The sequence below is a fragment of the Microbulbifer maximicatervae (SeqCode) genome (genome assembly GCF_056232625.1).
The window spans coordinates 3,170,001-3,227,671 of sequence record NZ_CP174324.1; the positions used below are offsets into that span (position 1 = coordinate 3,170,001).

Annotated in this window: 49 protein-coding genes (2 of these 49 cut by a window edge); 15 read left to right on the forward strand and 34 right to left on the reverse strand. The window is 50.9% G+C overall.

Annotation, left to right across the window (positions count from 1 at the left end; all coding sequences use genetic code 11):
- From pssA to ACJJI6_RS13815, 4 genes are all read right to left on the reverse strand, one after another.
- Positions 1-512: the 5' portion of a CDP-diacylglycerol--serine O-phosphatidyltransferase gene (pssA, locus tag ACJJI6_RS13800; RefSeq protein WP_282934338.1), read on the reverse strand. 364 nt of this gene lie to the left of the window's left edge; the window shows 512 of its 876 coding nt (coding positions 1-512); the start codon lies at positions 510-512; its stop codon lies beyond the left edge, outside the window.
- 112 nt (positions 513-624) lie between these two features.
- Positions 625-1,650: a ketol-acid reductoisomerase gene (gene ilvC, locus ACJJI6_RS13805; RefSeq protein ID WP_282934339.1), complete on the reverse strand. Its 1,026-nt coding sequence runs from the start codon at positions 1,648-1,650 to the stop codon at positions 625-627.
- Positions 1,651-1,672: 22 nt separating this feature from the next.
- Positions 1,673-2,164 carry an acetolactate synthase small subunit gene (gene ilvN, locus ACJJI6_RS13810; RefSeq protein ID WP_143729360.1) on the reverse strand — a complete coding sequence of 164 codons (492 nt, stop codon included), beginning with the start codon at positions 2,162-2,164 and terminating at the stop codon, positions 1,673-1,675.
- 11 nt (positions 2,165-2,175) lie between these two features.
- Positions 2,176-3,912 (reverse strand): acetolactate synthase 3 large subunit, encoded by a 1,737-nt coding sequence (locus ACJJI6_RS13815; protein WP_475710887.1) that lies wholly within the window; start codon positions 3,910-3,912, stop codon positions 2,176-2,178.
- Between the two features lie 451 nt (positions 3,913-4,363).
- Between ACJJI6_RS13815 and ACJJI6_RS13820 the strand changes: the two genes are divergently transcribed.
- Positions 4,364-4,837: a DUF4124 domain-containing protein gene (locus tag ACJJI6_RS13820; protein ID WP_475710888.1), complete on the forward strand. Its 474-nt coding sequence runs from the start codon at positions 4,364-4,366 to the stop codon at positions 4,835-4,837.
- 24 nt (positions 4,838-4,861) lie between these two features.
- On the opposite strand, the gene ACJJI6_RS13825 is transcribed toward ACJJI6_RS13820, so the two are convergent.
- Positions 4,862-5,941 carry a DUF4785 family immunoglobulin-like domain-containing protein gene (locus ACJJI6_RS13825; protein ID WP_475710890.1) on the reverse strand — a complete coding sequence of 360 codons (1,080 nt, stop codon included), beginning with the start codon at positions 5,939-5,941 and terminating at the stop codon, positions 4,862-4,864.
- A 30-nt stretch (positions 5,942-5,971) separates the two neighbouring features.
- Entirely contained in the window at positions 5,972-7,189 is a 1,218-nt protein-coding gene (locus ACJJI6_RS13830; protein WP_413664323.1) for a hypothetical protein, read from the reverse strand.
- A gap of 255 nt (positions 7,190-7,444) precedes the next feature.
- Between ACJJI6_RS13830 and ACJJI6_RS13835 the strand changes: the two genes are divergently transcribed.
- Positions 7,445-8,509, forward strand: coding sequence for a helix-turn-helix domain-containing protein (locus ACJJI6_RS13835; protein WP_475710892.1), 1,065 nt, complete (start codon positions 7,445-7,447; stop codon positions 8,507-8,509).
- 16 nt (positions 8,510-8,525) lie between these two features.
- Here the strand turns inward: ACJJI6_RS13835 and ACJJI6_RS13840 are convergent, their stop codons facing one another.
- From ACJJI6_RS13840 to rluD, 5 genes are all read right to left on the reverse strand, one after another.
- Entirely contained in the window at positions 8,526-11,591 is a 3,066-nt protein-coding gene (locus ACJJI6_RS13840) for an efflux RND transporter permease subunit (protein ID WP_475710893.1), read from the reverse strand.
- 18 nt (positions 11,592-11,609) lie between these two features.
- Positions 11,610-12,716, reverse strand: coding sequence for an efflux RND transporter periplasmic adaptor subunit (locus ACJJI6_RS13845; protein ID WP_444895247.1), 1,107 nt, complete (start codon positions 12,714-12,716; stop codon positions 11,610-11,612).
- A 207-nt stretch (positions 12,717-12,923) separates the two neighbouring features.
- Positions 12,924-15,527, reverse strand: a complete 2,604-nt coding sequence (gene clpB / locus ACJJI6_RS13850; protein ID WP_475710894.1) for an ATP-dependent chaperone ClpB — start codon at positions 15,525-15,527, stop codon at positions 12,924-12,926.
- Positions 15,528-15,809: 282 nt separating this feature from the next.
- Positions 15,810-16,577, reverse strand: coding sequence for a peptidoglycan editing factor PgeF (gene pgeF / locus ACJJI6_RS13855; protein WP_475710895.1), 768 nt, complete (start codon positions 16,575-16,577; stop codon positions 15,810-15,812).
- Between the two features lie 75 nt (positions 16,578-16,652).
- On the reverse strand, positions 16,653-17,606 hold the full coding sequence (gene rluD, locus ACJJI6_RS13860; RefSeq protein WP_475710897.1) for a 23S rRNA pseudouridine(1911/1915/1917) synthase RluD: 954 nt from the start codon (positions 17,604-17,606) through the stop codon (positions 16,653-16,655).
- A gap of 100 nt (positions 17,607-17,706) precedes the next feature.
- Between rluD and ACJJI6_RS13865 the strand changes: the two genes are divergently transcribed.
- Entirely contained in the window at positions 17,707-18,657 is a 951-nt protein-coding gene (locus tag ACJJI6_RS13865; RefSeq protein WP_444906458.1) for an outer membrane protein assembly factor BamD, read from the forward strand.
- A gap of 57 nt (positions 18,658-18,714) precedes the next feature.
- Here the strand turns inward: ACJJI6_RS13865 and ACJJI6_RS13870 are convergent, their stop codons facing one another.
- The gene (locus ACJJI6_RS13870) at positions 18,715-20,343 is read right to left on the reverse strand and encodes an NAD+ synthase (RefSeq protein ID WP_475710899.1); all 1,629 of its coding nucleotides are present in this window, start codon (positions 20,341-20,343) and stop codon (positions 18,715-18,717) included.
- Positions 20,344-20,435: 92 nt separating this feature from the next.
- Here ACJJI6_RS13870 and ACJJI6_RS13875 point away from each other — a divergent pair, with 92 nt between their 5' ends.
- Positions 20,436-22,016 (forward strand): sensor histidine kinase, encoded by a 1,581-nt coding sequence (locus ACJJI6_RS13875; RefSeq protein WP_475710900.1) that lies wholly within the window; start codon positions 20,436-20,438, stop codon positions 22,014-22,016.
- Between the two features lie 114 nt (positions 22,017-22,130).
- A complete protein-coding gene (locus ACJJI6_RS13880) occupies positions 22,131-23,522 on the forward strand; it encodes a sigma-54-dependent transcriptional regulator (RefSeq protein WP_444926618.1) in 1,392 nt (463 codons plus the stop codon).
- Between the two features lie 81 nt (positions 23,523-23,603).
- Here the strand turns inward: ACJJI6_RS13880 and ACJJI6_RS13885 are convergent, their stop codons facing one another.
- From ACJJI6_RS13885 to ACJJI6_RS13910, 6 genes are read right to left on the reverse strand one after another with little or no spacing between them, the layout of a single operon-like run.
- A complete protein-coding gene (locus ACJJI6_RS13885; protein ID WP_475710902.1) occupies positions 23,604-24,035 on the reverse strand; it encodes a type IV pilin protein in 432 nt (143 codons plus the stop codon).
- 13 nt (positions 24,036-24,048) lie between these two features.
- Complete coding sequence (locus tag ACJJI6_RS13890) at positions 24,049-27,582, reverse strand: pilus assembly protein (protein WP_475710904.1); 3,534 nt, start codon at positions 27,580-27,582, stop codon at positions 24,049-24,051.
- Positions 27,583-27,606: 24 nt separating this feature from the next.
- The gene (locus ACJJI6_RS13895) at positions 27,607-28,155 is read right to left on the reverse strand and encodes a pilus assembly PilX family protein (protein WP_475710906.1); all 549 of its coding nucleotides are present in this window, start codon (positions 28,153-28,155) and stop codon (positions 27,607-27,609) included.
- A 14-nt stretch (positions 28,156-28,169) separates the two neighbouring features.
- Positions 28,170-29,237: a PilW family protein gene (locus tag ACJJI6_RS13900; protein ID WP_475710908.1), complete on the reverse strand. Its 1,068-nt coding sequence runs from the start codon at positions 29,235-29,237 to the stop codon at positions 28,170-28,172.
- 11 nt (positions 29,238-29,248) lie between these two features.
- The gene (gene pilV / locus ACJJI6_RS13905) at positions 29,249-29,686 is read right to left on the reverse strand and encodes a type IV pilus modification protein PilV (RefSeq protein ID WP_475710910.1); all 438 of its coding nucleotides are present in this window, start codon (positions 29,684-29,686) and stop codon (positions 29,249-29,251) included.
- Between the two features lie 10 nt (positions 29,687-29,696).
- On the reverse strand, positions 29,697-30,257 hold the full coding sequence (locus ACJJI6_RS13910) for a GspH/FimT family pseudopilin (protein ID WP_475710912.1): 561 nt from the start codon (positions 30,255-30,257) through the stop codon (positions 29,697-29,699).
- 198 nt (positions 30,258-30,455) lie between these two features.
- Between ACJJI6_RS13910 and ACJJI6_RS13915 the strand changes: the two genes are divergently transcribed.
- Entirely contained in the window at positions 30,456-30,968 is a 513-nt protein-coding gene (locus ACJJI6_RS13915; RefSeq protein WP_475710914.1) for a GspH/FimT family pseudopilin, read from the forward strand.
- Positions 30,969-31,009: 41 nt separating this feature from the next.
- Here ACJJI6_RS13915 and ispH read toward each other — a convergent pair whose 3' ends face one another.
- The 6 genes from ispH to murJ form a co-directional block, all read right to left on the reverse strand.
- Positions 31,010-31,942, reverse strand: a complete 933-nt coding sequence (gene ispH / locus ACJJI6_RS13920; RefSeq protein WP_475710916.1) for a 4-hydroxy-3-methylbut-2-enyl diphosphate reductase — start codon at positions 31,940-31,942, stop codon at positions 31,010-31,012.
- A gap of 45 nt (positions 31,943-31,987) precedes the next feature.
- Entirely contained in the window at positions 31,988-32,428 is a 441-nt protein-coding gene (locus ACJJI6_RS13925) for an FKBP-type peptidyl-prolyl cis-trans isomerase (protein ID WP_282934364.1), read from the reverse strand.
- 6 nt (positions 32,429-32,434) lie between these two features.
- Complete coding sequence (gene lspA / locus ACJJI6_RS13930) at positions 32,435-32,962, reverse strand: signal peptidase II (RefSeq protein ID WP_444895261.1); 528 nt, start codon at positions 32,960-32,962, stop codon at positions 32,435-32,437.
- The gene (gene ileS / locus ACJJI6_RS13935) at positions 32,955-35,759 is read right to left on the reverse strand and encodes an isoleucine--tRNA ligase (protein ID WP_444934829.1); all 2,805 of its coding nucleotides are present in this window, start codon (positions 35,757-35,759) and stop codon (positions 32,955-32,957) included. The genes lspA and ileS overlap by 8 nt, the downstream gene beginning before the upstream one ends.
- 51 nt (positions 35,760-35,810) lie before the next feature.
- On the reverse strand, positions 35,811-36,791 hold the full coding sequence (ribF, locus tag ACJJI6_RS13940) for a bifunctional riboflavin kinase/FAD synthetase (RefSeq protein ID WP_475710918.1): 981 nt from the start codon (positions 36,789-36,791) through the stop codon (positions 35,811-35,813).
- Between the two features lie 99 nt (positions 36,792-36,890).
- Positions 36,891-38,501, reverse strand: a complete 1,611-nt coding sequence (murJ, locus tag ACJJI6_RS13945) for a murein biosynthesis integral membrane protein MurJ (RefSeq protein ID WP_108731696.1) — start codon at positions 38,499-38,501, stop codon at positions 36,891-36,893.
- Positions 38,502-38,969: 468 nt separating this feature from the next.
- Between murJ and ACJJI6_RS13950 the strand changes: the two genes are divergently transcribed.
- From ACJJI6_RS13950 to rpsT, 4 genes are all read left to right on the forward strand, one after another.
- Entirely contained in the window at positions 38,970-39,656 is a 687-nt protein-coding gene (locus ACJJI6_RS13950) for an OmpA family protein (protein ID WP_108731695.1), read from the forward strand.
- A gap of 211 nt (positions 39,657-39,867) precedes the next feature.
- The gene (pdsR, locus tag ACJJI6_RS13955) at positions 39,868-40,557 is read left to right on the forward strand and encodes a proteobacterial dedicated sortase system response regulator (protein ID WP_108735148.1); all 690 of its coding nucleotides are present in this window, start codon (positions 39,868-39,870) and stop codon (positions 40,555-40,557) included.
- Between the two features lie 35 nt (positions 40,558-40,592).
- A complete protein-coding gene (locus ACJJI6_RS13960) occupies positions 40,593-42,617 on the forward strand; it encodes an ATP-binding protein (protein ID WP_475710919.1) in 2,025 nt (674 codons plus the stop codon).
- 143 nt (positions 42,618-42,760) lie between these two features.
- The gene (rpsT, locus tag ACJJI6_RS13965; protein ID WP_108731693.1) at positions 42,761-43,027 is read left to right on the forward strand and encodes a 30S ribosomal protein S20; all 267 of its coding nucleotides are present in this window, start codon (positions 42,761-42,763) and stop codon (positions 43,025-43,027) included.
- A gap of 67 nt (positions 43,028-43,094) precedes the next feature.
- Here rpsT and proB read toward each other — a convergent pair whose 3' ends face one another.
- From proB to rplU, 4 genes are all read right to left on the reverse strand, one after another.
- On the reverse strand, positions 43,095-44,231 hold the full coding sequence (proB, locus tag ACJJI6_RS13970) for a glutamate 5-kinase (RefSeq protein WP_475710920.1): 1,137 nt from the start codon (positions 44,229-44,231) through the stop codon (positions 43,095-43,097).
- Between the two features lie 70 nt (positions 44,232-44,301).
- On the reverse strand, positions 44,302-45,510 hold the full coding sequence (gene cgtA, locus ACJJI6_RS13975; protein ID WP_475710922.1) for an Obg family GTPase CgtA: 1,209 nt from the start codon (positions 45,508-45,510) through the stop codon (positions 44,302-44,304).
- Positions 45,511-45,699: 189 nt separating this feature from the next.
- A complete protein-coding gene (rpmA, locus tag ACJJI6_RS13980) occupies positions 45,700-45,957 on the reverse strand; it encodes a 50S ribosomal protein L27 (protein ID WP_073277572.1) in 258 nt (85 codons plus the stop codon).
- A 17-nt stretch (positions 45,958-45,974) separates the two neighbouring features.
- A complete protein-coding gene (rplU, locus tag ACJJI6_RS13985; protein ID WP_413664299.1) occupies positions 45,975-46,286 on the reverse strand; it encodes a 50S ribosomal protein L21 in 312 nt (103 codons plus the stop codon).
- A 249-nt stretch (positions 46,287-46,535) separates the two neighbouring features.
- On the opposite strand from rplU, the gene ispB reads away from it, so the two are divergent.
- Together ispB and ACJJI6_RS13995 are read left to right on the forward strand one after the other, a co-directional pair.
- Positions 46,536-47,498: an octaprenyl diphosphate synthase gene (gene ispB / locus ACJJI6_RS13990; RefSeq protein WP_444895268.1), complete on the forward strand. Its 963-nt coding sequence runs from the start codon at positions 46,536-46,538 to the stop codon at positions 47,496-47,498.
- Between the two features lie 251 nt (positions 47,499-47,749).
- On the forward strand, positions 47,750-48,379 hold the full coding sequence (locus ACJJI6_RS13995) for a hypothetical protein (protein ID WP_475710924.1): 630 nt from the start codon (positions 47,750-47,752) through the stop codon (positions 48,377-48,379).
- 91 nt (positions 48,380-48,470) lie between these two features.
- On the opposite strand, the gene ACJJI6_RS14000 is transcribed toward ACJJI6_RS13995, so the two are convergent.
- Together ACJJI6_RS14000 and galU are read right to left on the reverse strand one after the other, a co-directional pair.
- Entirely contained in the window at positions 48,471-49,817 is a 1,347-nt protein-coding gene (locus ACJJI6_RS14000) for a phosphohexomutase domain-containing protein (RefSeq protein WP_475710926.1), read from the reverse strand.
- On the reverse strand, positions 49,814-50,665 hold the full coding sequence (gene galU / locus ACJJI6_RS14005) for a UTP--glucose-1-phosphate uridylyltransferase GalU (RefSeq protein ID WP_444914821.1): 852 nt from the start codon (positions 50,663-50,665) through the stop codon (positions 49,814-49,816). The genes ACJJI6_RS14000 and galU overlap by 4 nt, the downstream gene beginning before the upstream one ends.
- Before the next feature lie 318 nt (positions 50,666-50,983).
- Between galU and fabA the strand changes: the two genes are divergently transcribed.
- Complete coding sequence (gene fabA, locus ACJJI6_RS14010) at positions 50,984-51,508, forward strand: 3-hydroxyacyl-[acyl-carrier-protein] dehydratase FabA (protein WP_108731685.1); 525 nt, start codon at positions 50,984-50,986, stop codon at positions 51,506-51,508.
- A gap of 67 nt (positions 51,509-51,575) precedes the next feature.
- Positions 51,576-52,799: a beta-ketoacyl-ACP synthase I gene (fabB, locus tag ACJJI6_RS14015; protein WP_413664294.1), complete on the forward strand. Its 1,224-nt coding sequence runs from the start codon at positions 51,576-51,578 to the stop codon at positions 52,797-52,799.
- 59 nt (positions 52,800-52,858) lie between these two features.
- Here fabB and ACJJI6_RS14020 read toward each other — a convergent pair whose 3' ends face one another.
- The 4 genes from ACJJI6_RS14020 to ACJJI6_RS14035 all read right to left on the reverse strand — a co-directional run bounded on the left by ACJJI6_RS14020 (position 52,859) and on the right by ACJJI6_RS14035 (position 57,167).
- On the reverse strand, positions 52,859-53,707 hold the full coding sequence (locus tag ACJJI6_RS14020; RefSeq protein WP_445363127.1) for a sugar nucleotide-binding protein: 849 nt from the start codon (positions 53,705-53,707) through the stop codon (positions 52,859-52,861).
- A gap of 15 nt (positions 53,708-53,722) precedes the next feature.
- Complete coding sequence (gene ssb, locus ACJJI6_RS14025) at positions 53,723-54,346, reverse strand: single-stranded DNA-binding protein (protein WP_282934376.1); 624 nt, start codon at positions 54,344-54,346, stop codon at positions 53,723-53,725.
- A 172-nt stretch (positions 54,347-54,518) separates the two neighbouring features.
- A complete protein-coding gene (locus ACJJI6_RS14030) occupies positions 54,519-55,670 on the reverse strand; it encodes an MFS transporter (protein WP_444934820.1) in 1,152 nt (383 codons plus the stop codon).
- 90 nt (positions 55,671-55,760) lie between these two features.
- Complete coding sequence (locus ACJJI6_RS14035; protein ID WP_475710927.1) at positions 55,761-57,167, reverse strand: mannose-1-phosphate guanylyltransferase/mannose-6-phosphate isomerase; 1,407 nt, start codon at positions 57,165-57,167, stop codon at positions 55,761-55,763.
- Between the two features lie 159 nt (positions 57,168-57,326).
- On the opposite strand from ACJJI6_RS14035, the gene uvrA reads away from it, so the two are divergent.
- Positions 57,327-57,671, forward strand: the 5' portion of a protein-coding gene (gene uvrA / locus ACJJI6_RS14040; protein ID WP_475710929.1) for an excinuclease ABC subunit UvrA. 2,481 nt of this gene lie beyond the right edge of the window; the window shows 345 of its 2,826 coding nt (coding positions 1-345); its start codon is at positions 57,327-57,329; its stop codon lies beyond the right edge, outside the window.

Consider the following 57,671-nt stretch of genomic DNA (forward strand, 5'->3'; position numbering starts at 1 on the left):
GGGCTCGCCAATCCAATAAAGACCCCTTTATCAACGGTATCTACCTGTGTATTGAAACGCGCAAGTCTCAATGCCGCACAAGCTGCATATAAAAATGCTATAGCCCAGCCAAATTTACCCAGGTTTCCCAGCGCCCAGCTGAAAACGACCAAGGCAGGAGCCAGGCCGAATGAAACCATGTCTGAAAGCGAGTCATATTGAACACCAAAGGCACTTTGGGTATCTGTCAGGCGAGCTACGCGCCCATCCAACCCATCCAGTACCATCGCGACAAAAATCGCTATCGCAGCCGATTCAAAATGCCCACTCATACCTGCGACAATGGCATAAAAGCCGCTAAACAGTGCGCCTGTTGTCACAAGATTGGGCAGCAGGTAGATACCTCGTGCGCGCACTCTTTTACCACTGGAAGAAACCTCTTCCTCAACATGCTCATCGACAGGCAAACGAATTTCCTCAGTAGCCTCACTACTTGAGTCTATGGGCTGTTTTTCGCCCCCTTGACCGCTCATATACTCTCCATTGATGCATTGTGCAGTCAGCGAGTTTAACGCCAATTTACCACCCGAGCCCAGAGCAAAAAAAAACGGCAGGGTCGCCCCTGCCGTTTTTGCCAACCTTAAGTCAGCTATTACCTTCGGTGCGATCAATAATTTTATTCGCTTTGATCCACGGCATCATGGCGCGGAGTTTTGCCCCTACTTGCTCAATCTCGTGTTCGCTACCAATGCGACGCTCTGCTTTCAGACGCGGCTGCCCCGCCAGGGACTCGAGCATAAAGTCTTTGGCAAACTTACCGGTTTGAATATCTTTAAGAACCCGTTTCATTTCTGCCTTGGTTTCTTCCGTAACAATACGCGGGCCAGTTACGTAGTCACCATACTCTGCGGTATTGGAGATAGAGTAGCGCATATCGGCAATGCCCCCCTGGTACATCAGGTCGACAATCAGCTTCAATTCATGCAGACATTCAAAATACGCCATTTCCGGAGCATAGCCGGCTTCTACCAGAGTCTCAAAACCAGCCGTTACAAGCGCGGAGACACCCCCACACAAGACAGCCTGCTCACCGAAGAGATCTGTTTCAGTCTCTTCGCGGAAGTTGGTTTCAATAATACCTGAGCGGCCTCCACCATTAGCTGAGGCATAAGACAGCGCCAAGTCTTTTGCTTTACCTGTCGCATCCTGATAAACCGCAATCAAGGTAGGGACACCGCCTCCCTCAAGGTAGGTCGATCGAACGGTATGGCCGGGCCCCTTGGGAGCAACCATAATGACATCGACATCCGCTGGTGGCTCAATCAATTCAAAGTGCACATTAAAACCATGCGCGAAAGCCAGTGCTGCACCAGACTTTAAATTTGGAGCAACTTGCTCTTTGTAAATATTCGCCTGGTATTCATCCGGAGCGAGAATCATAACCACGTCGGCATCTTTCACCGCATCGACAACTTCAGCTACCTTCAAGCCCGCGCCTTCAGCCTTTTTCCAGGAAGCAGACCCCTCGCGCAACCCAACAACAACATTCGCTACACCAGAGTCTTTCAGGTTATTGGCATGGGCATGACCTTGAGATCCATAACCAATAATGGCTACTGTTTTTCCCTGAATTAAAGAAAGGTCACAATCTTTGTCGTAATAAACTTGCATCGCTCAATTCCTGCTTTTTGCTCTATACATTTAATACTTTTTCACCGCGGGCAATCCCAGAAACTCCGGATCGCACCACTTCCATAATTGTGTGCTCCCCCAGCGCCTGGAGGAACGCATCGAGTTTTTCGCCAGTACCTGCCACCTGTACCGTGTACATACTGCTGGTGACATCGACGATCTGCCCGCGAAAAATATCGACACTGCGCTTCACCTCGTCGCGCTGGGCACCATTGGCTCGCACTTTCACCAATAGCAGCTCCCGCTCGATATGAGAGCCTTCAGTGAGGTCCACCAATTTCACAACGTCAATAAGCTTGTTTAGGTTCTTGGTAATTTGCTCAATCTTGTGATCGTCACCAATCGTCACCAAAGTGAGACGCGATAAAGTCGCATCCTCAGTAGGCGCCACGGTGAGGCTTTCAATGTTGTAGCCACGCTGGGAAAACAAGCCAACAACACGGGACAATGCCCCAGGTTCATTCTCCATCAGAACCGAAATTATTCTACGCATCGCCCTACCCTTTAAGTTCTCTCAGTTTTGCTCAGCCACATGTCACGCATGGAGCCATTTGGTAGCACTTGCATGGGATAGACATGCTCAGATGGGTCGACGTACACGTCGATAAATACAGTGCGATCCTTAATTGCAAAAGCTTCTTGCAACTTGTTGTGTAGGTCTTCACGACGCTCCACTTTCACCCCGACGTGACCGTATGCCTCGGCGAGTTTCACAAAGTCAGGCAGCGATTCCTCGTAAACACTATTGGAAAGCCTTCCTTCATATTGCATCTCCTGCCACTGCTTCACCATCCCGAGAGCCTGGTTGTTAAGGCAGAGGATTTTTACTGGCAGATGATATTGGGTAGCCGTAGAAAGCTCCTGAATACACATCTGGATACTTCCCTCGCCAGTTACGCACACAACCTCTTTATCCGGGTGAGCTATTTTCACCCCCAAGGCTGCCGGTAAGCCGAAACCCATAGTCCCCAACCCACCGGAGTTAATCCAGCGGCGCGGTTTATCAAACAGGTAATATTGCGCAGCAAACATCTGGTGTTGCCCTACATCGGATGTCACAAAAGCATCACCCTCAGTAATGTCATACACCGCCTTGATCACATCCTGCGGCATTATCAGAGCACCATTAGTCTGATAACGAGGAGCCGTGTAGAGCCCGTGACGTTCACGCCAATCATCGATTTGGCGCCACCAGTCAACTATCGCGGAGTGATCCGGCTGCTCATCATTGGCTTTCAACGCTTCGAGCATCTCCCGAAGGACAGCCTGGACCGTGCCGACAATCGGGATATCGGCAACAATCGTTTTAGAGATCGAAGCCGGATCGACGTCGATATGAATAATTTTGGCACCCGGGCAGAATTTGCCTGGAGTATTTGTCACCCGGTCATCAAAGCGCGCACCTACAGCCAAGATAACGTCGGCGTGATGCATGGCTGTATTTGCCTCGAAAGTGCCGTGCATACCGAGCATTCCCAAGAAACGCCTGTCACTTCCGGGAAATGCTCCGAGCCCCATCAAGGTATTAGTCACCGGGTAGTTCAACTTTCTAGCCAGCTCGGTGAGAAGCTCGGCGCCGCCACCCTGCACCACTCCCCCGCCGGCATAAATCACCGGGCGGCGAGCTGATAGCAACATAGCAATCGCTTTGCGAATCTGGCCGCCATGCCCCTTACCGGCTGGGGTATAGGAGCGCATCCGCAATTTTTCAGGGTAGTGGTAGGGGAATCTCTCCGCCGGGTTGGTTACATCCTTTGGAACATCGATCACTACGGGACCGGGACGGCCAGTATTGGCGATAAAAAATGCCTTTTTGACGATCGTAGGAATATCTTCAGCATTTTTTACCAAAAAGCTGTGCTTCACGATCGGCCGCGAGCAACCGACCATATCTGTTTCCTGAAACGCATCCTCACCGATCTTATCCCTGGGTACCTGGCCGGATATCACCACCATAGGGATAGAATCCATATAGGCCGTTGCGATGCCAGTAATCGCGTTCGTAGCACCGGGACCAGACGTCACCAGTACCACACCCGCCTTACCAGTAGACCGTGCATAGCCATCAGCAGCATGGGTCGCACCCTGCTCGTGGCGCACGAGAATATGCTTTATCGACTTCTGCCGAAAAATAGCATCATAGATATGTAACGCTGAGCCGCCCGGGTATCCAAAAATCAGATCCACCCCTTCATCCTGCAGCGCGCGAACCAACATATCGCCGCCGGAAAGTAATTCCACTTGAGTCTCCTCAATTTTCCTGTTTTATAGGATAGCCATCACCGAAAACGTATAAAACGCCTACAAGCAAGAATGCCAGACAGCAATTATAGGGGAAAATGGTGACAAATATCAGCCTGTTGCGTGTTTAGCTGCCGATTTTTAGGATGAACTGATCGCGCATAAACACCCAACCCCAAGTAAATCTACAAAGGTTCACTACGGGGTTAGCAGGCCTCCAGGGGTGGGGAGGGCCACTCAGTGGAATTTCGATGGAGGGTGTTCCATCAGGGTTAGACTCAAAACCACGGGTGTGCGGTGAGATCTAGTCACTGAGTAAACCCCCGATTTTGCCAATTGAGTCCTGACTGTCAATAGGTGTCTGCGAAAGTGTTAAGACAGTTACAGGAAAACCCACCAGTACCGGTACAATAAGGGGACGGAAGGAACATCAACACAAGGGGTAAGCACCATGCGCATCTTACTGGCGCTATTGATTGCAGTAACAGCTACGACCACTCAAGCCGACGGCATCTATAAATGGGTAGATGAGAATGGTGTTGTCCACTTCGGTGAGCAACCTCCAGGAGGCACTCAAGTGGACGTGATCAAAAAGCCCAAATCAGAGCGCTATAAGAAATGGGAAGCTGAACAACATGCGATAGCCGCACGTGAAGCACAGAAAAGTGCACCTCAGGTGCCTCAACAGTCAAAGGAAGAACAGCTGCCTGACGCTGAGCACCAGAGACAACAGGAGGCCAGGGCTAAAGAAGAGGCAGCAAAACGAGCAGAGCTCTGTGTCGCGTACCAAAAGAACCTTAAGAGCCTGACCACACACGCGAGAGTGCGCGAAAAAGATAAAGATGGAAACTATCGCAGGCTCGGAGAAGATGAGCGGCAAGAACGCATTACCAAAGCCCGCGAGCAAATCAAGAAAAACTGCTAGTCGCCCTTCTAGCGATACCGATTCCTAAGGCTCACGGTAGGGACTATCAGTAAATTGATCCAGGCTATAGCGTTCGGTGTAATAGCCTGGTTCAAAAGCACTATCCCTGGCCATAGGTACCGTCACCCTGGCAATACTCAATTGCTTCACCAGATAGGGGCCATCCTGCCCGGCATCGCGAATTAAGAGCCCGTAAAACTCCAGGGGAACCCAGTGCCGCCCCGCCGTTAACTCAAGAGCATTTTGCGTTGTGCCTATCGGGGATTGCTCATCGTTATACAGGGAGCCCTGAAAATAGTAGCGCCCCTCTCTGCTGATATCGACTTCCGCCTCAATTAATAAATTGCCATCGGCGGTAACGGAATCCCGCAACGAGCCCGTATAGCTTCCCGTATCCTCAGATAGGGTGAATGCTGCCGCATCTCGGAGACCATCAATATCCGTATCCACAATGACCTTAAAAATGCCCGCCTCCAGCACCTGGCTATTAAAGGAGCCCGCCTCCATCAATACTTCGTAGACTAAGTCTCCATCCGAATCACTGAAAGCCAAGGTACCCACGACTTCTTGGTCTTCGTAAACCAACAGCGCAGTCAAGTCAGCACTGACCCGATCTCCATCACTATCGGCCTGATAGGCAAAAACCCGAATAGTATCCCCACGCAAATAAAACTTTTCATCTGTCCATATAGTCAGAGAATCCCCTTCCTCACTGTGAGTGGTTCTTTCATCCACCGCGAATGTCTGAGTAATCGGGTCTTGCTCAGGAGTTTTAATTGCTCGGTTTTCTGGCGGATAGCGATGAAAGCGGGCTAGATCCGAGAGAAGGGATTCGTGTAACTCAGTCTTGTTGGGCAGGGACTGAATTCCCTTCCATAGTTTTACAGACTGATCCTCTTCCTCTTGCTCCAGTTCCGCCGGCTTAACGTTATCAGGCTTGCGGCTTCGGATAGATTGCTCTTCAGCTTTTGCTTTAGCTACAACAGCGGGCGTCGCCTCTTCACTACCAGCCAGGGCCCAGTAACCCACCAATCCAGTAACTACGGCCAGTACACCCCAGCCTGCCAGCCGGGCCTTTGAGCGATCTTTGCTTGATGTGGACATCAATACCTCCGAAGCCTTTTATTTTTTTAGTTAATTTGTGCAGGCTGAGATTCTACCCGCGCTGTTCTTTCCTGAGCCACAGTCCAGTCCATCGGGAATAGAATCATAATCGGGGGATAGAATACCACCGTTACGCTGCGCATCATGATCTGTATAGATACTGGCCAAATTGTAAGATCGAGCAGTGCCTTTACTGTCGTTATCACAAGAGAAAATCGCGCTGCCGTAAGCTACGCCAAACAGGGTTTCATATTCTTTGAGATTCGACCACAGGTTGCGCTTGGCAGATCCGGAACAGTTCATTTGCGAAGCCAAATTAATGTAACCGTCATCCTCACCATTCAGCAGCATGGAGGTAGCACTTTCCACACCTGGGAAGCCCGCATAACCCCCAATGGTGTACACCGGCGCACCGAGATTAGTCCCTACATAATTTCTCACAGTGTAAACATCATTAGTCTGCATATAGCGAACCGCCGAACACTCACGCCCAAGAAATAGTGCATTGACCAAATCGTCATACCAGCTTCCATTACATATCCGATCAACGCCTTCAGTACCGGTAATTGCACCTCCTGTGGTGAATATTGCAGCAACACCGCTGATAGCCGCATCAAAATCAACGCTCACTGCATAGCTCTCGTTAAGCCCGGCAACTCGAACTTCTTCTTCAACCGTTTTACAGGATTTACTGCCATACCAAGTCGTGGAACATTTTTTTACTTCTTGAATTTCTGTATTGCTATCGAACTGGTTGTAGGCGCGATTGTAGTATGGGGATCCTTCAACAGCGTTACCCGCGATATACATCATTTGGGCGGCACCCTGGCTGTGGGAAATAATCCAGAAAGTGTCCTCTGCTGAGCACTGGTTTTCGTGTTCAAACCGATCTCCCTGACCAGAGCGGATCTCTATAATTTGACGAGCAATTTCACCCGCAGTCTCATCATGCCAATAGGGAAATTCACCTTCATCAGTTGAGTTATAACCGACAACGCCGTAATTGCCGCCATCAACTAACAATTGCTCAATAAAATCACTGCTAGAATATTCGTCGAAAACCGCCTCACTCCAATAGTCCAGTGCTGGCTGCACTAAACTCCCATCATTACTTTCACTTGTAGTGTGTCCTTCGACTCCGTGTCCATGAACCAGGATATAGCAGTTTTCCGCTACCGCTGATGAAGCTCCAATTATCGCCGAGAAAAAAATAGACAGGCTTGTACCCAGCCTTTTAGACAGTGCCATTGTTATTTTCCTTTATTGTTTTAGTAAGTGGTAACTCTCGTGACTGAAGAGTTTTAAAAAATCTGAATAACGCAATGTACAGCAGACGACTAAAACTTATCCTTAACGCTCTATTTCGGAATAGGATTAAAGGCGCCAGAGGGGGGTCGAATCCGCCACGCGAAGCGACCAATTCGTCATATTCCTCAATTTATACTCGTGCTTTGAGGCGCCTTTGCTATGATGCCGGCAACGCCACCCGGACGGCAGTAAGTCATGAGAGACCAAAATAAAAATATGTCCGGCCATGCCGGCGTGCCCAAGATATTTGCGCCTTACTTTGTGGTTGCCGCCGCCAGGCTCGGCATCCCCACCGAGACGCTAATTGAACGATTGCCATTCTCATTTAGCTGGAATCCAGGAGAGAGTGAATGGCTTAATTACAGTGAATTCAATGCTCTAATTGAAAGCATACTGGCGCTATCCCCTGTTACTTCACCAGGTCTCAGCTTTAGTCGCTTCCCAATTATGCTTTGGCTTGAAGAAACTATTATCGAAGCTCAGCCCTCCTTGAGACGGCCGAGGGAGATCTTTCGCCCTGCAGAAATTGTACTCTCACAAACTCTGGCCCCCCTCTTGCGGTTCCAGACCTACCAGGAAGCCGATGCGGAAGTACTCACACTCAACTGGCAGCAGGAACTCTTTAGCGCTCCGGTCAATCATTTTATTGCTGAAATGCTGATGAGTCGTGGAGTAGATCTCTTGCGCACTCTTAACCCGAGGTTTCCCGAGGTCCGGGGATTAAAGTTACGCAGTGAAAAGCCAGAGGATGACTCTATCCACAAGAGGATTTTCCAGTGCCCAATTGAATTTTCCGCTGATGAAAATGCGATTATCCTGGGCTCCCAGATACTGGACTTCCCTATACCCAGTTACCATAAAATCATTCGCAGCCAGAGCCGAAATATATTAAAAGCAGTTCTACACAACACTTTAACCAGCTATAACCTGGCAGCGAGTTTGCGAGCCTGGCTCGAGAAGCACTTGCTCAGTGAAGAAATCACTATCAAACAAGCCGCAGCCCACTTCCGCACCAGTGGCCGCACTTTACAGCGCAGATTGAGAGAACAGGGAGTAACATTCCAGCAGCTTAAAGACAGTGTTACGCTATCTCTGACCAAGAAACTCCTTCTCTCAACCAGTGATTCCGTAGAAAGCATTGCGGTACAACTTCATTTTGCCGAACGCGCAGTATTTACCCGCTTCTTTAAAAAACATGAGGGAGTCACCCCTTCCGAGTTCCGTCGCAGTAATGTCGGCAGAGATATTTTCGAAGCGTAAATAAGTGTAAAGAGACTCAGGAGGCCGCTACAGCCTCCGCCTCAAAATTCCGCCCAAGATACATATACATCGCCGGCACGACAAATAAAGTAAATAGCGTTCCAATTGTCATACCGGTCGCCACTACCAAGCCCATTGCAAACCTTGCTCCTCCTCCTGGCCCCGACGCTATTAACAATGGAACCATCGCCAAAACCAGAGATGCAGTAGTCATTAAAATCGGTCGCAAACGGATTGACGTGGCCTGCTCAATCGCTGATCGCTTATCAAGCCCTGAGAGCTGTAACTTATTGGCAAACTCCACTATCAGAATGCCGTGTTTGGAAATAACCCCAATCAGGGTAACCAGACCCACTTGTGTGTAAATATTGAGGGTCGTCAATCCTAGACTGACAAAAATCATCGCTCCGCAAACACTCATCGGTACGGTGACCAACATAATCAAGGGATCGCGCCAGGATTCAAATTGAGCGGCCAGCACCAAATAAATCACTATCAAGGCAAAGAAAAAGGTAACCACCAAATCCGATCCTTCAGTTTTGAATTGCCTGGACTGCCCCGAGTAATCTACAGAATACTCGACTGGTAAGATTTCTTTAGCCGCATTATCCAACACCATCAATGCTTCACCCAACGTAATCCCAGGGCGTGGCACACCCGAAATAGTGACGGCATTTAATTGTTGAAATCTCTTTAGTTGCTGTGGTTCAACGGTTTCCGTGAGCCTTATCAAAGTACTTACAGGAACCAACTTGTCATTTACCGCCCGAATATAATATTGCTCCAGCTGATCGGGGGTAAGGCGGTCAACTCTCTCGACTTGAGGAATAACTTTATAACTGCGATTATCCAGGGAAAAACGGTTGACATAAGCCCCGGATAACATCGCTCCTAAGTCACGACTCAGGTCCACCATTTCCACACCCATACTGGCCGCTTTATCACGATCAATTTCTATTACAATTTTTGGCTTATCAATTTTCAGATCAGAATCTAGAAAAATAAACTTTCGACTCTCCAAAGCTCGGGTCATAATATCGCTTGCCACCGATGCCAGATTCTCCATGGGCTCTGTAGAACCGATAACAAATTCAACCGGAAGCTGCCCTCCCGCAGTTGGCAGACTTGGTGGCACCACAACGGCTATTTTTAACCCGGCTATTTGCTGTACATCACTGCTAATCAACTCCTGCATCTTTTCCGTATCGCGGTCTCTCCCTTCCCAGGGAGCCAAAACAAACCCGGCCACCGCATTATTAACACCACTACTGAAGGTGCCCGCCCCATTAAGCAGAAAAAGATTTTCAACCTCAGTAAATCTCTCAGCAATGACATTAAGTTCACCACTGTACTGTTCAACATAATCTAAAGTTGCGTAAGCATCGGCAGTAGAAATTGTAAGAACAAGCCCCCTATCTTCTGTAGGTTCAAGCTCTTGAGGGGACGTCACAAATAAGAAGTAACAACTTATCAATACAATTAAGCCGAAAACCAAAATAACTCGGCGTTCATCAAGAGAAGAATGGAGCGATTTTTCAAATCTCGTCTGAAGTCGATTAAATTGGCGTTCCAGCCAAATTTCAAACCGGGTACCTCCACCATCGTGAGGCTTTAATATTTTCGAGGCCATCATGGGAGATAAAGTAAGAGCGACCACTCCAGACAGTAATACGGCGCCAGCTAGGGAGAATGCAAACTCTATGAATAGGGTCCCGGTTAAACCACCAAGAAAACCAATAGGAATATATACTGCAATTAGCGTTGTAGTCATAGCCACTACAGGCCATGCCAACTCTCGAGCACCTACGATCGCAGCCTCTTTTGGAGGCAAGCCCTCCTCTATATGTCGATGGACATTTTCCAGAACAATAATGGCATCATCAACAACAATTCCGATTGCCAGAACCATACTTAGCAATGTGAGCAAGTTGATGGAAAATCCCATTAAAAACATTAAAAAGAATGCACCAACAAGAGAAAGAGGTAGTGCAATTGCTGGAATTAATACGCTGCGAACTGATCCCAGAAACAAATAAATCACCAAAATTACTATAAATACTGCTTCAACAATTGTTTTGACGACCTCTTCAATGGAGTCCTGAATATATTCAGTACTGTCGTAAGGAATTTCACCTATCATACCCTCTGGCAATTGTGGAAAAATTTTCTGCTCCAACTCCTCGCGTACTTTTTTAATAACTTCAAGGGAGTTCGCATCGGGTGCCACCTCAATAGCAATAAAAGTGGCAGACTGCCCGTTAAAAGTCACAGAGCTGTCATAGGATTCCGCTCCTAACTCTATCTCCGCCACTTCACCTAGACGAACCAGCTTATCCCCATCGGCTCTAACCACTAGCTTGCGGAAATCCAATTGACGTGCAATATCTGTATCCGCACGTATTTCCAGTGCCACACGGGTTCCCTTTGTCGAACCAACTGCCGAAAGAATATTATTATCCCTGAGCGCATCAGAAATATCTGCAGGTGTGACTTCCAATGCCGCCATCTCTGTCGGCTTTAACCAGACTCTCATTGCAAAAGTACTGTCACCCAAAAGGCGAGCTCGCTGCACACCAGCTATAGTCGCCAATTTAGGTTGAACAACGCGTGTCAGATAATCCGTAATTTGATTATTAGCGAGAATATTTGAGGAAAAAGAAAGGTACATTGCAGCAGTGGTTTCTCCCTGCTGCATTTCCACGCTGGAATCCTCTGATTCATCAGGCAATTCACTGCGCAGCTTATTTACCTTGGCAACGACCTGAGTTAACACTTCATTTGGATCGTAATCAAAACGTACATAAACGTTTATCGTCGATAGACCTTGCACGCTGGTGGAGACCATGTAATCGATACCATCTGCAGTAGCAATCTCTTGCTCAAGCGGCGTAGTAATAAACCCCTGCACTAGATCTGAGTCGGCACCAACATAAACGGTGGTTACTGTAATAACTGCATTTTCAAGTTCCGGGTACTGCCTGACATTTAATTCCGTTAGCGATCTTAAACCCAATAGAAAAATAAATAGGCTGACTACGCAGGCCAACACTGGCTTTCGAATGAAAATCTCTGTGAAATTCACAACCTATAAATTCCAGGTTTAACTATTTTCCGGTGTGGGGTCCGCGCTTTCTGGGGGTTGATTCTGATTATTGATAACCGCTTTCTCTCCATTGCGAAGTTTGAGTAATCCGCTGCTAGCCACTATATCCCCCACCAAAAGTCCTTGTGTAATTTCAACTAGATCCCCACGCTCCTCACCAGTTTTCACAAACCTTTTAACTGCGATCATATGCTCGCCATCTTTATCGGGCTCCAACACAAAAACCGCCACCCCATAGGGAGCAAAAGCCAATGCGGTTCTGGGAATAACGAGCACTTTTCGCTGTGCACTTATCTTTACGGATACCTGGGCAAACATCCCAGGACGTAAATCGTGTTGGGGGTTTTTCAGAGTAGCTTGAATCAGAAAGTTCCTACTTGCACTATCCACCTGAGGGTCGACAGCAGTAATTCTTCCTTCGTAGGTATTTTTAGGGAAAGCATCTGTTGTCAACTGAATAGCAAGCCCAGCCTTAACCAAGGCATATTTTTGTTCAGGGAGGGAAAAATCAACAAAAATAGGATCAAGTTGCTGTAGAGAAACAACAGACTCCCCCGGGCTTACATTCTGCCCAAGATCGATTTGTCGAATTCCCAGTACTCCACTAAAAGGCGCCACGATGACTCGCTGATCCACCCTGGCCCGCTGCACTTCTATATTGGCAACCACCTGATCCAAAGTACTGCGAGCGCTATCCAAATCTGCTTCGGTTGTCACACCTCGCCCCAGCAGAGTCTTGATCCGCACGTAATTGCGACGGGCCAAGCGAAGCTCTGCATCCAACACCTGCAACTGCGCCTTTTCCGGTTCGGCAAAAATTTCCGCCAATAAATCGCCCTTCCTAACATGCTGGCCCGACTTGAAGTGAATAGCGCTGATAACCCCCTGAGCTTCGGTAGTAACCTCTACACCATTAACAGCTCGAATGGTGCCTATTCCTCTCAGGTCTTCCTTCCAATATTGAAACTGGGCGGTTGCTGAAGTCACTGTGGCCGCAGGCAGGGCTAAGTTGTCTATGAACTGATTCACCATATGCCTGCCAATTAATTTATAAGCAAAAATTCCGCCGAAGAGCAAAAGGCATCCCAGCAGCATTAGCAACATACGCTTACTGATATCAGGCCCCCGTAAGGTGTCGTCAATAAAAACTATAAACTGATACTTGCAAGGGAAACTATGCGCTACGGAGGGGTGCCCCTCTACGTAAATATCCGAACAAACGGATTAGCGCACCTGTGAGTATAGATATGGAGAGAGTGAGGAATCGGTGGGAGTTTAGGGGTGCACTATATGGCACCCCCAAGTGCTTTTTTATCGGAATACGGCTTTATCGCCTTCAACATCCGCGTGGATCGTTGCTCCAGGGGAAAACTTACCGGCGAGAACATCTTGCGCCAGCGGGTTTTCCAGCCATACCTGAATAGCACGCTTTAATGGCCGTGCACCATAAACGGGATCGAACCCAACTTCTGCTAATTTATCCAGCAGACTTTCAGATACCTCTAATTTCAGGTCCCTCTCTGTCAGTCGACGGCAAAGTTGTTGCAACTGAATTTCGGCAATAGAGCGTACTTCTGCCTTATCCAGTGGATGGAAAACAACCACTTCGTCAATACGATTTATGAACTCTGGCCTGAAATGGTTCCCCACCACTTCCATCACCGCACTTTTCATCTGTCGATAACGAATTTCAGCATCCAGGTCATCACCATTTTCAGCTGTGGCGTATTTTTGAATTAAATCTGAGCCAAGGTTTGAAGTCATTACGACAACGGTATTACGAAAGTCTACCGTGCGCCCCTGGCCGTCGGTCAGGCGGCCATCATCAAGAACCTGTAAAAGAATATTGAATACATCGGGATGCGCTTTCTCCACTTCGTCTAATAGCACAACAGAATAGGGCTTTCTCCGCACCGCTTCAGTCAGGTATCCCCCTTCTTCATAACCTACATATCCGGGAGGTGCGCCAATCAGTCGGGCCACAGAGTGCTTCTCCATAAATTCCGACATATCGATACGCACCATGGCGTCTTCTGTGTCAAACAAGAACTGAGCCAATGCCTTGCATAATTCCGTCTTACCCACACCAGTTGGGCCGAGGAACAAGAATGAGCCATTGGGTCGGTTGGGATCAGCTAGCCCCGCCCTTGAGCGGCGTACGGCATTAGCAACCGCTTCCACCGCTTCCCCCTGTCCGATGACCCGCTTGTGCAACTCATCTTCCATTCGCAGTAGCTTTTCACGCTCACCTTCGAGCATCTTAGATACAGGAATACCCGTCCAGCGGGATACCACTTCAGCCACCTCTTCATCGGTAACCCGATTGCGCAGCAGGCGGGGTTCTTCAGAAGCTTCAGCGGTAGCGGCACTTTTAAGCTGTTGTTCAAGTTGTGGTATTACACCGTACTGTAATTCAGACATTCTATTAAGATCACCTGCACGCCGTGCGGACTCCATATCGAGCTTGGCCTGCTCGAGCTTTTCCTTGAGGTCATGGCTGCCGGCAAGCTGTGCCTTCTCCGCCTTCCAAACCTCTTCAAGGTCGGAGTATTCCCGCTCCAGTTGTAGAATCTCTTCTTCCAGTTTCGACAGGCGTTTTTTAGTCGCCTCATCATCCGTATCCTTTTTAACCGCCTCACGTTCAATCTTTAATTGAATTAAACGGCGCTCCAATTTATCCATGGATTCCGGTTTGGAGTCGATCTCCATGCGTATCCGGCTGGCGGCCTCATCAATAAGATCAATCGCTTTATCTGGTAATTGACGATCAGTGATGTAACGCTGCGATAATTTTGTCGCGGCAATAATTGCAGAGTCGGTAATATCAACGCCATGGTGTACTTCGTAGCGTTCTTTTAATCCACGCAGAATCGCAACCGTATCCTCTTCAGTTGGTTCATCAACCAATACTTTTTGGAAACGCCGCTCAAGCGCTGCATCTTTCTCAATATATTGCCGATACTCATCCAGAGTGGTTGCACCGACACAATGTAATTCCCCGCGGGCCAAAGCGGGTTTCAGCATATTTCCCGCATCCATGGCCCCCTCAGCTTTACCGGCACCCACCATCGTGTGGATCTCATCGATAAAGAGAATAATGCGACCTTCCTGTTTTGATAATTCGTTGAGTACTGCTTTTAATCGCTCTTCAAATTCTCCACGAAATTTTGCGCCCGCCAACAATGCCCCCAAATCCAGGGAAAGAAGACGTTTGTCCTTTAGCCCTTCCGGTACTTCACCATTGACGATACGTTGAGCGAGCCCTTCAACAATGGCAGTTTTACCAACACCCGGCTCACCAATTAGTACAGGGTTATTCTTGGTACGCCGCTGTAAGACTTGAATCGTCCGCCGTATTTCATCATCGCGGCCGATCACTGGGTCAAGCTTGCCGGCCAGAGCCCTCTCGGTCAGGTCGAGAGTATATTTATCCAGCGCCTGGCGCGCTTCTTCCGCATTGGGGTCATCCACTTTTTCGTCGCCACGCACTTTTTGAATTGCCGCCTCTAATTGTTTAATGTTGCCATTGGCATTTAGGATATTGGAAATCTCTCCCGCCGCAGAGTCGAAAGCCGCCAGTAATACAGTTTCACTGGAAATAAAACTGTCACCATTTTGTTGGGCTCGCTTGTCCGTGAGATTCATTAAGCGCATTAATTCCTGGGACATCCCCACATCACCCGTGGGGGAAGTCACCCGCGGCAGGCTATCCAACCGCTTGGCAAGGTCATTGCGCAACCCGTTTAGGTTAAATCCCGCCTGTGACAGGAATGCGGGTACGCTTCCGTTGTTCTGGTTAAGCAGTGCCAGAATCAAGTGCTCGGGATAAATCTGGTTGTGGTCGCGCCCTACCGCTAGGGATTGCGCATCAGCAAATGCCGCCTGTAGCGGGTTTGTCATTCGGTCAATTCGCATGAACGAAACCTCTTTTACTCGATTTTTTCAGAAACGCTGCGATAGTGGCACTAATTTGCCTTTTACATTCGCTATGGTACTGACAAGTAAAATAGGGGCGCAGGAAGGGTTTTCAATGATTTAAATCAATAGCGACATTTATTCTATGCAAAATGGTTTTGCGGCAAATCTATCTCTTATAATTTTTACAGCTCAGTCAACACCCAGCCTTGTAATTGCCCAAGCTGCCCCAATATTATCGATTGGCTTACACAGAAAAAATAAGCCATCTAGAACTTCAATTCAGTCTTTATCCCGCCATATCAAAGTTGCCATACGACCGGTTTCAGACTCTCTGCGGTAGGAAAAAAACTTCTCAGGTTCTGACATTGTGCAGAGCCCCCCGCCATACACCTCGCCAATCCCCAGCTCTGCCAACTCCGCGCGAGCCAGGGCGTAAATATCTGTTAAAAAGTGCAGTGGTTTCTTAGTGTGTGGGCGGAAACAGCTAGCGATTTTTTCTGTGTGCCGACTGCTAATTGCATTTTCAAAGAATGCCTCGAGGACATCGATTCCGGTTTCAAAGGCCTCCGGGCCAATCGCTGGCCCCAACCAAACCATCAACTCCTCAGGATCACACTTCATCGCGCGTACGGTATTGCGCAATATACCACCGGCCAATCCGCGCCACCCGGCATGGGCTGCTGCTACACGGGTACCACTCTTATCGCTTAGCAAAACAGGCAAACAGTCTGCGGTTAACACGGCACAGACAACACCTCTTTTCATGCTAAAGCAGGCATCTGCGGTTCGAACTAAGGCGTCATCACTTGCCTCGACTACCTTGTCGCTATGGATCTGCTCCAGCCATTGCGGTTCTGAGGGCAACTCAAGCTCCCCTCTCAACTGTTGGCGATTGACAGTAACAGCTGACTCCTTGTCCCCCACGTGAGCAGCCAGATTAAAGGAGGAGAAATGGCCACAACTTTGGCCCCCAGTGCGTAGCGTCGTCGCCGCCCTTACCCCTACGGGTGCGGGCCAATCGGGTATCAGGTAGTGGTTACTTGGCATTGAGATATCTTGCTTTGCGAAATTGTCCTTTCGAGAACCGGCGATAGGTACTCAGGCGAATTTATAACCGGTACTTCAAGGCTCATCAGCGCGCAACTGATCGAGCAGTGCTTGCATGTCAGCAGGCATTGGCGCACACCAATGCATGTCCTGTCCACTGGTGGGATGCACTAGCGCGAGTTCAGCCGCATGCAGAGCCTGCCGAGGGAAGCTCTGGAGAGCTTCAACAAGGCCTGCCGAGGCCTCTGGAGGCAACTTTGGGCGGCCTCCGTAGAGTGGATCTCCCACGAGCGGGTGCCTGATATGGGCCATGTGTACCCGAATCTGATGAGTACGGCCGGTTTCCAGCTTGCAGCGTAAGAGCGTGTAAGCACTGTAACGCTCCCGTACACGATAATGAGTGATCGCCTCTTTGCCGCCAAAGTCCAAAACAGCCATCTTGAGACGATTTTGACGATGCCGACCGATGGGCGCATCAACACGACCCGCAGTGGTGATATATCCTTGGACCAAGGCATCATACTGTCGACTCACCGTTCTCTGCTTTAATTGATCCACGAGATGAGTCTGAGCGGCCAAAGTCTTAGCCACAACCATCAGGCCACTGGTGTCCTTATCCAGCCGGTGAACAATACCAGCTCGGGGTATCAGCTCTTGTGCTGGATTGTGATGAAGCAGGCCATTGAGCAGAGTGCCGTCGGGGTTACCGGCAGCGGGGTGGACTACGAGGCCCGCGGGCTTATTGACCACCATCAGGCAGTCATCTTCGTACATAATATTGAGGTCGAGGTTCTGGGCAGCCCAGCTACCCTGGGGCTCCAGTTCTGCGCGAAGCTGGATAAGCTCGCCGCCAAAGAGCTTTTCCTTGGCCTTAGCTGGGGCGCCGTTTAAGGTGAGCTGACCGCCTTTGATCCACGATTGGAGGCGCGCGCGCGAAAAATCGGGAATTAATTCGGCTGCGGCCTGGTCTAAGCGTCGACCAGCCATATTGGCAGGAACTTGGATATCTAGTTTTAGGTGTTCAATCATCGATCAATTGCAAATACTTTGGGCAGCTCCGCGACTGTGGTTAAATGTCCGACGCGCCAGGTTAATACTGGTGGGTAGTTTAATAAGGTAGAGTGTAAGAATGATAGAGCGAGGGGCTATGCAGACCTGGAAAATGCTGTGGCTGGCCTTGGTGTCCGCAATATTGGTTGCCTGCGCCAACACAGATGATTCGGAAGTGGGCCTACCCACAGGTTCACGTACAGAGCAGGCATACTACGAGATGGCCCAGCGACAGCTGCGAACCAGCCAGTGGGATCTTGCCATCAGAAACCTGCGAGCCCTGGAAGACAACTTCCCATTCGGCAACTACGCGGAACAGGCTCAGCTTGAGCTGATCTATGCCTACTACCGCAACTATGAAAACGATGCTGCTATCGCCGCTGCAGACCGCTTTATCCGCCTACACCCCCAGCACCGCAATGTCGACTACGCCTACTACATGAAGGGCCTGTCCTCCTTTACTGAGGGCACAGGCCTGTTCGAGCGCTTTATGCCTACCGACTTGACCAGTCGCGATCCAGGATCGGCTCGAGAGTCATTCGCTTATTTCTCCCAGTTAATGGCCCGCTACCCTGAAAGCCGCTACGCTCCAGACGCGCAAAAGCGCATGATCCACTTGCGTAACCTGCTGGCTCGCTATGAAGTTCACGTGGCTAACTACTACTTTAAGCGCGGCGCCTACCTCGCAGCAGCCAATCGCGGTCGCTACATTGTGGAAAACTTCCAGCAGACACCCGCAATCCCCGATGCCCTGGCAGTTATGGTTCAAGGTTATCATTTGATGGAAATGCAAGATCTCGAGGCTAATGCCCTGGATGTACTGCGCAATAACTATCCAAAGCACCCCGCTTTTAACGAAGACGGTACTTTCAACTACGACTTTTACAAAGGTCCGAGCGGCCGCAGTCTGGTGCATAGGGTCACCCTGGGCCTGTTTGAAAAATCTGACCCGCGGGGCTTTGACAGCCGGGAGCTCTATAATCCCGAATACAACCGGGACGAGACTCCCCTGCCTCCAGAGCTTCTGTAACTTATCACTTGAAAATAGAAACGGCGCCGAATGGCGCCGTTTCTATTTTCAGGATAGCTAGTCACCCAGCTTCCAGCCATTGGTGATGGGATAACGGCGATCCCTTCCAAATCCGCGTTCAGAAATACGCACCCCGATGGCTGCCTGGCGCCTCTTGTACTCATTGCGTCCCACTAACCTGACCACACGCTCTACATCCTCTCTCTGGAAGCCACGCTGAATGATTTCCTCAGCGCTGTGGTCTTGATCAACATAGAGGTTGAGAATTTGATCCAGGATCTCGTAAGGCGGAAGGCTGTCAGAATCCACTTGGTCTGGGGCCAGCTCAGCACTGGGAGGGCGAGTAATGACCGTTTCAGGAATCACTTCAGAAATTGTATTGCGGTAACGGGCCAGCTCGAATACCAATACTTTGGGAACATCCTTCAGGGCATTGAATCCGCCTACCATATCCCCGTATAGGGTCGCGTAACCGACGGCCATCTCACTCTTGTTACCGGTGGTCAGGACCATCGCGCCCTTCTTATTGGAGATAGCCATCAAAAGAACACCACGAGAGCGGGCCTGCAGGTTCTCCTCAGTGGTATCCCTCTCACTGCCAGCAAATTCTTCAGCGAGAGCGCCCATAAACGAATCAAAGATGGGCTCGATACTAATTTCCCGATAGTGAACCCCCATTCTTTCCGCTTGATCGGCCGCATCGCCTTTGCTCAGATCTGAGGTATAGCGAAACGGCATCATTACAGCCTCAACACGCTCTTTACCCAGCGCATCGACCGCAACTGCCAATGTCAGAGCAGAGTCGATTCCACCCGACAACCCCAGCACAACGCCATTGAAACCATTTTTATTAACGTAGTCGCGCACCCCAAGTACCAGGGCTTGGTACACGGAAGCCAAATCGCCGCGAGGAGAAGCAATTTCCCCAGGGAGTACCGTCAAATCCTGTCCCTGCAAGGATATGGAAGCTGGCAACAACTGCTCTGTAAACTCCTCAGCCCTGGCACATACCTCTCCCTCAGCGTCAACAACGATTGAGCCACCGTCAAAAACCAGCTCGTCCTGACCACCACACCAGTTTACATAGGCAATGGGGACCCCGGCATTCTTTGCCTGCCTGGAAACCAACTCCAGCCTCTGTTGAGCCTTGCCCCGATGGAAAGGTGATGCATTGATGTTGAGAATCAACTTGGCTCCAGCATCGACTGACTGCTTGATGGGCTCTGGAAACCAAATATCCTCACAAACACTCAGCCCTACAGGAACTCCCTTAATATGCACTACACAGGAAGATTTACCCGGCTTGAAGTAACGCTTTTCATCAAAGACCTGATAGTTGGGCAGCTTCTGTTTGGCATATTCTGCGATTAACTCTCCCTCAACTATTACCCCCGCCATATTGAACATAACGCCATCGAGCAACTTGGGGTAACCCACAACAATGGCACAGGGCAGTTCTGCAGCTTTGAGCTGATCCAATGCCGCATCAATACGAATCTGCATACTGGGTCGCAACAACAGGTCTTCAGGAGAGTAGCCGCACAGGGTCAGCTCCGGAAAAAGTACCAAGTCAGCACCCAGCTCCTGGTGCGCTCGGCGCACAATTTCTATCACCTGCTTGGTATTCCCTGGAATATCTCCCACCAGGGAATTGATTTGTGCCAGCACTAACTGCAAAGTAGACATCGTTGAACCTCGGACAAGACAGGCCGCTATTGTAACCCCATCGGGGTAACAACAGCAGCGGCTCACCACTACAAGAATACCGGGCATCTACTGTGAGCAGTTCCCAAACATCCCCCCAACAGCACCATGAGCTTTTGCGCATAAGCGCAATCTACCGAGTAGCAATAGCCCTAGTTCTGCTAGGAGTATTCTACTCCGACATAGGTGGAGGCTCACTTGGCACGTACCTGCCAACACTATTTATATATACAACGTCTTCCTATGCCCTTCTGAATGTGGCGTGGTTACTATTTTTGCGCCAGAAGGCTTACCAGACAAATAGCAGCCAAGTCGGGATTATTTTGGGTTGTGACATTCTGGTTTTCTTGTTGTTGATCGAGGCTAGTGGAGGACTAAACTCTGGCCTCGGTTATTTACTGCTTATCAGTTGTTCAATCGGTGCCATCCTACTTGATAAGCGCCTCAGTGCATTTTTTGCGGCCATTGCTAGCTTGGGTGTTATCGCGCTCCAGCTTTACCATTTACTAACTGAATCGGGTTCTAGCCAGGAGATTGTGTCTGCTGGCGGACTAGGTTTACTACTATTTGTAACCGTAAGTGCCATCCAGTACCTATCGGAACGTATTCGTAAAGCTAATATTCGCGCAGACAAACAAAGCCGCCAGGCTGCACACCTTCAACGCCTGGCTCAAGAAATCATTGAAAGAATGAATACCGGTGTATTAGTTTTAGGCCCTACTTACAAGCCAGAACTGATCAATAAATCAGCAAGAAGATTACTAGAAAACCAAGTCGATGCAGCACATGACTACCATGAAGAGCTGAGACAAAAGGTTAAGGAATGGCGCAGTCATAAGAGTCAAAATAATGTCCTTATCCCCGCAAAAAATGGAGACGAGCTTCATGCAAACTTTTCAGAATTACAGCATGACACTGGCCATAGCACATTAGTTTTTGTGGAGGACAACCGGAAGCTGGCGGAGGCAGCCCAAAAGCTTAAACTCGCCTCCCTGGGCCAACTGACAGCTTCAATTGCTCATGAAATACGCAACCCTTTAGCGGCAATCCAACACGCGGCACAGCTACTATCAGAGTCTCCAGAATTAAAAGAAGAGGACCGCCAATTAACGGACATAATCTGTCGCCAAAGCCAGCGAATTAATGAGATTGTAGAAAATGTGATGCAGCTTTCACGGAAGCGCGCCCGTTCAGCCCAAGAATATGAACTTGGGGCTTGGCTCAAGCAATTCTTAGCAGACTTCAGTGCCGGGAAAGCGGATAACGCCGTCGAATTAGACTCTACAGGGCAAGCACTACCTGTGTATTTTGACTCCGCACAATTGTCGCAAGTAGTCACCAATTTAACAGAGAACGCCTTGGAACACTCAAAACTAGCTACAGGAGTGGGCCATGCCTATATTAGTGCTTACTATAATAAGGAGCGCGGGAATACGATTTTAGAGATCAAAGATCTTGGCACAGGTGTACCCGAAGAGCTACTCAATAAAATATTTGAACCATTCTTTACAACAGGGAAAAACGGCAGCGGGCTGGGCTTATATATCGCACGCGAGCTATGTGAAGCCAATAACCTTAGCCTTTATCACTGCCGGAGTAGCGACAACAAAAGTTGCTTTAGGATCGAATTTGCCAACTGTGAGGAAATTGCTTGATCTGGCTCAGAGAAATTTTTTGACCTATAAGCCATTATATTAAGAAGATTTCTGACATAATTTCAGCTGATAAACCGCCAAATAATTTCACACAACAAGAAAAGACAAAAAATAATGCGACCTCTGGCACTGGTTGTTGACGACGAACCAGATATTTGTAACTTAATTAGCCTAACACTTAAGCGAATGGATGTGGATTGCCATAGTGCAGGCACACTCGCACAAGCCAAGGAGCTGCTATACAACAATAGCTACCAGTTTTGCCTTACAGATTTGCGCCTTCCCGATGGTGATGGTCTACAACTGGTTGAATATATTCAGCAGGGTATCGAATCGCATCTGCCTATAGCGGTCATCACCGCTCATGGCAATATGGATAGTGCAATTAAAGCACTGAAGCTGGGCGCATTTGACTTTGTCAGTAAACCTGTTGACTTAGAGCGCTTGAGAAATCTTGCTCAACTGGCTCTCCGTTTGAGTCATCACCAAAGCGGTGAGTTAACTCAGAGTGATACAGAGCTGTTGTTGGGTGATGCTGGTAACATGCGAGTTTTAAGGAATCAACTGGCAAAAGTTGCACGCAGTGATGCGCCTATATATATCAGCGGTGAGTCTGGGTCGGGAAAAGAACTGGCAGCTCGGTCTATTCATCAGCAAGGAGCCAGAGCTGATAAGCCTTTTGTCCCTATTAATTGCGGAGCAATTCCAAAAGAGTTAGTAGAAAGTGAATTTTTCGGGCACCGAAAAGGTAGCTTTACTGGCGCTTATAAAGACAAGATCGGCTTACTTCAAAGTGCAGAGGGGGGAACTCTGTTTCTCGATGAAATCGCTGACCTTCCCCTGGATATGCAGGTCAAACTGCTTAGGGCTATACAAGAAAAATCTGTTCGTCCCATAGGCGCAAATCAAGAAATCCCTATTGATATTCGCATTCTCAGCGCGACTCATAAGAATTTGGCTGCTGAAGTGGCAGAAGGGCGCTTTCGTAGCGACCTCTACTATCGAATCAATGTTATAGAGATCTCCATACCACCACTTCGCGAACGTATTGAAGATATTCCTGTTCTTGCACAAGCTATTATGCAAAGAATTGCACGGAAGCCCGGCCTGCCCCGACCTAAAATACATCCTCAAGCAATGTTAGCTCTTCAGAAATTTCATTTTCCAGGAAATGTTAGACAACTGGAAAATATTCTCGAGAGAGCTTTCACTTTATGTGAGAAGGGAGAAATTAAAGAGTCAGACCTTAAGCTTGATCAAAATACGTCACCAGCAAAAGAACTCCCTGAGTTTGCCCAACTCCCCGTGACATCAATTCCTTCACAGGGGTTATTTGACTCCTCTCAGCACACAACGATTGATGAATTTTTACAAGAGATCGAAAAAGAAGTTATAGAGAGCGCGTTAAGCAAGACAAAGTGGAATAGAACTGCGGCCGCAGAACGCCTTGGAATAAGCTTCCGCTCACTTCGTTATAGACTAAAGAAGCTAGGTCTAGAAACTTAACCAAGTAATTTGAGTGGCTTTACACCTATAGAGAGCCACTCAAATTTTGTTGGCATGAATTCACGAGAAATGAATTAAAAATCACCAACAATCGTCCGCACTAGATCCTGTCGCATCTGTAACGCCCGCTTGAGTTAAGGTAAAGCTGGTGCAGTCGTTATCACCCGCTTGCACAAACCCAGATTGCGGCAGTGCCGTTAAAGTATATGTCGTCGCGGTGAGAACCCCTGAAATCGAATAATAGTTATTTTGTGTAGACCGCGTGTTTCCATCGGTTATTTCATTTGCAACAGAGCAACCTGCATCATTATAAGCACTATAAGCGGTAAAGCAGCGCTGCAAGCGCTGCGCCACATCATTCATTTCAATTTTGGCTTCCGAGCGATTACTTTTTCGAACAGACTCCATATAGCTGGGGTAAGCAATTGCGCCGAGAATCCCAACTATTGCAACAACCAGCAAAACTTCTATTAAAGTAAATCCGTTATTTATACTAAAATTAGAGTTTTTCATAAAATGCTACTCTTTATGGTTGTCTCCAAGATAAACGATCATTATTTTGCTCCAAAGCGCCATCAAATGAATCCACAGGAGAGCCTGACGTATCTGAATAAGGGATAAATACTTTTTTCCCTGCAATAATAACATCAGAAAAAGCGATGGTAGCGCTATCTTCTTTCGTGTTGGGCTCATCCAGGATACTCTCATTTGCAAACCTGGGGTCGCCTAAGCCAATAAGTTCCATAGTCCAGCCTGTTGCACCGTAAGCACAGGGATCCTTAGATGGAGTTAGAGTCGGAAAAATTAAGCGATCTCGAATTAACAGGGGCTTACTGATAATTCTTTCGCCTGTTACATTTACAGTAGATCCAGAAACCGCCCCAAAATCTAAATACCATCCCTTTTTAGTATACCACCAAGAGGTATCGCTATCCCCATTAATGGTTCTCGAACCAGAAGACTCTGAGATAGTTTTCTCAAACAACTCTGACCTATCTGTAGATGTGATATTAGTGTCGTTATCAACAATGCCATAAAAAGTATGGACCACATCCCCTTCCCCATCATCAGCTGAGGATAAATAACTACCGGTACCAAAGTACACCATAATAGCATTATCCACCTTTGAGTTAGCTCCCAGCACAGGCGCTGCGGTGATAGGCTGTGGGCGGCCATTGATATCATTTGCAGTGAATAGGGGCTCCGGGGATGAATCGCTTCCAAATGCAACCTTCCAACTGCTCTCAGATTCACTGCTCAGATCAAACTTCCACATATTTCCGTAAATATCACCTGCATATGCAGTTCTAACTATTCCGTAGATATCAGGTAATAGTGATGGCCCAGCCAAACCGTTATTGGTTGAGCTACCGGCCTCTAATACCTCGATATCGCTGGGGTCAGCCAAGTCAACAATCACTAATGAAGCAGCATCATTATCGGAGTTGTATCCATTTCCAAAAATTAACTTCCAACCAGCTGGTGTAGGCGCAATAAGCGGTTGCCCAATAATATTTCCTATACTGTCATCATCTGAACTATCCAGTTCAAACAGAACTTCTGGGCTCGATGGGTTAGTTACATCAAGAACAAACAGGCCCTCTGATCCAGCACCGTAAGTACCCACTAAAATATTCCGCCATGATTCACTGGCGCCCTTCTTAAAGTAAGCATCGCTTACATATAAGGGACCATCCACAATATACTCATGGGGGTTAGATTCAGTGCCGTAATCAGTCTCTGTTAAATCAGCCAACTTTTCATAAGCGCCCGATGGTATATAAGCAAACTCCTCGACACCAGTGGCAGAGTTTAGCCCATGCAACATTCCATCGTTGGCACTCACATAGAGAATTTCTTTTGAGCGAGCTTCTTTAGTATCTGATAAGTAAGAAGCGTATTTGTCTCCACCAAGGTAAGTGGGTAGAGACGAATAATACATATCCTTATTATCCGCTAATGCTGGGCTGCTATTAACAACATCACCCAACAAATAAGTTCGGCTACGCATTCCTGAGATCGATTTACCCCACAACCATTCCAAACGCTCCTCACCGACAGAATCATTATCAGTTCCAATCAAGGCTGATTTTTGTTCGTCTGTTAAGTTATTCCAAGTAAAACTCACTGTATCGGAGCCATCATAGGTGAGTATCGTTCGACCCGATGTGGGTATTTTCCCTGAAGTCGAAGTACTCCACTTAGCGGTGGAACTTAAGCTTCCATCTGTATCCATCGCAAAAGCTTTAACTTCACCGCTCCAATCGTTTGAATCAAATAGCGCTTGGAAAACCAACGTATCAGTTCCCAGGCGCGTGGAGTTAGCAGCAACTGCCGATGACGATCCAGCGCGCCCACTAATATCACTTAATACTGCTGTTAGTTGATCGGCAAAAGTTTTAGAATCACTTGCGCTGTAGAAACCTCCACGACTATTCAGAGAGGCATGTAGTAGATCGTCCAATTTATTTGCATCACTAGAGTCTGGATCTCCCCAAGAAATAGCGGTGCTGGTGTCAATCGCATTAAATGCAGTAGTCGGGTCAACATTGCCTGTAACTCCAAGCGCAACCCCAAAAGTCACCATATGTTGCCAGGTTGCAGTATCAATACTTCCTTCAGCTTGGTTTACACTATTTGATAGATTGGTGTTTAAGTCAGTTTTCCAGTAATGCATGGCAATATCTGCCAATGTATTAGCATATGAATCAGAGAATGGCGCGCCGTAGGTTCCATCCACATTGCCGTAATAACCAACTTCGTCACTACCATAATCATTACCATAACCATCTGTCATCAGAATGGTATAGCTGGATCTACAGGCAATATCAGAGCTAGTGCTACTGCTTTCTCCAGGTGTTGAAGACCAAGGCCCTCTGTCATCCGTGCGACTATAGTACTTACCCGCTGCTTCCAGAGCGTTTAATAAAGGAGTCCCTTGTGAAGGAATCGTTGTTCCATACAGTCTCTCAAAGAAATTCTCTCTATCTGTATCCTTAAAAGTTCGCACCCCCTCTAGGACCACATCAGTGCTATAGCCATCAATAGTTTTACCATCAGTATTCAGTGTACCAAAACCTACGCGCAACCCCTCCCCTTGAGCTGAAAAAGCATGTCCGATCCCTGCCCGGGACATCAATACACGAGAGCGATGATAGCTATACCAGTTAGCAAAATTCTGAATTTCCTCTGCATAGGTACAAGCACTTGAATCTGCACAGTCCGTTCGCGCATTGCCCCCCGCATAGGTACTCCCATCATTTTTAATTTGGACACGATCATAGCTACTAGAAAAATAAACGTCTGATGAAGCTGTCCCTTTATAATTAAAATAGGTGGCGGGATAGAAAGTAAGATCGCCGCTCTCACACAATTCATCGAATGAATTACTCGAATCCTTGGTAGCGGTGCCTTTTATCCAACAATTTGCACTCTGTGTATTATTTACTGTGAGGTTGCGCCAGCCTTTAGACGTATCATAAGGGTTGTGATATGCCTTCTGAGGATTTGCATTTGAAAATTCATTGCCATATTCATCCTCCTCGGCCCAAGGAAGATACAAAACGGCTGGATTGTAATAAGACTTGTTATTATATGAGGAACGATAATAAGCAGCCCATTTATTATCACTATCGAATTTCGCTATGGTCTGTCTATCATTGGACCCATTCCAGTAGTCACAACCAGAAGACGAAGAGCTATTATAAGGACAGGGGGTTAACCGCACAGCAGCATTATGACTATCCGCTTCAGTTTGCGGGAAAACATACCTCACAGGGTAAGAATTATAAACAGGATTTCCCCATTTATCGTAGGTAGGATTACCCCATTTATTCAACCTAGGCGCATAAAAATACTCGGTGATTTCCGAAGGAGTAACTTCAAACTGCATTGATCCAGAGTCATCCAAAATAAACATAATATTTGGATCAACGGAAGTACTTAAAAATAGTGGCTGTTGGGCAAAATCAATAGATGCCGCACTATGTGATATTCCTAAACTTAAAAATGCGGCCGAAATTGTCGAGGCGCTTTTTAATTTTTTTACAAGACTAATCATAATCATTATTCCAAGCGCAAATTATTAACGAACAGCATTAGACTGGAGAATTACTACGGTACTATCGCTACCGCCGACGCCGCGACTGGTAATTCGGTAGTACACGGGCGCCTCAGTGCCAACTGAGCAAGCCTGATCAATACAGCCACCGTCATTAGCATTCCACTTTGGCCCAGTAAATCTCTCGACGACATAAACCGGCTGGCTGGCAACCCCGCTGAGTTCGAGATCGGTCGAAACCGAGACGCTGTCCCAGTCATAATCCAGCCAAAACTCAGTCGTAGAAGAACCATCCATTTTTTCAACATATCCAACATTAGTTCCATCGTAAAGCTGACTTATCGAACGGTTAGAATCATCTACCAGCCTAACCTCGGCAACCCGCAATGCAGCTTCCGCAGCCTGAAGCGCAAGCTGGCGATCGCGCATATTACCGGCCATTAATTCCTGCATTCCACTGCCGCGAATTGCCGCCAATCCGATAAAAGTCATCAGTAATAAAATTATCAGCCCAACAAGCAATGTAGCCCCACCTTGGCGTTGCAGGCTTCTAATATAAGACCTTTTTTTCATCTTCCCACCTTCAATTACGGCAAACTACGACTACGGATAGATATGGTACTCGCGAAGACCTGGCGCAAACGCCTATCGCCTGGGTCAAGGTCCTCCTCTCCATTAAAACTGTATAGCTGTGTTTCCTGAAGTACATTGTCGTCATCGGAAGAAACCAATAATTCCACCCTAATACTAACTACCTGCTTCCAATCGCCAACTTCTTTAGCCGTTCTATATTCATCTGGAACATAAGGTATATTGGGATCCATATCCAAATCCAAGCCGTAGGTGATCTGCATTTGTTCAACTCCAGTTAGGAGTTCTTGAGATTCACCATTTATCTCTCGAAACAAACTTGGGCGGCCGGAGGTACCATTATCGATATAGTAAAATGTACTGGTTGCTACAAAAACCTGAGCATCATCGTCATCGAAGTATTTGTCTTGGTTTCTTTGGCTATCTCCAAAGGACTCATATCCCTTTTTATTTCCCGGTGTAAAGCCATCGGCATCTGAGTGATATAGCCCAATCTCTCCAGGCCTACTTCCAGTGTCAAACCCAGTTACTTGAAAAGCTAGCGCCTTTGTACAGTCGGCAACTATCAAAATATCACTGGCACAGATACCGCTGTATTTATCTTCATCCCCATCGCAGCCACCTTCTTCAATTCCGGTATTTTCAATGTAAAACCGATCTCTTAATGATTTCTCAGATACGTCCACAGACGTGCCATTCGCACTTCTCAACAACAAAACATCCGAATCTTCGGAGTGGCTTGGATAGCTTGGATCGATTTGGTCGTGATCGATACCCTCTGCAACCTCAGCAAAATTATAAAGCGTTGTTTCACTATCATTTAATATATTTTCAAAATCACCGTTCGAGGTATTCAAACAGCCAAGAAAACCGGCCATACGTATATCTTCATTCATAAACTCAATTGCAAGGCGTCCGGTTTCCTGCACCCTAGCAATAGCCTGCTGACTCGTAAATGTGGTTTTACTCGATAAGAAAAGCTGTACCACTCCGGCCATCAATACCAAGCCAACGGTAATAGACACCATAAGCTCTACAAGAGAAATTCCTCGCTGCTTAAACATTACAATTCCCACTAAATTCTTGTCATATATTGAAAACTACTGGTACCTTCATCATCACCAGTGCCAGTGGAATCCTCCTCCCCCCACTGGACAATCACCGTACAAATATCATTTACATCGCAACTAACACCTCCTGTACCCGCCGGGAGGAGGTCTGACAGCAAGCTTCGCCACTCACCTAAATCAATATCAGCGCGGTTTGAACTCGCAGTTGGTGTGGGATCATCAACATCTATCTCATAATCTGATAAATTCTCACGATTAGTTCTTATGCGTTCAAATACATCTTGAGCCAGAACATTCGCCTGTGAGCGCATGTAGGCACTGTGATTGTATTGCAGCGCCTTGTTTTGCAACGCTGCCAGGCCAAGCAGTGATGTGGAAAGAATTAATACAGTTACCATCACTTCGATTAACCCTGCTCCACGCTGGGAATTTAGTAATTTCACTTCACTCTCCTTAGCAGTCGGTTTTCGACACGCTTATTAAACCGGCTGCTCCAAGCGTCATTGTTCTTTCATTGGTGCCAGTACATTTAGAGTTTTTCACCGTTATTGAGGTATCGGTAAAGCGCCCCAATGTACCCAAACTTGTATAGCGGATGAACTTTGTAGCGGCTCCCTGTGCAACTTGAATCTCGGCATCCTCGTCATCGACCTCCCATACCCTTATTAACTCACTCACTACAGGCTCCAGCGCGCTGTCAGTAACAGCGCCATCAGCAAACACTATCCATCCCTGGTTCCAGGTATCAGCAGCTCCACAACTTGCTCCATTGGTGCTCGCACAGATAGAAACTCTTCCGCCACGCCGCACGGCCTCGGATCGGGCAAAGTTAAGAGCCCCTGCGAGGTCCTCAGCCAACGCCACTGAGCGGCTGTTGTTGATCATGTCCTTAAAGCTCGGGACTGCAATACCAACAAGGACAGCCAAAACCACAAGGGTGGTCATCAACTCTATTAGCGTAAATCCATATTGTTTCCGGATAAGACTACCCTGATCTGAGTTCCTAAATTGCATCTATTTCAAACGCCTGTGCTAATAATTCAGAGTTCACTTTACCGCCAAACACCTAGAAAGAGAAAAAGACCGTGGATATAGTCGGAAAAGTAGCATTTCAATTCGTTATCAAACCAGATCAAACCGACTAGCGGCCATTTCAGCAGATTCAATGGTCATTTAAATGAGACCTGCGTCTAAAAATCCTTGGAGGGAGCCATGACTCAGCGGGGGTTTACGCTACTTGAGCTACTAATCACTCTTTGTATTTTATCGATACTTTTATTTATCGGTCTGCCAAGCTTTACGCAGATTATTGAAAAAACACAGCTGGAGTTTGCGGGGGACGAACTAATTAGTGCTATTCAGCTAACAAGAAATACGGCTGTTGTGAAGAATCAGCGCGTCACTATGCGCAACTCTGGAAGCTGGGATCTTGGGTGGGAGATTTTTATCGATGCCGACAATGACGGTTCCCGCGGTGAAAGAGACACTCTAGTAATGTCTGGGGCTGGATTAGATAAAGTGCAGGTTCTATCTAACTCTCCACTTAGAGATTACATTTCCTTTATTGGAACCGGTGAAAGTCGCAAGGCAGGCTCTCCACAAGGCGCATTACAAATGGGAAGCCTCTATGTTTGCACCCTTGATGGATCACAGGGCCTAGCCCTGATATTGTTTCACAGCGGTCGCCTAAGAGTCGAGCAGGCGAATCAAAGCCAATGCTCCTAGCCTCCTAAAACCAAAGGGAAAGGAGGCGCGAGAAGTTTTGATTACTTAAGTTCTTTAGGCAGGGAGAATCGTATATTTTCAGCTCGCCCATCCATTTCTTCTGGAAGGCTTGCACCAAGTTGCTGCAATCGGCTAACGACTCCCTGCACCAAAATTTCTGGTGCTGAGGCCCCGGCTGTAATCCCTATAGCCGCCTTACCCTGAAGCCAATCTGCATTGATATCATCTGCACCATCGATCAATTTAGCAGTAGCACCACAGCGTTCAGCGAGTTCACGCAGGCGATTAGAGTTAGAACTATTCGGGCTACCAACAACAAGGACCAGGTCACTTTCCAGAGCCAGCTGCTTTACAGCATCCTGGCGATTCTGGGTTGCGTAACAGATATCATCTTTTCGAGGGCCACGAATTTCAGGGAAACGCACTCTCAGAGCATCAATGACTCGAGCAGTATCATCCATGGATAATGTTGTCTGAGTGACATAGGCGAGATTACTCTCGTCTTTAACAGTTAACTTCGCAACATCCTCTTCGTCTTCAACCAAGTAAATGGCACCGCCAGCAGAGTTGTCATACTGCCCCATTGTGCCCTCCACTTCCGGGTGCCCGGCGTGGCCGATAAGTATGCACTCAGCACCGTCGGTGCTGAACTTACTCACTTCAATATGCACTTTGGTAACCAGCGGGCAAGTAGCATCGAATACACGCAGGCCGCGCTCTTCAGCTTCGCGCTGCACAGCTTTTGAAACACCGTGAGCACTGAAGATAACGATAACATCATCGGGCACTTCATCGAGTTCATCGACAAAGACTGCGCCGCGCTCTTTCAGACTTTCCACCACAAATTTATTGTGCACCACTTCATGGCGGACATAGATCGGCGCACCAAATACATCCAGGGCGCGATTCACAATATCAATTGCCCGATCAACACCGGCACAAAAGCCCCGGGGGTTAGCCATTCGGATTTGCATGTCTACTTCAGCACCCTACTTGCTACAAAAGGGGGAACCCCGACCCTATTGGATCGAGTCCACCGCAATAATTTTCACATGGAAATTTAAGGTTTGACCGGCCAATGGATGGTTAAAGTCGACGGTAACATCGTCCTCACCAATCTCACTGATTACTCCGGGGAGTTCGCCGCTGCCATTGTCAAAAGAGACTACCAACCCACGCTCCAGCTCCATATCTGGAGAAAAGGTATCCCGGCGCACCTTTTGCAGGTTTTCCGGGTTGCGCTGACCAAATCCTATCTCCGGCGGTATCTCGATCTCGGCTTCATCCCCCGCTTTTAAACCAAAAAGGGCTTTTTCAAAGCCCGGCAGCAAACTGCCATCGCCAACACTGAAAGAGGCTGGGTCACCTTTGAAGGTTGAATCCACCTCAGTGCCATCATCCAATTTCAGGCTAAAGTGCAGTGTCACCCGGCAGTGTTCACCGATAACGGCATTACTCATAGTTCGTTAAACTTCCACGTTATTTTTTGCTTTGCCACTCTCTTTTTCTGCAAAAAAAAGTAGCTCAATAACCAGCATTGCAGCGCCGATACTAATTCCCATATCCGCAACATTGAATACCGGGAAGTGCCAGTTGCCGTAATAGACCGAAATAAAATCCCTTACGTAACCCAGCAGCACTCGATCCCAAAGGTTGCCCAAGGCCCCCCCCAGAATTAGCGCCAGGGCACAGGGTTCCCAGCGCTTTGTTGCCGGTAAACGCCATAGCCAAACACTGACAACGACGCTAAATACAAAAGCAATAATTCCGAAAAACCACCGCTGCCATCCCCCAGCATCAGACAGGAAGCTAAAGGCGGCACCGTAATTTTCGGCATAAGTAAATTGCAGCAAGCCGGGGATAATTTGCATTGATGGGCCGTGCATAAACATATCCACGGCCCAGACTTTGCTGGCGATATCGAGAACAACCACCACCAGCGCCAGCCAGTACCAGCGCCATGGATGCCCCCAAACAGGGTTGGAACTAGGCATAGTGCCTCACTTCTCCTTCACCAGAAACGTTTTCCACGCAGCGCTCACAAATGTCTGGATACTCCGCTGATACACCCACATCGGCACGGTAATGCCAACAGCGCGCACACTTGGGGTGATCCACTTTGCTTACGCTGACTTTCAATCCTTCCAGCTCTGTGGACTCTGCACCGGCAGCATCGCTGAGTGGCTGTACAGAAGTGGAGGAGCAAATCAAAACAAAGCGCAACTCATCTTCGAGCTCCAAGAGCTTTTCGCGCAGGTCATCCTCGGCGAACAGAGTCACCGCCGCTTGCAGGGAGCCGCCAATAGCACCAGCTCCACGCTGCTCTTCAAGCACCTTGTTTACCGCAGTTTTTACTTCGGCGATGGCGGCCCAATAGTCCGCACCTTTGACCGAGTCTGCTGGCAGCTTCGGCAGCGAATACCACTCTTCAATAAAGATGCTGTCCGCTTTGGCACCGGGAATAAACTGCCACAGTTCTTCTGCGGTAAAGCTCAGGATAGGCGCAATCCAGCGAACAAATGCCTGAACAATATGATAGAGGGCAGTTTGCGCAGAGCGGCGTGCAGTACTGTCCTCTTTCGTGGTGTACTGACGATCTTTGATGATATCCAGGTAGAAGCCACCCATTTCCACGACGCAGAAGTTATGTAACTTCTGATAGATCTGGTGGAACTGGTAGTTATCGTAAGCCGCGATAATTTCATCCTGTAGACGCGCAGCCTTATCCAGCGCCCAGCGATCCAGCGCCAGAAGTTCACTTTCCGGCAACAAATCTTTTTCCGGGTCAAACCCAGCCAGGTTGGACAGGAAGAAACGAGCCGTATTGCGCAAGCGACGGTAAGAGTCCGCTGTGCGTTTCAGGATCTCATCGGAAACCGCCATTTCACCGCTAAAGTCTGTAGCGGAAACCCAAAGGCGCAATACATCCGCACCCAACTTGTTGATTACATCCAGTGGTGCAACGGTATTGCCGATGGACTTGGACATTTTCCGTCCCTGTGCATCTACCGTGAAACCATGGGTCAACACTTGCTTATAAGGGGCACAATCGTTGATGGCGATGGAGGTCTTCAGTGAAGACTGGAACCAGCCTCGGTGCTGATCAGAGCCCTCAAGGTACAGATCTGCCGGGAAACGCAAGCCGTTGCGGCGCTCCAGTACGGCGTAATGAGTCACACCTGAATCGAACCAGACATCCAGGGTGTCGGTAACCTTTTGATATTGGTCTGCCTCATCTCCCAAGAGCTCCTGCGGGTCCAGGTCAAACCAAACATCCATACCCTCGGCATCGACCTTTTCAGCCACTTTGTCCATCAAAGCGGGAGTGTCCGGGTGGATTTCATGGGTTTCTTTGTGAACAAACAAAGCGATGGGCACGCCCCAGGTACGCTGGCGGGAAATACACCAATCCGGGCTGCCGTCGAGCATGGCATCGATACGAGCCTTGCCCCAACCGGGGATCCACTGAACTTCATCCGCTGCCTTCTGTGCATTCTCCAGAAGGTCATTCTGCTGCATGCTCACAAACCACTGCGGAGTTGCGCGGTAAATAAGCGGCGTCTTGGTGCGCCAGCAGTGAGGGTAGCTGTGCTCCATCTTACCCTGGTGCAGAAGTACTCCGCGCTCCTGTAACAGGGCCACGATTTTGTCGTCCACCTTGTAGACGTGTTCACCGGCAAACAGCGGTACCATATCGCGGTATACGCCATTGTCATCGATATAGTTCAGGGTATCGATGCCGTAGCGCTTGCCCACCTGGAAGTCATCGGGACCATGGTCCGGCGCAGTGTGTACACAGCCTGTACCTGCATCAGTGGTGACATGGTCGCCGAGGATCATCGGCAATTGCTTCTCGTAGAAAGGATGGTTTAGCTTCAGGTGCTCCAAGGCGGCACCGCGAATACGGCCTACCACTTCACCTTCGAGCCCCGCCTTCTCCAATACGGCGTCCTTGAGTGCTTCGGCAACGAGCAATCGACGCTCAGCCGTTTGCACCACAACATATTCAAGCTCAGCGTTGACAGAAACCGCTTGGCTGGAAGGAAGCGTCCAGGGGGTTGTAGTCCAGATAACAACGGAAAGGGGGCCTTCACCCGCGTGTCCACCTGCCGCATCGGCGATAGCCAGGGATGTCTCTTCCGTCGCCGGATAGCAAACGTAAATGGAGTAGGAGGTTTTATCCTGATACTCCACTTCCGCTTCCGCCAGAGCTGATCCGCCCACAACGCTCCAGTACACGGGCTTGAAACCCCGTGCCAAATGGCCATTTTTGACCACTCGTCCAAGCGCGCGGATGATATCGCCTTCAAATTGGAAATCCATGGTGCGGTAGGGATTGTCCCACTCACCGAACACCCCCAGGCGAATAAAGTCTTTCTTCTGTCCGTCCACCTGCTTGGCTGCGTACTCGCGGCACTTCTGGCGGAAAGTTTTGTGATCCACCTTTGCGCCAGCCTTGCCAATCTTTTTCTCGACGCGGTGCTCAATCGGCAGGCCGTGGCAGTCCCAACCAGGCACATAGGGAGCGTCAAAACCGCTCAGGGTTTTCGACTTGATAATAATATCTTTGAGAATCTTGTTGACCGAGTGACCTATGTGAATATCCCCGTTGGCGTAGGGAGGGCCGTCGTGCAGGATAAACTGCTCGCGCCCCGCCCGCGCTTCGCGGATTTTTTCGTAGAGCTTGGTTTCCTGCCACTTCTTTAAAATAGCCGGCTCGCGCTGGGGCAGATTGCCGCGCATAGGAAAGTCGGTCTCAGGCAGGTTTAAGGTCACTTTATAATCAGTCATTGGATGTCTACTTCAGCTCTAGTAGAGAATAATTCATCGTCTATACACCGGTTAGTGCCCCTTTGGGTTTTGCACAAACCAGTCTTTAGCATCGTCAATATCCTGAGCGATGCGGGCTTTGAGGATTTCCAGGGAGGCAAACTTCTCTTCATTGCGGAGTTTGTGGCAAAACTCTACCGCTAGTTCTTTCCCGTAGAGGTTGCCATCAAAATCAAACAAGTTGACTTCCAGTAGTGGCCGGGCACCCTCTCCCTCAACTGTCGGGCGAAACCCCACATTGGCAACACCGTCAATTTCCGGCCGCCCAGCTGCGAGTTCACTTCCATTCGCGGCCTTGGTGCGAACGGTGTAAACGCCAACCAGCGGGGAGCGATAGCGGTGCAAACGCACATTGGCTGTGGGAGCTCCCAGTTGCCGGCCCAAGGCGCGGCCGGGGGCAACCCTTCCGGTAATACTGTAAGGGCGTCCGAGTAAGGCCTCGGCCAACTCAAACTCGCCCCGCTGCAAGGCTTCGCGAATGCGGGTGCTGCTCACCCGGGCTCCGCGAGTCTCAAGCGTAGCCGTGTCTTCCACCGTGAATCCATTTTCGGCCCCGGCGCCCTGAAGGAATCGATAATCGCCACTGCGATCACAGCCGAAGCGGAAATCGTCTCCCACCACCAAATGGCGGATTCCAAGGCCGTCCACCAGAATACGGCGCACAAAAGCATCGGCACTCAGGTTGCGCAGTTTCTCGTTAAACTGCAGGCACAGCACCCGGTCGGCACCAGCATCAAATAGCGCCAATACCTTCTCTTTAAAGCGCATCAGACGCGCGGGCGCCCTTTCCCCAGAGAAGAACTCATGTGGCTGGGGCTCAAAGATAATCGCCACCGAGGGCAGATCATGTTCCTGCGCGCGTTGCTTGAGCTGCGCAATAATCGCCTGGTGACCGAGGTGTACACCGTCGAACGAGCCGATTGTCGCCACGCTTCCCCGGTGGCGGGGGCGCAGGTTGTGCAACCCGCGAATTAGTTCGCGCTCCTGGGCCAAAGCGATTTTCCCATCCTCATAAAATCGAGCCGCACAGTATAGCGGATTCCCACTGGGCGGCCAGAGGCCATATTTATCCAGATATGCCCACTTAATAAACTAACTTGTGGCGCGGAAGTGGCGGGGGCGCAATCCTGAAACCAGTAAAACGGACAGATAGGTCGCTCCCCCAGCAGCTACGATTAGCCCCATACGCCAGGCGCGGTCATACCAGGCCCATTCACTCCACTGCGACCACAGGTGCAGGGCCCCGAGCAAAATCGCAACCATCGCCAAATTCGCCAGAAGCAACCTTACCAGGTAAGTGCCCCACCCAGCCTCAGGTTTATAGACATCATCTCGACGCAAGCCTTTATAGAGGAGCCAGGCGTTAATAGCGGCCTGACAAGCCGTAGCCAGTGCCAGGCCCATATGGCCGAGTTTAAAGTAGTAGTTAAGCGGTATCACAAACAGCAGGCTCAACACCATTTTGGCCGAGATAGCAATTAAGCCAAAGCGCACTGGGGTATAGGTATCCTGGCGAGCAAAATAGCCCGGCGCCAGCACTTTAATCAGCATAAACGCCAGCAGCCCCATGGCATAAGCGCGCAGGGACCAGGCGGCCATTTGCATATCGCGCGGCTGCATCTGCCCATACTGAAAAAGGGTTGTCAGGAGCGGCTCAGCCAGTACCACCAAGGCTACAGAAGCGGGCAGGGAAATTAGCGTGACACTGCGCAAAGCCCAGTCGAGGGTATGACGGAACCGGCGGGGGTCTCCGTCAGTGTGCTGCCGCGACAAGCTCGGCAGAATCACCGTTGCCACCGCAACCCCAAACACCCCCAGGGGCAGCTCGGTGAGCCGGTCGGAAAAATAGAGCCAGGAAACACTGCCGCTGGGCAGGAATGAAGCCAGCAGAGTGTCCATCACCAGGCTGATCTGGGTCACTGACACACCAAAAATCGCCGGCGCCATCAGGCGTAAAATTTTACGCACTCCTTTGTGCTGCCAATCCCACTTAGGGCTAGGTAGCAAACCTTCACGAGCGAGAAAAGGCAGTTGAAACAGCAGCTGCACCACCCCCGCAACAAAAACGCCCCAAGCCAGCGCCATAATTTGCGGATCAAACCAGCTGGTAGCAACAGTCGCCGCAGCAATCAAAACCAGGTTGAGCATCACCGGGGTTAGCGCCGGAATCGCAAAACGATCGAAAGTATTGAGTATTGCCCCGGTAAATCCCGCCAGGGAAATCAGCATTAAATAGGGAAAAGTGATCTGCAACATATCGGTAGCGAGATCGAACTTCTCACGCTCACTGCCGTCCCACCACCAGCCAAAAGCAAAAATACCCGTCACTAGTGGAGCGCAGAGAACACCAAACAGAGTAACCAACAACAGTACGCCACCAAGAGCGCCCGCAACCCGGTCATTTAACTCTCGCGCAGCCGCCTTACCGCCCTTTTGGCGGTATTCGGCCAGTACCGGCACAAAGGCCTGGGCAAATGCACCTTCTGCAAATAAGCGGCGGAAAAAGTTGGGAATCTTGAATGCGACAAAAAAGGCATCGGCAGCATCGCCCGCACCGGCAAAGCGGGCCAGCGCCACGTCACGAACCAGCCCGGCCACTCGCGACAGCATAGTGGCAGCACCGACAACGGAACTGCCCCGCAGCAATCTGGAAGCACCAGATTTTTCGACTGCCTGTTCCTGAGCTGGGGATGACTGCGACAAAACTCGGACTCCTGGCGAAAGTTGAAACTTGTTGGCCGGCAAGTCTACCCCAAAACCTGGGGATATATGGGCTCCTCTACAGAGCTGAGGCCCTGCGACTGCGGGACCGCGAGCCTATACTAAGAGCGAGCTAGTCGCGCCACCTATGGAGCTGGTGGTGCGGGGAAAGAAGGGATGACCATTAGTGCTTTGATTATTGCCCTGGTTCTGGCAATTGTGCGGTACATAGCAGCTGTTGATGGCCCCAGCCCCGTCTGTCCATCCACCCCCTGCTATAACTGCGGTCGCCCAGCCCCTTCCGGCTTCTGAGCTGGGTTTCGGAGCGATCGCCATATTTCGCCACAATTGAGCCGCAGTTGGTCATAGCTGCGCCACGCCAGCGCCTCCTTGGAGCTTTTTAATAACACTCAAACGGGCCACAACAGAACAGGCCCACACGAGTAAGAAAAGCCGCTAAGGAGCAGAACAATGAAAAAAGTAGTGATGGCCGTCGCCCTGGGTTCTCTGATTGCCACCGGAGCCCACGCTAAGGAACAGAACGAATCCAATTTGACTCCGGCCAAGCAGGCCTCAGTCTTTACCGGCTCTGCAATTGCCGGTGCAGCATTGGGTGGGCCCGTTGGCTTTATCGCCGGAGCACTCGGCGGAGCCTGGCTCGGAGAGCAGATCAAGCAAGCAGACGAGGCAGATATGCTGGCAACACAACTGACAGAGAGCCGTGCAGAGCTCAGCAACCTGGCACAGCAATTGGATGCGGCTCAACTGTCCGCGAACGACGCCAGCCAACTGGCCCTGGATTCACTGCAATTCCAAATGCTGTTTACCACTGGGGAGGACGAGCTTCAGGAGGGCCAAATGCACCAGCTGAGTGCCATGGCTGACTTCCTAAAGCGCCACCCCCACCTGCAAATTCACCTGGAGGGACACGCAGATCCTCGCGGCAGCGACGGCTACAACAATGTACTGTCCGATCAACGCGCCCTGAGTGTGGAAGAGGCTTTGGTATCACTTGGAGTTGATGCCTCAAGAATCAGCCGCAGCGCACTCGGCTCCACCTATTCCCAGGCAGCCCGAGGCGATGTAGACGCCTACGCCATGGAGCGCCGCGTCGACATCCGCTTCTCCCTTCCGGAGTCCATGGCGGGAAACTTCTGAGTCAAAGGGGCACGGCGGACAACAAATCCGCATATCCTTTCGCCTTCAAGCCGCACTACATAAGCGTGGGTGGATCGCAAATCCACTCACGCAACTCCAAGCTGATAGAAACCCTGTTGTATTTGCGGGCGCCTTGCGCCCGCCTTTTTGCCTAACCCCTGCAACTTCGTGCATGATTCTCCGCCAGAAAGGAATTAAGTCGGGATTTGTCATGAGTGCAACCATCGCCATTGTCGAAGATGAACGCGCTATCGCAGAAAACTACCGCGATGCTCTGCGCCGCCACGGTTACCGGGTCGATTTATACAGCGCCAGGATTGAGGCCATGGATGCTTTTCGCCAGCGGCTGCCAGACCTGGCCGTGATCGATGTTGGCCTGGGCAGCGAGGTGGAGGGCGGTTTTGAGCTCTGCCGGGAATTGCGCGCTATGGCGCCGAGCCTGCCAATATTATTTCTCACCGCCAGGGACTCAGAGCTGGATATTATTTCCGGACTGCGCCTGGGCGCTGATGATTACCTCACCAAGGATATCTCCCTACCCCATATGCAGGCGCGAATTAACGCCCTACTGCGCCGCGTTAGCGTGCTGCGAGATCAAAACGATGAAGGCGAGAGCTTAACTCAGGGAAAGCTATGGCTGGATATTTCCAGGCTCCACTGCCACTGGGATGAGCAACCCGTGGACTTAACCGTGACCGAATTCTGGATTGTCCACGCCCTGGCAAAAAGGCCTGGCCACGTTAAATCCCGCAGCCAACTAATGGAAGCAGCCCGCGTAGTGCTGGATGACAACACCATCACCTCTCACGTCAAAAGAATCAGGCGCAAATTCCAGGCGCTGGACACCGAGTTTAATGCCATAGGAACCGCCTACGGCATGGGGTATCGCTGGCAGCTGTAAACCGCCATCGGGCGAACAATTTCAAAAATTTAAGTATGAACCTACGCCGCCAACTCTTGCTCGTCAGCCTTGTCGCACTCACCCTGCCCTGGGCCGGCTGCCAGTACCTCCACCAGGTGGACGCCGCCCTAGCACAAGGCCAGATCCAGGCAATTGAAGCAACTGCGGCGGCAATTGCCGCACGCTTGGCCAGTGCCCCCCAGCTTATCGCCCCGGACCCTCAGCGCCTATCGCGCCCACCAGGCGCTCAGCTCTACCTGAATCCCCTATCTCAAGCTCCGAGAGTCGACGGCTATGGCGATGAGTGGCGAGCGCAGCAACTTGAGCCCAGAACCCTTGAGGACGGGCAGCTATCCCCTATGGCCCAGGTGACGCTGGGGCAACTGGATAAGCAAATCTACCTGCTTCTCACTGTTTCAGACTCAACCCCCGCCTATCGGGACCCCCGCACAGGCCTAATCACTGGAGGCGACACCGTAGAGCTGTTTACCGCTGAACAGCACTACATCCTGCCCGTCGCCAGCCAGGGGGCCGCCAGCGCCTTGTGGCACAACCCTAGAGAGGGCCGCTACGAGCGCGAGCTGCGTTTCAGGGGCCGATGGACTACTTCTGGTGCCGGTTACCAATTGGAGCTGGCTCTGCCACAAACCCTAACCGGTGGAGCCCTCGCTATCCGCATTCACGACAGGGCAAACAGCAGTGGCTCCTCACCGACTCGCAGCGCCAGCACACTTCCGACAGATGGCCACCCAGGACGCCTGGTGAGCCCTCTGCCAAACCTTCAGAAAGAGCTCGACCACTTTGCGCGCCCTGGACTACGCCTCGCAGTAGTGGACAGCGAGGGGTTTCTTCTTGCCAGCAACGGGCAACTACAGCTGGCAGATTCCGAGAGCAATTCGTGGCTGAGAGACTGGGCTTATCGCAAATTGCTTTCCAGAGAGGATTTGCCACAGCTGCCGGAAAATAGCTTGCCTCTTCCGACGCCTGACAGCCGTGGCACCCGGGAGCAATGGTATTCAGGACCGCTGCAATCCCGAATTGGTGCGGTGAGTGTGCCCGTTATCACCCGGGTCGACGAAGTGGTTGAGCGGCCACTTCTGGGGCAAGTCGTCGTCCTGCAATCTGGCGAAGCGATGCAATCAGTCACCGAGGGAGCAGCCCACCGGTTGTGGTTGATCAGCTGCGCCGCGGCCGCTATCGCCCTGCTCTTCCTTTTGGGCTACGCCAGCTGGCTTTCCTGGCGCGTGCGCAAGCTACACCAGGCCGCCCGCAACGCAGTAGATTCCAGCGGCAAACTGCGCGGCAACTTTCCCCATTCAAAGGCAAGCGATGAACTGGGAGACCTAAACCGGGCCTTCGCCAGCCTGCTCGCAGAACTGGACCAATATCACCAGTACCTGCGCACTCTCGCCAGTAAGTTGTCACACGAGCTACGCACACCGCTGGCAGTGGTTCGCTCATCCCTGGATAACCTCTCCGCCGGAGAACTCGACGACCACAGCCGCCGCTATGCAGAGCGGGCTATGGATGGCAGTGCAAGGCTGTCGGGGATTCTCAACAGTCTATCCGCAGCCAGCAATCTTGAAACCAGCATCCACCAAGCGGAGCGGGAGCCTTTCGACCTGGCAGACCTGCTTGAAGTCATGACACAGTGCTATGGCGATGCTCACAGCGAACACCAATTTACTCTGAACAAACCCACTGGGGAGCTAGCCTGCCACGGCGCACCGGAGTTGTTGGCTCAACTACTGGACAAGCTGGTGGATAACGCTTGCAGCTTCGCCCCCCAAGGCAGTGAAATTTGCCTGTCAGTGGCAACAAACAGAGATATGTACCTGATCACAGTAGGCAATGACGGCCCTCTGCTCCCGGAAGGTTACGCTCACAAGCTATTTGACTCTCTCGTTTCTGTGCGCAGTCAAGGCGATAATGCCGGCCACCTGGGGCTGGGACTGCATATCGCCAAACTGATCGCAGACTTCCACGGAGGCTCCCTAAAAGCCCGAAACCGCAGCGACGGCAGCGGTGTAGAGTTCAGCCTGGAGTTGCCGACCGGGTAACCGCCGTTGTGGATTGACAACATATCTGCACCGAGACGCCCGCTATGGTTGACAAACAACCAACTGTGGGGATAATGTCGCGTCCCGATCGGGCCCCAGGGCCTGTTAGTTACAGATTTATAGATTCCAGACAGGAGCAACCGGTGGCCAACTCACCTCAAGCGAAGAAACGCGCGCGCCAGAACGACAAGCGCCGCATGCACAACGCCAGTCTGCGCTCCATGGTGCGCACCTACATCAAGAAGGTAGTTGCGGCCATCGATGCCGGCGATGCGGAAAAAGCAAAAACTGCGTACGCAGAAGCAGTTCCCGTTATTGACCGTATGGCAGACAAAGGCATTATTCACAAGAATAAAGCCGCTCGTCATAAGAGCCGTCTGAACGCTCAGATCAAAGCTCTGGCCGCCTAATCCCTTAGGCAGCAGACACAAAAAAGCCCCGCATTGCGGGGCTTTTTTGTATTCGAAACTTGCCAATTCAGAGCAGGATCAGGTTATCGCGGTGAATCAATTCATCGTCATCCCGATACCCTAAAAGGTCGGCAAACTTCTCCGATGACTGCCCCAGAATCCGACCACTCTCACTACTGTCATAATTGACCAGGCCCCGCGCTATCTCGCGACCTTCAGCATTCCTGCAAGACACCAGATCTCCGCGCCTGAAATGCCCTTCAACAGCGGTAACCCCCACCGGCAACAAACTGCTACCACTCCCAGTCATAGCTGCCTCGGCACCGGCATCCACTAACAGGGTTCCGCGCACCTGTAACTGTCCAGCGAGCCAGCGCTTACGCGCCGCCAGGGGGTCCGCTTCTGGCAGCAACAGGGTACCCAACTGCTCGCCGGCACAGACTTTATCTATCACCGCCTCCAGGGCGCCGCCAGCGATCACTGTGCGAGCTCCTGAGCGCGCTGCCAGCTGCGCTGCGCGCACCTTGGTGGTCATACCACCACGACCCAAACCGCTGCGGGAATCCCCCGCCACCTCCAGCAGCTTGGGATCAAGCGCAGATGCCTCACAAATTAATTCTGCTTCAGGGTTATCGCGGGGATCTTCAGTAAACAGCCCATCCGCATCGGTCAAAATCAGCAGCGCATCTGCCTCAACCAGATTTGCAACCAGGGCCGCCAGGGTATCGTTGTCGCCGAAACGTATTTCGTCAGTCACTACCGTGTCATTTTCATTCACGATAGGCACAGCCCCCAGTGACAGGAGCGTGCGCAAGGTGCTGCGAGCATTCAGGTAGCGAGTGCGATTGGAAAGGTCATCGTGATCCAACAGGATCTGAGCGCTGCGAATATCAAAACGGCTAAAAGCCTGCTCATAGACCTGCACAAGGTGGCTCTGCCCTACAGCAGCAGCCGCCTGTAACTGGTGGATAGACTCGGGCCGGCGACACCAGCCCAACCGATCCATTCCGGCCGCAACAGCACCGGATGAAACCAGAACTACTTCGATTCCTTGACGGCGCAAATCAGCCATCTGTGCAACCCAGGCAGAAATGGCAGCGGTATTCACACCTCGACCATTATCTGTCAGAAGGGCGCTACCAATTTTTACCACCCACCGCTGGGCTTTGGTCAACGCCTGCCGGGACACTGTTGCGGAGTCCATGCTTCCCCCTCAGGACAAGATAACTATTGAGCGAGCCAAGCTACTTCAGCAACTGCTCGCTCCATGCCATTTAAGAGCGATACTCGACATCCACATCGTGGTCGTCGTCATCATCCCAATCCTCGTCGTCATCCACCTGCCCCTTGGCAGCTTTGCGTTTGGCGCGATGACTCTCTCTCAACTCTTCGATTCGCTCGCGAGCTTCGCGCTGCATTTGGCGCTGCGCTTCCAGCTCCACCACAGCCAAGTCGGGATCTCGCTCCTCAATTTCCTGACGCTCTTCCAGGTAGTCCATCAAGCGTCCACCGAGGGCATCGGTACCCTCTTTGCGAATAGCTGCCACACGGAACACAGGCCCTTCCCAGCCCAGAGCATCCACTACCGCCTGGCAGCGCTCTTCCAGCTCCGCAGCGGGAACCAAGTCCGTCTTGTTCAATACCAACCAGCGCTCACGCCCGGCCAGGGTAGGGCTAAAGGTGGACAGCTCGTGCTCAATGGCTCGGGCATTCTCCACCGGATCAGAGCCATCAAAGGGAGCCAGGTCAACCAGGTGCAACAAAACACGACAGCGAGTTAAGTGCTTGAGGAAGCGAATCCCCAGGCCCGCCCCTTCGGCTGCACCTTCAATCAGGCCGGGAATATCTGCAATCACAAAGCTGCGATGCTTCTGAACCTGTACCACCCCCAAATTTGGCACCAGGGTAGTAAAGGGGTAGTTGGCCACTTTCGGCTTGGCCGCAGAGACGGCGCGAATAAACGTGGACTTACCCGCATTGGGCAGTCCCAACATGCCTACATCTGCCAGAACTTTTAGCTCGAGCTTGAGGCTGCGCATCTCACCCTCAGTGCCGTGCGTGGTCTGACGCGGCGCACGGTTAGTACTGGATTTGAATCGGGTATTACCCAGGCCGTGGAAGCCCCCCTGGGCCACCAGCTGACGCTCACCGGCTTCGGTCATATCGCCGATAGTCTCGCCGGTATCCGCATCAATGATCGTGGTGCCCACCGGCACCTTAAGGACCAGGTCCTCACCCTTGGCGCCAGTACAGTTACGCCCTCGACCCGGCTGACCACTCTCAGCGGCGTAGCGGGGCTGGTAGCGATAATCCACCAGGGTGTTCAGGGAATCATCAGCTTCCAGGTACACGGAGCCGCCATCGCCGCCGTCACCGCCATCCGGACCACCCTTCTCAACAAATTTTTCCCGGCGAAAGCTCAGGCAGCCATTGCCGCCCTTGCCTGCCTGCACAGAGATGGGCGCCTCATCGACAAACTTCATAATCACTCCACCGTCACAGCGGTTGTCTCATCCGGTGCGCAGATGCGCGCACTATCATCATACCAGCCGACAAGCCGCCTCCTGTGGGCAACTGCCACCCTAACTTCCCGTCGCTGTCTTTTTGCGACTTTTCCAACAAAAAAGCCCCGCAATAGCGGGGCTTTTTATGAAGCTTGGGCTAATGGCCGCTTAAGCAGTTTCGATAGAAACGAACTTGCGGTTGTTGGGGCCCTTAACTTCAAACTTCACAACGCCGTCCGCAGTGGCGAACAGGGTGTGGTCTTTGCCCATACCAACGTTAACACCGGCGTGGAACTTGGTGCCACGCTGACGAACGATGATGTTGCCTGCTGCTACAGACTGGCCGCCAAAGCGCTTCACGCCCAGGCGTTTACTCTCGGAATCGCGACCATTTCGCGTACTACCGCCAGCTTTCTTATGTGCCATGAGTCGTTACTCCTCTCTTATGCCTTGATGCCAGTGATTTTAACTTCGGTGTACCACTGACGGTGGCCCTGGCGCTTCATGGAGTGCTTACGACGACGGAACTTGATGATCTTCACCTTCTCGCCGCGGCCGTGGCTTACCACTTCAGCAGTTACTTTAGCGCCATCTACAATGGGAGCGCCAATGTTGATCTTGTCGCCATCGACAACCATGAACACTTTATCAAAATCGATGGATTCGCCAGTTGCTACTTCCAGCTTCTCCAGGCGAAGTACTTCGCCTTCCTCTACACGGTGTTGCTTGCCACCGCTCTCAAAAACAGCGTACATATTTCTATGCTCCGGTAAGGACGACACGAAGCAGCGGGAGGACCAGTAAGTCACTGCTCCGCATTTCGGGAGCTTGCGCCGTGTGTTTAACATCTATTCGCCAAAAGGCCCGCAGACGACCCAATAGCCGCAAAGAGCCCGCAATTGGCGGGGCGCAGATTCTAATCAATTCGCCGGGTTGATACAATAGCGCCCCTTCGCCTTCCGGCCCCCGGGAGGCCTCTGTCTAGTCGTATAAGGAACTCTCACATGCTGCCTTTTCACCGGGTCGCCGCCGAAGACTTTGCTGCGGTTAACCAGCGCATTCTCGATCAACTGCACTCGGACGTTCCCCTGGTGGAAAATATAGGTCACTACCTGGTCGAAGCCGGGGGCAAGCGCCTGCGCCCACTACTGGTACTGCTTTGTGCCAAAGCTTGCGGCTATCAGGGTGAGAACCATATCGATCTCGCCACAATTATCGAGTTTATTCACACTGCTACCTTACTGCACGATGATGTTGTAGACACCTCTGACATGCGCCGCGGCCGCCTTACCGCCAATGCCAAGTGGGGCAATGCGCCCAGCGTACTCGTGGGAGATTTCCTCTATTCCCGCGCCTTCCAAATGATGGTTGCTCTGGAAGACATGAGCATCATGGCAATACTCTCAGAGACCACCAACACCATCGCAGAGGGTGAAGTACAGCAGCTGGTCAACGCCGGTGATCCCGCAGTAAGCGAAGAGAATTACTTCACCGTTATCCACAAAAAGACCGGCGCACTGTTTGAAGCCGCCTGTGAAACTGCGGCCGTATTAGCCAACTGCTCAAGTGAAGAACAAACTGCACTGAAACTCTACGGCCGACACCTCGGACTCGCCTTCCAGCTGGTTGATGACGCTCTCGATTATCGCGGTAATTCGGAAGAACTGGGTAAAAATGTTGGGGATGACCTGGCTGAGGGCAAACCGACCCTGCCCTTGATCTACACCATGGCCAACGGCAGCAAGGACCAGGCACTGCTGGTAAAAACTGCAATTGAACAGCGCAGTGCGGAAAAGCTCAGTGAAATAGTAGAGGCCATTGAAGCCTGCGGTGCTCTGGACTACACCATGGATCGTGCCCGGGCCGCTGTAGAAGACGCCAAAAAGCAATTGGCCTTTATGCCCGAGAGCGAACAAAAAACCGCCCTGCAGCAATTGGCGAGTTTTGCTATAGAGAGAAACGTCTAGAAGTAAATGCTGCTCGGGCTATATCGATAGCACGGGCAGCGCCGCTACCTTAAGCACAATGCGAAACAACGCAGCTCCCCCCCTCGAGCAGCTACCAAACCTGACCAACCTCCAAGCTTTATTCGTCTCTATTTCCCGCTACCCCTCCAACATTGGGTACGATTGTTCCTCTTGTTATTTCAAGCGCCAACACCAATTCCTCAGGGGCAAAAATAACGAGAAGAATATAATTGGTATGGAGAGATCAGCACATGAGAAGCTCTACTGCGCTTTATCAGCTTAGAAATTACCCGGAAATGTTCTTAAAAAATAACCTGGTGAGGATTACCGGTACAAAAGATACTGGAGTCATGGATTATCAATTCGGGACCTACACCATGGGCATGGGCGCACCTGGTATCGATAGCCCCAATGAAATTTTTGCTTTCCACCGCCAAGGGGTCTTTATCGAAGATCCGCAAACAATCAAGGTCCACCATATTCGTATGATCGATTGGGATGAAGACCTTGCCCTAGATCGCCTTGAGCCCTACCAAATGCGCAGCGGTGCCGACATTATGATTACCGGGCAACTCAGTGACTGCTGTTTCTGTATTGGCGGGCGCAATACGAATATGCCGGCCGTTGCTCATGTTCGCCCAAGGAAAAAACAGGGACTCAATGGCAAGGCCACACACAATGAAATTATCAACCGGGGAAAGTTTAGGTTTTTAGGTAACGTCACAAAATCCCTTGGGCGCTCAACTCTAAAGCCCCACCATCACATCTACACAGACTACGCTTATGTTATTGGAGTACGGGTTAAGAACCAGTGGCAAATCTTCGCTCAACACGTAAAGACCCCCAAAGGCCCCATCCAAGCTGTCACCCGACTCTTATAGTTTCTTCCATAAAACCAGATAAATAACTTTGAGTACCCCCAAACCAAAAAGCCCCGCAGTTGCGGGGCTTTTTAATATTAAAAAACGAGTATCAACCGATAAGCTTAAGCAGCTCCTCTGTTTTCTCCCGCATTAATTCCTCACTTCCCCGGGATTCAACATTCAAGCGAACAACCGGTTCAGTATTTGACATACGCAAATTAAAACGCCACTCGGGGTAAGCGATACTCAACCCATCCACGTGCTCAACGCTGTCAGCTGCAGGTCCATACTTTTCCTCTGCCGCCTTTAACAGTGCTGCAGCATCCTGAACCTTAGAGTTAATCTCTCCCGAACAGGGGAAAGCGGCCATGCGCTCACCAACAAGCTGTGACAGCGATTTACCACTGCGACTTACCAACTCAGCAACCAATAACCATGGAATCATACCGCTATCGCAGTAGGCGAAATCCCGGAAATAATGATGCGCACTCATTTCACCGCCATAAATGGCATCTTCCTTGCGCATGCGCTCTTTAATAAAGGCATGACCGGTTTTACTCTGTACCGGCTCTCCACCAGCAGCGCGGACAATATCCTCGGTATTCCAGAGCAGGCGTGGATCATGAACAACTTTGGCACCGTTGTTTTTTGCCAGGAAAGCTTCTGCCAGCAAGCCAACAACATAGTAACCTTCAATAAAATCACCACTTTCATCGAAGAAAAAGCAGCGATCAAAATCACCATCCCAGGCTATACCAAAATCAGCACCGCTTGCCCGCACTGCCTCGGCAGTAGAATTGCGGTTTTCTGGCAAAATTGGGTTGGGAATACCGTTGGGAAAGTTGCCGTCGGGCTCGTGGTGAACTCGCACAAACTCAAACGGCAGGTGTGGAGCCAGTGCATCAACAACCGCCCCCGCACCACCATTACCCGCATTAACCACCAGTTTTAATGGCTTCAATGCAGTATTATCGATATATCCCAATAAGTGCTGCACAAAATCAGCGCGGTGTTCAAAGCGCTGCAAAGTGCCTCTTTGCTCAACCGGAGCAAAGTTGTTTTCTTTTGCCAAGCGCTTGATATCCAGTAGACCGGTATCACCACTAATTGGACTACTGCCTGCACGCACAAACTTCATGCCGTTGTAGTCCATAGGATTGTGACTAGCAGTAACACAAATACCGCCGTCAAAGTCCCCGTGGAAATTGGCAAAGTAGACCTCTTCTGTACCGCACTCGCCGATATGGAAAACATCGGCACCCGCATCTCGCAATCCATTGACCAACGCATCTGTCAGCTCGCCACTGGTAAGCCGAATATCATGCCCAACAACTACTCGACGAGCATTCAGGAACTGGGCAAAGGCACGCCCCACTCGATATGCAACATCGGTATTAAGTTCATCGGGTACACGGCCGCGGAGGTCATAAGCCTTAAAGCAAGTCAGCTCACTCACTTGCTTTTCTCCTCAGCAGCCTGCTCTGGCAAATACACATTTTCGTAAACGTGGTTAGTTGCATCAATAAAGCCTTCTACAGAACCACAGTCAAAGCGGCGACCTTTGAAGGCATAGGCTAATACACAGCCCTGCTGAGCTTGCGCCATCAGCGCATCGGTAATTTGAACCTCACCATTTTTGCCTGGAGGAGTATCTCGGATCAGATCAAAGATATCCGGTGTCAGGATATAACGACCAATAATCGCCATATTACTGGGGGCATCTTCCGCTGCAGGCTTCTCAACCATATCGGTGACTTGGTACAGACCAGGCTTAATCTCATTACCACCGATTACACCAAATTTATGGATTTGCTCCTTCGGTACTTCCTCTACCGCAACAATACTGCAGCGAAATTGCTTATAAAGCTGAACCATTTGCCCCAAAACACCCATATCTTCATTTAGACACAGATCATCAGCCAACACGACGGCAAACGGCTCATCACCAACCAGACGATGACCTTGCAAAATAGCGTCACCTAGGCCTCTCATTTCGCCCTGACGCGTATAAGAAAAGCTCGCCTTATCGATCACTTTGCGCACTGAGTCCAGGTAACGTTCTTTACCGGTACCGGCGATCTGGTGTTCCAGCTCAAAGTTGGTATCAAAGTGATCCTCAATCGCGCGCTTGCCTCGTCCTGTGACAAAACCGATCTCAGTCAGCCCTGCCTCTATAGCCTCTTCAACGCCGTACTGAACCAATGGCTTATTCACCAGCGGTAACATTTCTTTCGGCATTGCCTTAGTGGCAGGAAGAAAACGAGTGCCGTAGCCGGCAACAGGGAATAGGCATTTCTTGAGCATTCTGCTCCCCCAATCAATTTAAAACAGCGCACCCCCGGCGCAGGGCAGGCAACTTATCATAGCCTCGCGACGCGAGCACTTACACTCGATAACATTAAACTCAGCCCAAAATGTGAATTCCCCGAGGATAAACACCAAAACTATACGAATATGTTGAGGAATTAATACGCTAAATAGGTGGGATTTGTGAAGACAATTCTCACGCCAGTCACAAAAAGCGCCTTGACCGACTGGACAAGCAACACAGACCCCTTAGAATGCCCGCTCTTGCAAAAGTGTCCAATCTCAATTGCATAACCACCCACTAACGGGGAAATGATGAGTAATTTTGTACAAAAAAGTGAGTATACCAGAGAGGAGCTCCTGACTTGCTCCCGTGGCGAGATGTTTGGCCCGGGCAACGCCCAGTTGCCGGCTCCCAATATGTTGATGCTCGATCGTATCACCCATATATCCAAGGAAGGTGGTGCTTTCGGTAAGGGAGAATTGATCGCCGAGCTCGACATTCACCCCGACCTATGGTTCTTCGACTGCCATTTTCCCGGCGATCCCGTAATGCCCGGCTGCCTCGGCCTGGATGCTATGTGGCAATTATTGGGTTATTTCCTGGCCTGGAAAGGCAACCCCGGCCGCGGTCGCGCTCTGGGCTGTGGGGAAGTTAAATTTACAGGCCAAATTCTCCCCACCAGCAAAAAGGTGACTTACCATATCCAGATGAGCCGGATTGTTGAGCGCAGGCTTGTTATGGGTATTGGCGACGGCAGTGTCTCTGTGGATGGAAGAGAAATTTACACAGCAAAGGATCTTCGCGTAGGCTTATTTACTCGTACGGACAATTTTTAAACTCGTTTAAGACTAATACCGGTAGAAACCATCAGTCCTCTGCCGACAAGCTATGCTGGAGATCACTATGCGTCGGGTCGTCATTACCGGAATGGGTATCACTTCCTGTATCGGTACCAACACTAAAGAAGTCACCGAGTCACTGAAAACTGGTCGAAGCGGCATCCGCTTTCAAGAAGAGTATAAGGAGCTCGGCCTGCGCAGCCATGTGGCTGGGCCTGTGGACATCGATTTCAAAGAGCATATCGATCGCAAGCAACTTCGCTTTATGGGCGACGCTGCAGCCTATGCGTACATTGCCATGCGTGAGGCAATCGAGATGTCGGGCCTGCAGGAGGAGCAGATATCTAATCCGCGCACGGGTATTGTGATGGGCTCTGGCGGCACATCCACTCAGCAGATTATTGATGCTGCACATACTCTGAAGGAAAAAGGTGTTCGCCGTGTGGGCGCCTACCGCGTGCCCCAGGTAATGAACAGCACCGTTTCCGCATGCTTAGCCACTCCCTTCAAGATCAAAGGGGTGAACTACAGTATTTCTTCCGCTTGTGCTACTAGTGCCCACTGTATCGGAAACGGAGCTGAGCTTATCCAGATGGGTAAGCAGGATGTAGTGTTTGCTGGCGGTGGTGAGGAACTTGCCTGGAGTTTGACTCACTTGTTTGACGCTATGGGCGCCCTCTCAAGCAAATATAACGATACTCCGACAAAAGCATCACGCCCCTACGATGCCGATCGCGATGGCTTTGTGATCGCCGGTGGTGGTGGCTGTCTGGTGCTCGAAGAAATGGAACACGCCGTGGCTCGCGGTGCGACCATCTATGCGGAGCTGACCGGTTACGGCGCAACTTCCGATGGTTACGATATGGTTGCCCCAAGCGGTGAAGGCGCCACCCGCTGCATGCAGCAGGCTCTGGCCGGAATGGACGGCAAAGGCCTGCAGGGTAGCGTGGATTATATCAATACCCACGGCACCTCTACGCCTGTAGGCGATGTCGCCGAATTGAAGGCCATGCGCGAAGTCTTCGGGGATACCGTTCCGGCATTCGCCTCTACCAAATCTCTGACAGGCCACTCTCTGGGAGCTGCAGGAGTTCAGGAGGCCATTTACAGCCTGCTGATGATGCAGAATAACTTTATTGCTGCGTCAGCCAATGTAGAGAACCTCGACCCCGCTGCGGAAGGCATGGACCTTGTCCGCCAGCTGCGTGAGACTGAAGTCAAACGGGCTATGTCCAATAGCTTTGGCTTTGGCGGAACTAATGCCTGCCTGATTTTCGATAAAATCTAATCGAAATAAAAAGGGCGCCTCGCGGCGCCCTTTTTATTGACTGCGCAACAGAAACCAAACTATTCCGGAGTCGCGTGCAGGCGCTCCAACCACAGCTCAACCTGGCGTGTCAGTCCCTGTCTCCAGCTCCGCTGCTGAACACCAAAGACATCCCGCAGCTTGCCACATGAAAGTACTATGCTACGATCTCGCTTCTCAGCCTCATCCCCTAATGAAGTAAATTGCGCAAAGCGCTCTTCATCGTAAAAAGCCTGGGCGCGCTCGACCACCTCCAGGGCAAACTCCATCGCTGTGCAGCTATCAGAACTACCGTAGTGATAAACGCCTCCTGCCTTGGCCCCGCTAGCGAGCTGCTGGGCAACCGCCACTGCGACACGAGCCATATCCACCACTGTTACTGGGTTGCCGCTGTTCCTTCCATCCAGGGCTAAAGGCTCCCCAGACACAAAGTTGCGTAAAATCCGCCCTAACAAGGCATCCTGACCACTATCCACCATCCAGCCAAAACGCAAAATCGTCAGGTTTTGCAGCCCATTAAAGGCATCTTCGCAAGCCAGCCATTCGCGTCCACTCGGGGACTGCGGTTCTGCGGGCTCATCCTCGTCATAGCGGCGGCGCTCACCACCAGAAAAAACTTGGTAGGATGAGAGGTGAATAATATGTTCACAGGGTGCAGCACAAAGCCGCTTACTCACCAGCAGCGACTCCGGCATGCCTCGATTGTCGGCACAGGCGGAGGCATTAATCACAATTGAGCCCGGTCTCAATTGATCGATTTCCCCGGGGGTCAACTGCTGTATGCGAAAGCCTGCGCGCTGCAGTCTTTTTTGCAGCGCGCCATCAATCTCATTACCAGCTGTGATAATGGCGACGGTATCCGGCATATAACCTGTATTCAATTCAGACACTGGTAAATCCAGTTCTTAGAACGGGATATCGTCATCAAAGCTATTATCGAAACCACCGGCAGGACCTTGGTTCGGCTGTTGCTGGGGCTGCTGGTTAGCTGGTGCCATCGGTGAGGGAGCGGTACGCCCCTGCCCGTATGCCTCCTGGCCGCCCTGCTGCTGGTAGCCACCCTGGAAACCGCCGCCCTGTTGGTCAAAACCGCTGGAACCACCCATCGGCTGGCCGCCACCCATTTGGCCACCTGCGGCTGCGCCCATTCCAGCGCCACCCATACCCTGACCAAAGCCGCCCTGCTCACCGCGACCGTCCAGCATCTGCATTTCGCTGGCAACGATTTCAGTGGTGTAGCGGTCCTGGCCGGAATTCTTATCCTGCCACTTACGGGTGCGTAGAGAGCCCTCTACATAAACTTTGGCCCCCTTGCGCAGGTACTCACCGGCGATCTCAGCCAGGCGGTTAAAAAATACTACGCGATGCCACTCAGTGCGCTCCTGCTGCTGGCCAGTCTGCTTGTCTTTCCAGCTCTCACTGGTAGCCAGGCTGATGTTGGTAACAGCACCGCCACTCGGCATATATTTGGTTTCCGGGTCATTCCCCAGATTACCGATCAGAATTACTTTATTAATACCCCTGGCCATGGCCCTCTCCTCTCGTCAACCCGGGCTCCACCCGGGGCAATAAACTATTTAAACAATCAATTAATCTATCAAGTGTTATGAAATACCGTCAGTGCTGCATTGCACCATCGGTAAATATTGTATTTTTATCCAGTAGGATACAATAGCGGCTCAGTGTTAGTAAGCGCTACCTTCACGCTCTCTCGCGCAAACCCCACCACAGCAACATCCATAGCAGCAGCACCGCCAAGCCCAGAGCAGCAACTGCGGAAGCGCCCCCCAGACCGAACAGCAGGCCACCCAGGCTACCGCCGACAAAGGTGCCAAAGAACTGTAAAGTCGCATAGAGCCCCGTAGCTGCACCTCTCGCTTCCGCCGGAGCCTTCCTGGTTAGCTGCGCTGGCAACAGGGCTTCAAGCAGGTTGAAACCGGTGAAGAACACTGCCAGCAAGACTACCAGCACCCAGGTGCTTGCAGACAACAAGGCCGCACTGCCACCGATCAAAGCTAAACAAGCAAAATTAAGCGCAAAAGGCACCCGATCACTTTTCTCTGCTGCCCTCATCATTGGCAACATCACCAGGAAGGTGCCGAGCATTAGTGGCCCATACAGTTTCCAGTGTTCGCTCGCCGGCCAATCCAATCTATCGACTAGCACTAGTGGCAAGGCGACGAACAATGCCGTGAGCAACAAGTGGGAGAAAAAGGCCCCAGAAACCAAGCGCCAAACAAGACCGCTTTTAACTACCGTACGAAAACCACTGCCATAAACGGCCGGCCGCCGAGCCGCCTCTGGCGTCGGCACCAGGCGCCAAACCAACAGTCCACCCAGCAGTGCTAATCCAGCAGTGACCCAGAAAATTGCCGGCAAGCCGCCCACACCGGCCAGCGCCGGCCCCAGGATCACCGCCAGCATAAATGCGACGCCAATAGACGCTCCGATAATCGCCATCGCAATACCGCGCTTTTCATCGCGGGTTAAGTCGGCAACCAGCGCCATCACAGCAGCGGCAATAGCACCACAACCTTGCAGTACCCGCCCCACAATAAGGCCGTAAACCGAATCTGTCAGCGCAGCGATGACACTGCCCAGAGCAAACAGTGCAAGGCCGGTATAAATAACCGGCTTGCGCCCCCAGCGATCGGACAGGAGCCCAAGAGGAATTTGGAGAATCGCCTGACTCAGGCCATAGGCACCCATTGCCAGCCCCAGCAGCATGGGCGTGCTATCGCGATAGCCCTCGCCGTACACAGTGAGAACCGGCAAGACCATAAACAGGCCCAGCATACGAAAGACATATAGGGAAGCCAGCCCACCCAGGGCGCGGCGCTCAATGGAATTCATGCAAATCCCGGAACAGCATCAAATAGGGCGCGCATTGTACAGTGAGCCGCCTCCCGGCTGTAGGGGAAACAGCACAACTTTTATCCACAGCTAGTTACGACCGTACTCATCATCGAGGCGGACAATGTCATCCTCCCCGAGGTAACTGCCGGATTGCACCTCAATCAGCTCCAAGGGAATCGTACCGGGGTTCTCCAAACGGTGCACCACCCCCAGCGGGATATAAGTCGATTGGTTCTCGGTTATCAGGACCTCTTCTTCACCCCGGGTAACTTTCGCAGTTCCCTGCACCACAACCCAGTGTTCAGCGCGGTGGTGATGCATCTGCAGGGATAGCTGCTGGCCCGGCTTCACCACAATACGCTTCACCTGAAAGCGTGGACCCGCATCAATCGAGTCGTAGTAGCCCCAGGGCCTATATACCTTGCGGTGCCTTTGGGCCTCACTGCGGCCAGTGCTCTTGAGGTTACTGACCAGTTTTTTGACTTCCTGGACCCGCTGCCGGTCTGCGATCAGAAGCGCGTCGTCAGTATCGACAACCACCAGGTCGGATACACCGAGAAGGCTGACCAACCGGCTCTCACCACGCACCAGGCAGCGCTGGGAGTCTTCTAGCAACACATCACCCTGGAGCAAATTGTCATTGGCATCGCGTTTTGCCAACTCCCACAGCCCCTGCCAGGAGCCCACATCGCTCCAACCAGCATCCATCGGCACAACCGCAGCGGACTCAGTCGGCTCCATTACTGCGTAATCCACAGACTCATCTGCGCAGGCTGCAAAGGCCTCTCTATCCACCCGGGTAAAATCCAGGTCTCTAGCAGCACTCTGATAGGCACTGCGGCAGGCTGTGAGAATATCTGCACGGTAACGCTCCAACTCCTCCAGATAGCGGGAGGCGCGGAACAGGAACATGCCACTGTTCCAGGAGTATTCCCCGGATGCCAGGTAAGATTCAGCGGTTTCAGTGTCCGGCTTTTCGACGAACTCCGCCACTTTCCAAGCAGTTTCCGCCAATTTATCCCCGCGCCGAATGTAGCCGTAGCCGGTCTCCACCCGGGTCGGCACAATACCAAAGGTGACCAGATGCCCCTGCTCAGCCAGGGCTCGGGCCGACTCTACAGACTCCTGAAAATTTGCCTCGTCGGAAACGGCGTGGTCTGCCGGTAATACCAGCAGCAAAGGGTCAGCTCCTGACTCCAGTGCTGCCAGGGCAGCCAGGGCAATAGCCGGTGCAGTATTGCGCGCGCAGGGCTCCAGCAAAATGGACTGAGCACCGTGGCCGATTTCCTGCAATTGCTCGGCAGCGGCAAAACGATGCTCTTCATTGCATACCAGGATCGGCGCCTGTAATGGCTCAATGCCCTCCAGGCGCCTTACGGTTGCCTGTAACATCGTTTCACCACCGATAAGGGGTAAGAACTGTTTGGGGTAGGCCTCGCGCGAGAGTGGCCACAGGCGCGAGCCAGTGCCACCACAGAGAATCACAGGAATCATCGAATGCTATCTGCCTGAATGTCGGGTATTGCGAAAGACAATTTTCGCACATCAGGTGGCGAGTTTATACTTGACTGTTTTTCCGGCACCGCAGTTGTGATCGCCCCGCGCGGAGCAAGTCCGAGGCCCGGCCCAGTATTAGCAGCATATAGGTAGAGCGTGGACACGATTTATGTAAGGGGTGCTCGCACCCACAACCTGAAGAATATCGATCTGGACATTCCCCGCGATAAACTGATCGTTATCACCGGCCTGTCCGGTTCCGGCAAATCTTCCCTGGCCTTTGACACCCTCTACGCAGAGGGGCAGCGCCGCTACGTGGAATCACTCTCCACCTACGCCCGTCAATTCCTGTCGATGATGGAAAAGCCGGATGTGGATACCGTCGAGGGACTATCACCGGCTATTTCAATCGAGCAGAAGTCCACCTCTCACAACCCCCGCTCCACTGTGGGCACCATCACAGAGATCTATGACTACCTGCGGCTGCTATTTGCCCGGGTT

Bases quoted from the DNA above. Each gene is read 5' to 3' on its own strand.
- ilvC (WP_282934339.1), bottom strand. From the start codon at position 1,650: ATGCAAGTTTATTACGACAAAGATTGTGACCTTTCTTTAATTCAGGGA.
- ilvN (WP_143729360.1), bottom strand. From the start codon at position 2,164: ATGCGTAGAATAATTTCGGTTCTGATGGAGAATGAACCTGGGGCATTG.
- ACJJI6_RS13820 (WP_475710888.1), top strand. From the start codon at position 4,364: ATGCGCATCTTACTGGCGCTATTGATTGCAGTAACAGCTACGACCACT.
- ACJJI6_RS13825 (WP_475710890.1), bottom strand. From the start codon at position 5,941: ATGTCCACATCAAGCAAAGATCGCTCAAAGGCCCGGCTGGCAGGCTGG.
- ACJJI6_RS13830 (WP_413664323.1), bottom strand. From the start codon at position 7,189: ATGGCACTGTCTAAAAGGCTGGGTACAAGCCTGTCTATTTTTTTCTCG.
- ACJJI6_RS13835 (WP_475710892.1), top strand. From the start codon at position 7,445: ATGAGAGACCAAAATAAAAATATGTCCGGCCATGCCGGCGTGCCCAAG.
- ACJJI6_RS13845 (WP_444895247.1), bottom strand. From the start codon at position 12,716: ATGTTGCTAATGCTGCTGGGATGCCTTTTGCTCTTCGGCGGAATTTTT.
- clpB (WP_475710894.1), bottom strand. From the start codon at position 15,527: ATGCGAATTGACCGAATGACAAACCCGCTACAGGCGGCATTTGCTGAT.
- pgeF (WP_475710895.1), bottom strand. From the start codon at position 16,577: ATGCCAAGTAACCACTACCTGATACCCGATTGGCCCGCACCCGTAGGG.
- rluD (WP_475710897.1), bottom strand. From the start codon at position 17,606: ATGATTGAACACCTAAAACTAGATATCCAAGTTCCTGCCAATATGGCT.
- ACJJI6_RS13865 (WP_444906458.1), top strand. From the start codon at position 17,707: ATGATAGAGCGAGGGGCTATGCAGACCTGGAAAATGCTGTGGCTGGCC.
- ACJJI6_RS13870 (WP_475710899.1), bottom strand. From the start codon at position 20,343: ATGTCTACTTTGCAGTTAGTGCTGGCACAAATCAATTCCCTGGTGGGA.
- ACJJI6_RS13880 (WP_444926618.1), top strand. From the start codon at position 22,131: ATGCGACCTCTGGCACTGGTTGTTGACGACGAACCAGATATTTGTAAC.
- ACJJI6_RS13885 (WP_475710902.1), bottom strand. From the start codon at position 24,035: ATGAAAAACTCTAATTTTAGTATAAATAACGGATTTACTTTAATAGAA.
- ACJJI6_RS13890 (WP_475710904.1), bottom strand. From the start codon at position 27,582: ATGATTAGTCTTGTAAAAAAATTAAAAAGCGCCTCGACAATTTCGGCC.
- ACJJI6_RS13895 (WP_475710906.1), bottom strand. From the start codon at position 28,155: ATGAAAAAAAGGTCTTATATTAGAAGCCTGCAACGCCAAGGTGGGGCT.
- ACJJI6_RS13900 (WP_475710908.1), bottom strand. From the start codon at position 29,237: ATGTTTAAGCAGCGAGGAATTTCTCTTGTAGAGCTTATGGTGTCTATT.
- ACJJI6_RS13910 (WP_475710912.1), bottom strand. From the start codon at position 30,257: ATGCAATTTAGGAACTCAGATCAGGGTAGTCTTATCCGGAAACAATAT.
- ACJJI6_RS13915 (WP_475710914.1), top strand. From the start codon at position 30,456: ATGACTCAGCGGGGGTTTACGCTACTTGAGCTACTAATCACTCTTTGT.
- ispH (WP_475710916.1), bottom strand. From the start codon at position 31,942: ATGCAAATCCGAATGGCTAACCCCCGGGGCTTTTGTGCCGGTGTTGAT.
- ACJJI6_RS13925 (WP_282934364.1), bottom strand. From the start codon at position 32,428: ATGAGTAATGCCGTTATCGGTGAACACTGCCGGGTGACACTGCACTTT.
- lspA (WP_444895261.1), bottom strand. From the start codon at position 32,962: ATGCCTAGTTCCAACCCTGTTTGGGGGCATCCATGGCGCTGGTACTGG.
- ileS (WP_444934829.1), bottom strand. From the start codon at position 35,759: ATGACTGATTATAAAGTGACCTTAAACCTGCCTGAGACCGACTTTCCT.
- ACJJI6_RS13950 (WP_108731695.1), top strand. From the start codon at position 38,970: ATGAAAAAAGTAGTGATGGCCGTCGCCCTGGGTTCTCTGATTGCCACC.
- pdsR (WP_108735148.1), top strand. From the start codon at position 39,868: ATGAGTGCAACCATCGCCATTGTCGAAGATGAACGCGCTATCGCAGAA.
- ACJJI6_RS13960 (WP_475710919.1), top strand. From the start codon at position 40,593: ATGAACCTACGCCGCCAACTCTTGCTCGTCAGCCTTGTCGCACTCACC.
- proB (WP_475710920.1), bottom strand. From the start codon at position 44,231: ATGGACTCCGCAACAGTGTCCCGGCAGGCGTTGACCAAAGCCCAGCGG.
- cgtA (WP_475710922.1), bottom strand. From the start codon at position 45,510: ATGAAGTTTGTCGATGAGGCGCCCATCTCTGTGCAGGCAGGCAAGGGC.
- rpmA (WP_073277572.1), bottom strand. From the start codon at position 45,957: ATGGCACATAAGAAAGCTGGCGGTAGTACGCGAAATGGTCGCGATTCC.
- rplU (WP_413664299.1), bottom strand. From the start codon at position 46,286: ATGTACGCTGTTTTTGAGAGCGGTGGCAAGCAACACCGTGTAGAGGAA.
- ispB (WP_444895268.1), top strand. From the start codon at position 46,536: ATGCTGCCTTTTCACCGGGTCGCCGCCGAAGACTTTGCTGCGGTTAAC.
- ACJJI6_RS13995 (WP_475710924.1), top strand. From the start codon at position 47,750: ATGAGAAGCTCTACTGCGCTTTATCAGCTTAGAAATTACCCGGAAATG.
- galU (WP_444914821.1), bottom strand. From the start codon at position 50,665: ATGCTCAAGAAATGCCTATTCCCTGTTGCCGGCTACGGCACTCGTTTT.
- fabA (WP_108731685.1), top strand. From the start codon at position 50,984: ATGAGTAATTTTGTACAAAAAAGTGAGTATACCAGAGAGGAGCTCCTG.
- fabB (WP_413664294.1), top strand. From the start codon at position 51,576: ATGCGTCGGGTCGTCATTACCGGAATGGGTATCACTTCCTGTATCGGT.
- ssb (WP_282934376.1), bottom strand. From the start codon at position 54,346: ATGGCCAGGGGTATTAATAAAGTAATTCTGATCGGTAATCTGGGGAAT.
- ACJJI6_RS14030 (WP_444934820.1), bottom strand. From the start codon at position 55,670: ATGAATTCCATTGAGCGCCGCGCCCTGGGTGGGCTGGCTTCCCTATAT.
- ACJJI6_RS14035 (WP_475710927.1), bottom strand. From the start codon at position 57,167: ATGATTCCTGTGATTCTCTGTGGTGGCACTGGCTCGCGCCTGTGGCCA.